The sequence below is a fragment of the Litchfieldella anticariensis FP35 = DSM 16096 genome (assembly GCF_000409775.1).
GTDB classification, from domain to species: Bacteria; Pseudomonadota; Gammaproteobacteria; order Pseudomonadales; family Halomonadaceae; genus Litchfieldella; species Litchfieldella anticariensis.
The window spans coordinates 1-57,671 of record NZ_KE332391.1 but is presented as its reverse complement, the minus strand read 5'-3'; the positions used below and the strand labels follow the sequence as shown (position 1 = coordinate 57,671).

The 57,671-nt window shown below is 61.7% G+C and carries 45 protein-coding genes and 1 riboswitch (1 of these 46 running past the window's edge); of the genes, 18 read left to right on the top strand and 27 right to left on the bottom strand.

Annotated elements, in window-relative coordinates; genetic code table 11:
- Nucleotides 1–2,360: part of an exodeoxyribonuclease V subunit beta coding region (recB, locus tag L861_RS12750; RefSeq protein WP_016417004.1), annotated on the bottom strand (this coding region is incomplete at its 3' end). The annotated region extends 1,154 nt beyond the left edge of the window; the window shows 2,360 of its 3,514 annotated nt.
- Nucleotides 2,357–6,013, bottom strand: coding sequence for an exodeoxyribonuclease V subunit gamma (gene recC, locus L861_RS12745; RefSeq protein ID WP_016417003.1), 3,657 nt, complete (start codon nucleotides 6,011–6,013; stop codon nucleotides 2,357–2,359). The genes recB and recC, both read right to left, overlap by 4 nt.
- 148 nt (nucleotides 6,014–6,161) lie before the next feature.
- Here recC and L861_RS12740 point away from each other — a divergent pair, with 148 nt between their 5' ends.
- On the top strand, nucleotides 6,162–6,650 hold the full coding sequence (locus L861_RS12740) for a metallophosphoesterase family protein (protein ID WP_016417002.1): 489 nt from the start codon (nucleotides 6,162–6,164) through the stop codon (nucleotides 6,648–6,650).
- Between the two features lie 153 nt (nucleotides 6,651–6,803).
- On the opposite strand, the gene L861_RS12735 is transcribed toward L861_RS12740, so the two are convergent.
- The gene (locus L861_RS12735; RefSeq protein WP_016417001.1) at nucleotides 6,804–7,169 is read right to left on the bottom strand and encodes a hypothetical protein; all 366 of its coding nucleotides are present in this window, start codon (nucleotides 7,167–7,169) and stop codon (nucleotides 6,804–6,806) included.
- A 218-nt stretch (nucleotides 7,170–7,387) separates the two neighbouring features.
- Here L861_RS12735 and L861_RS12730 point away from each other — a divergent pair, with 218 nt between their 5' ends.
- Nucleotides 7,388–8,566 carry a PQQ-dependent sugar dehydrogenase gene (locus L861_RS12730; protein ID WP_016417000.1) on the top strand — a complete coding sequence of 393 codons (1,179 nt, stop codon included), beginning with the start codon at nucleotides 7,388–7,390 and terminating at the stop codon, nucleotides 8,564–8,566.
- Nucleotides 8,567–8,689: 123 nt separating this feature from the next.
- Here the strand turns inward: L861_RS12730 and L861_RS12725 are convergent, their stop codons facing one another.
- From L861_RS12725 to L861_RS12705, 5 genes are all read right to left on the bottom strand, one after another.
- The gene (locus L861_RS12725; protein WP_016416999.1) at nucleotides 8,690–9,370 is read right to left on the bottom strand and encodes a hypothetical protein; all 681 of its coding nucleotides are present in this window, start codon (nucleotides 9,368–9,370) and stop codon (nucleotides 8,690–8,692) included.
- A gap of 147 nt (nucleotides 9,371–9,517) precedes the next feature.
- Nucleotides 9,518–10,765, bottom strand: coding sequence for a kynureninase (kynU, locus tag L861_RS12720; RefSeq protein WP_016416998.1), 1,248 nt, complete (start codon nucleotides 10,763–10,765; stop codon nucleotides 9,518–9,520).
- A 166-nt stretch (nucleotides 10,766–10,931) separates the two neighbouring features.
- Complete coding sequence (gene kynA / locus L861_RS12715) at nucleotides 10,932–11,786, bottom strand: tryptophan 2,3-dioxygenase (protein WP_016416997.1); 855 nt, start codon at nucleotides 11,784–11,786, stop codon at nucleotides 10,932–10,934.
- A gap of 71 nt (nucleotides 11,787–11,857) precedes the next feature.
- A complete protein-coding gene (locus L861_RS12710) occupies nucleotides 11,858–12,358 on the bottom strand; it encodes a methylated-DNA--[protein]-cysteine S-methyltransferase (protein ID WP_016416996.1) in 501 nt (166 codons plus the stop codon).
- A 1-nt stretch (nucleotide 12,359) separates the two neighbouring features.
- Nucleotides 12,360–13,808: a DNA-3-methyladenine glycosylase 2 family protein gene (locus tag L861_RS12705; protein WP_016416995.1), complete on the bottom strand. Its 1,449-nt coding sequence runs from the start codon at nucleotides 13,806–13,808 to the stop codon at nucleotides 12,360–12,362.
- A gap of 187 nt (nucleotides 13,809–13,995) precedes the next feature.
- Here L861_RS12705 and L861_RS12700 point away from each other — a divergent pair, with 187 nt between their 5' ends.
- Entirely contained in the window at nucleotides 13,996–15,474 is a 1,479-nt protein-coding gene (locus L861_RS12700; RefSeq protein ID WP_016416994.1) for a protein adenylyltransferase SelO, read from the top strand.
- 14 nt (nucleotides 15,475–15,488) lie between these two features.
- On the opposite strand, the gene L861_RS12695 is transcribed toward L861_RS12700, so the two are convergent.
- The 6 genes from L861_RS12695 to dctP form a co-directional block, all read right to left on the bottom strand.
- Nucleotides 15,489–16,091, bottom strand: a complete 603-nt coding sequence (locus L861_RS12695) for a 2-hydroxychromene-2-carboxylate isomerase (protein ID WP_016416993.1) — start codon at nucleotides 16,089–16,091, stop codon at nucleotides 15,489–15,491.
- Nucleotides 16,092–16,216: 125 nt separating this feature from the next.
- Nucleotides 16,217–17,734, bottom strand: coding sequence for a malonate--CoA ligase (locus tag L861_RS12690; protein ID WP_016416992.1), 1,518 nt, complete (start codon nucleotides 17,732–17,734; stop codon nucleotides 16,217–16,219).
- Nucleotides 17,731–19,092, bottom strand: coding sequence for a malonyl-CoA decarboxylase (locus tag L861_RS12685; RefSeq protein ID WP_016416991.1), 1,362 nt, complete (start codon nucleotides 19,090–19,092; stop codon nucleotides 17,731–17,733). The genes L861_RS12690 and L861_RS12685 overlap by 4 nt, the downstream gene beginning before the upstream one ends.
- 46 nt (nucleotides 19,093–19,138) lie before the next feature.
- Entirely contained in the window at nucleotides 19,139–20,473 is a 1,335-nt protein-coding gene (locus L861_RS12680; RefSeq protein WP_016416990.1) for a TRAP transporter large permease, read from the bottom strand.
- 2 nt (nucleotides 20,474–20,475) lie between these two features.
- The gene (locus L861_RS12675) at nucleotides 20,476–20,997 is read right to left on the bottom strand and encodes a TRAP transporter small permease subunit (RefSeq protein WP_016416989.1); all 522 of its coding nucleotides are present in this window, start codon (nucleotides 20,995–20,997) and stop codon (nucleotides 20,476–20,478) included.
- A gap of 73 nt (nucleotides 20,998–21,070) precedes the next feature.
- Nucleotides 21,071–22,069, bottom strand: a complete 999-nt coding sequence (dctP, locus tag L861_RS12670; RefSeq protein ID WP_016416988.1) for a TRAP transporter substrate-binding protein DctP — start codon at nucleotides 22,067–22,069, stop codon at nucleotides 21,071–21,073.
- Between the two features lie 283 nt (nucleotides 22,070–22,352).
- Here dctP and L861_RS12665 point away from each other — a divergent pair, with 283 nt between their 5' ends.
- Nucleotides 22,353–23,030: a GntR family transcriptional regulator gene (locus L861_RS12665; protein ID WP_027948132.1), complete on the top strand. Its 678-nt coding sequence runs from the start codon at nucleotides 22,353–22,355 to the stop codon at nucleotides 23,028–23,030.
- 144 nt (nucleotides 23,031–23,174) lie between these two features.
- Here L861_RS12665 and katG (L861_RS12660) read toward each other — a convergent pair whose 3' ends face one another.
- Nucleotides 23,175–25,361 carry a catalase/peroxidase HPI gene (katG, locus tag L861_RS12660; protein WP_035568447.1) on the bottom strand — a complete coding sequence of 729 codons (2,187 nt, stop codon included), beginning with the start codon at nucleotides 25,359–25,361 and terminating at the stop codon, nucleotides 23,175–23,177.
- A 332-nt stretch (nucleotides 25,362–25,693) separates the two neighbouring features.
- Complete coding sequence (katG, locus tag L861_RS12655) at nucleotides 25,694–27,904, bottom strand: catalase/peroxidase HPI (RefSeq protein WP_016416984.1); 2,211 nt, start codon at nucleotides 27,902–27,904, stop codon at nucleotides 25,694–25,696.
- Nucleotides 27,905–28,414: 510 nt separating this feature from the next.
- Between katG (L861_RS12655) and L861_RS12650 the strand changes: the two genes are divergently transcribed.
- On the top strand, nucleotides 28,415–29,914 hold the full coding sequence (locus L861_RS12650; RefSeq protein WP_016416983.1) for a CoA-acylating methylmalonate-semialdehyde dehydrogenase: 1,500 nt from the start codon (nucleotides 28,415–28,417) through the stop codon (nucleotides 29,912–29,914).
- A gap of 149 nt (nucleotides 29,915–30,063) precedes the next feature.
- On the top strand, nucleotides 30,064–31,920 hold the full coding sequence (locus L861_RS12645) for a sensor domain-containing diguanylate cyclase (RefSeq protein ID WP_161629078.1): 1,857 nt from the start codon (nucleotides 30,064–30,066) through the stop codon (nucleotides 31,918–31,920).
- Between the two features lie 15 nt (nucleotides 31,921–31,935).
- On the opposite strand, the gene L861_RS12640 is transcribed toward L861_RS12645, so the two are convergent.
- Nucleotides 31,936–32,610 carry a hypothetical protein gene (locus L861_RS12640; protein WP_016416981.1) on the bottom strand — a complete coding sequence of 225 codons (675 nt, stop codon included), beginning with the start codon at nucleotides 32,608–32,610 and terminating at the stop codon, nucleotides 31,936–31,938.
- Nucleotides 32,611–32,747: 137 nt separating this feature from the next.
- Nucleotides 32,748–32,863: riboswitch (TPP riboswitch) on the top strand.
- On the opposite strand from L861_RS12640, the gene L861_RS12635 reads away from it, so the two are divergent.
- Together L861_RS12635 and ilvD are read left to right on the top strand one after the other, a co-directional pair.
- On the top strand, nucleotides 32,853–34,232 hold the full coding sequence (locus L861_RS12635; protein ID WP_016416980.1) for a sodium:solute symporter family transporter: 1,380 nt from the start codon (nucleotides 32,853–32,855) through the stop codon (nucleotides 34,230–34,232). Its footprint overlaps the riboswitch before it by 11 nt.
- 95 nt (nucleotides 34,233–34,327) lie before the next feature.
- Nucleotides 34,328–36,016 (top strand): dihydroxy-acid dehydratase, encoded by a 1,689-nt coding sequence (gene ilvD / locus L861_RS12630; protein WP_016416979.1) that lies wholly within the window; start codon nucleotides 34,328–34,330, stop codon nucleotides 36,014–36,016.
- A gap of 46 nt (nucleotides 36,017–36,062) precedes the next feature.
- Here the strand turns inward: ilvD and L861_RS12625 are convergent, their stop codons facing one another.
- From L861_RS12625 to senA, 4 genes are all read right to left on the bottom strand, one after another.
- A complete protein-coding gene (locus tag L861_RS12625) occupies nucleotides 36,063–37,535 on the bottom strand; it encodes a PhnE/PtxC family ABC transporter permease (protein ID WP_016416978.1) in 1,473 nt (490 codons plus the stop codon).
- A 14-nt stretch (nucleotides 37,536–37,549) separates the two neighbouring features.
- Entirely contained in the window at nucleotides 37,550–38,203 is a 654-nt protein-coding gene (locus tag L861_RS12620; protein WP_016416977.1) for an ATP-binding cassette domain-containing protein, read from the bottom strand.
- Nucleotides 38,203–39,057 (bottom strand): putative selenate ABC transporter substrate-binding protein, encoded by an 855-nt coding sequence (locus L861_RS12615; RefSeq protein ID WP_016416976.1) that lies wholly within the window; start codon nucleotides 39,055–39,057, stop codon nucleotides 38,203–38,205. Before L861_RS12615 ends, L861_RS12620 begins: the two co-directional genes overlap by 1 nt.
- A 64-nt stretch (nucleotides 39,058–39,121) precedes the next feature.
- Nucleotides 39,122–40,453 (bottom strand): selenoneine synthase SenA, encoded by a 1,332-nt coding sequence (senA, locus tag L861_RS12610; protein ID WP_016416975.1) that lies wholly within the window; start codon nucleotides 40,451–40,453, stop codon nucleotides 39,122–39,124.
- Between the two features lie 24 nt (nucleotides 40,454–40,477).
- Here senA and senB point away from each other — a divergent pair, with 24 nt between their 5' ends.
- Complete coding sequence (gene senB, locus L861_RS12605; RefSeq protein ID WP_016416974.1) at nucleotides 40,478–41,488, top strand: selenoneine biosynthesis selenosugar synthase SenB; 1,011 nt, start codon at nucleotides 40,478–40,480, stop codon at nucleotides 41,486–41,488.
- Here senB and selD read toward each other — a convergent pair.
- On the bottom strand, nucleotides 41,460–43,775 hold the full coding sequence (gene selD / locus L861_RS12600) for a selenide, water dikinase SelD (protein ID WP_016416973.1): 2,316 nt from the start codon (nucleotides 43,773–43,775) through the stop codon (nucleotides 41,460–41,462). The genes senB and selD overlap by 29 nt on opposite strands.
- A gap of 57 nt (nucleotides 43,776–43,832) precedes the next feature.
- Here selD and egtD point away from each other — a divergent pair, with 57 nt between their 5' ends.
- A complete protein-coding gene (egtD, locus tag L861_RS12595) occupies nucleotides 43,833–44,795 on the top strand; it encodes an L-histidine N(alpha)-methyltransferase (protein ID WP_016416972.1) in 963 nt (320 codons plus the stop codon).
- Between the two features lie 6 nt (nucleotides 44,796–44,801).
- Here the strand turns inward: egtD and L861_RS12590 are convergent, their stop codons facing one another.
- The 3 genes from L861_RS12590 to L861_RS12585 are packed head-to-tail and all read right to left on the bottom strand — an operon-like array spanning nucleotide 44,802 to nucleotide 45,900.
- A complete protein-coding gene (locus L861_RS12590; protein ID WP_016416971.1) occupies nucleotides 44,802–45,032 on the bottom strand; it encodes an XRE family transcriptional regulator in 231 nt (76 codons plus the stop codon).
- A 47-nt stretch (nucleotides 45,033–45,079) separates the two neighbouring features.
- On the bottom strand, nucleotides 45,080–45,202 hold the full coding sequence (locus L861_RS25180) for a hypothetical protein (RefSeq protein ID WP_021029186.1): 123 nt from the start codon (nucleotides 45,200–45,202) through the stop codon (nucleotides 45,080–45,082).
- 8 nt (nucleotides 45,203–45,210) lie between these two features.
- Nucleotides 45,211–45,900 (bottom strand): SDR family oxidoreductase, encoded by a 690-nt coding sequence (locus L861_RS12585; protein WP_016416970.1) that lies wholly within the window; start codon nucleotides 45,898–45,900, stop codon nucleotides 45,211–45,213.
- 91 nt (nucleotides 45,901–45,991) lie between these two features.
- Between L861_RS12585 and L861_RS12580 the strand changes: the two genes are divergently transcribed.
- The 6 genes from L861_RS12580 (at nucleotide 45,992) to L861_RS12555 (ending at nucleotide 52,242) form a co-directional block, all read left to right on the top strand.
- A complete protein-coding gene (locus L861_RS12580) occupies nucleotides 45,992–46,531 on the top strand; it encodes a YaeQ family protein (RefSeq protein WP_016416969.1) in 540 nt (179 codons plus the stop codon).
- Between the two features lie 382 nt (nucleotides 46,532–46,913).
- Entirely contained in the window at nucleotides 46,914–47,876 is a 963-nt protein-coding gene (locus L861_RS12575; protein ID WP_016416968.1) for a TAXI family TRAP transporter solute-binding subunit, read from the top strand.
- A 40-nt stretch (nucleotides 47,877–47,916) separates the two neighbouring features.
- Entirely contained in the window at nucleotides 47,917–48,429 is a 513-nt protein-coding gene (locus L861_RS12570) for a DUF1850 domain-containing protein (RefSeq protein WP_236617159.1), read from the top strand.
- A gap of 7 nt (nucleotides 48,430–48,436) precedes the next feature.
- Nucleotides 48,437–50,452 carry a TRAP transporter permease gene (locus L861_RS12565; RefSeq protein ID WP_016416966.1) on the top strand — a complete coding sequence of 672 codons (2,016 nt, stop codon included), beginning with the start codon at nucleotides 48,437–48,439 and terminating at the stop codon, nucleotides 50,450–50,452.
- A gap of 158 nt (nucleotides 50,453–50,610) precedes the next feature.
- Nucleotides 50,611–51,117 carry a 5-(carboxyamino)imidazole ribonucleotide mutase gene (gene purE / locus L861_RS12560; RefSeq protein ID WP_016416965.1) on the top strand — a complete coding sequence of 169 codons (507 nt, stop codon included), beginning with the start codon at nucleotides 50,611–50,613 and terminating at the stop codon, nucleotides 51,115–51,117.
- A gap of 12 nt (nucleotides 51,118–51,129) precedes the next feature.
- The gene (locus L861_RS12555; protein WP_016416964.1) at nucleotides 51,130–52,242 is read left to right on the top strand and encodes a 5-(carboxyamino)imidazole ribonucleotide synthase; all 1,113 of its coding nucleotides are present in this window, start codon (nucleotides 51,130–51,132) and stop codon (nucleotides 52,240–52,242) included.
- Nucleotides 52,243–52,314: 72 nt separating this feature from the next.
- Here L861_RS12555 and L861_RS12550 read toward each other — a convergent pair whose 3' ends face one another.
- Complete coding sequence (locus L861_RS12550) at nucleotides 52,315–53,238, bottom strand: LysR family transcriptional regulator (protein ID WP_016416963.1); 924 nt, start codon at nucleotides 53,236–53,238, stop codon at nucleotides 52,315–52,317.
- 209 nt (nucleotides 53,239–53,447) lie between these two features.
- Between L861_RS12550 and L861_RS12545 the strand changes: the two genes are divergently transcribed.
- Nucleotides 53,448–54,305, top strand: a complete 858-nt coding sequence (locus tag L861_RS12545; RefSeq protein ID WP_016416962.1) for a hypothetical protein — start codon at nucleotides 53,448–53,450, stop codon at nucleotides 54,303–54,305.
- Between the two features lie 88 nt (nucleotides 54,306–54,393).
- On the opposite strand, the gene L861_RS12540 is transcribed toward L861_RS12545, so the two are convergent.
- Nucleotides 54,394–56,418 (bottom strand): PhoX family protein, encoded by a 2,025-nt coding sequence (locus L861_RS12540; RefSeq protein ID WP_016416961.1) that lies wholly within the window; start codon nucleotides 56,416–56,418, stop codon nucleotides 54,394–54,396.
- Nucleotides 56,419–56,856: 438 nt separating this feature from the next.
- Between L861_RS12540 and tssI the strand changes: the two genes are divergently transcribed.
- On the top strand, nucleotides 56,857–57,671 hold an 815-nt coding region (gene tssI, locus L861_RS12535), incomplete at its 3' end, for a type VI secretion system tip protein TssI/VgrG (RefSeq protein ID WP_016416960.1).

The window sequence follows — 57,671 nt, the reverse complement described above, 5'->3', positions numbered from 1 at the left end:
TCGGCATCGCTCTCCAGACGTAGCTTGTGGGTGTCGCCCTGGCCCTCGGGCTGGGCGATGGATTCGGCGAGGAAGCGGATCAGCGCGTGTTCGCCGTCGAGTTCCTGGCTGGCTTGCTGTAATAGCTCGCCGAGGTGCAACAGGTCAGTCAGTGCTCGTTCGCCGTCCGAGGCCGGCCCAGCGGCCAGTAGCCGGGTGGCAATGCCGAAATCGTTGATCAACCGGCGCACCAGCGGCAGCACGCCCTGGCCCTGCCATAGGCGGTGGTAGTCGCGGAACTGCATCACCCGAGCTTCCCAGGCCAGTTCGTCTTCGTTGAGCTTGTCCAGCGTGGCGATATCCAGCCCCAGCACCGGGGTGGCCAGCGCGGTACGCAGCAGGCGTTCGTCATCAGGCTCGGCGCAGGCGCGCAGCCAGGCATCGAGCTGCGTGGCGACCGGCGAGGCGAACACCTTGTCCTTGTCGGAGAGGTAGACGCTTTTCACCCCACGCCGCGCCAGCGCCTGGCGGATCGCCCGCGCCTCGCCCAGGCCGTTGACCAGCACTGCCATGTCGGAGGGCTTGAGCGGGGTGAACGCGTTCTCGTCGTTTCCCTCACCCTGGAAGCCGGCGCGGCCGTGCTGGCCCTGTTCCAGCAGCGTGACCATGTGCGAGGCGCAGCGCTCGGCCATCTCCTGCTGGTAGCTGCCCTTGGCCAGCGGCTCGTCACATTCGAGCTGCCACAGGGTCATGGCGGGCAGAGGCTGGCCATTGGCGGTGAGTGAGTCCTTGCGCCCCTTGGCGTTCACACCAACGAACGGCACGGGGTTGTTGCCGTCATCTTCCTTGAACAGGAAAGCCCCGGATGGGTGCGCTTCGGCGTAGTCGAAGCAGCGGTTGACTGCCGTGACCATCGGCTGGCTGGAACGGAAGTTGGTGCCCAGGGTGACGTGGCGGCCGTCGGTGTCGCGGCGGGCGCGTAGATAGGTGTAGATGTCGGCGCCGCGGAAGGCGTAGATCGCTTGCTTGGGATCGCCGATCAGGAACACACCCCGGGTTTCAGAATAGCCGCGGCGGTTCTCGCGGATGTGGTAGACACCGTCGAAGATGCGGTACTGCACCGGGTCGGTGTCCTGGAATTCGTCGACCAGGGCAACCGGGAATTGCCGGCGGATCTGCGCCCCCAGCGCCTCGCCGTTGGGGCCGGCCAAGGCGCGGTCGAGGTGGGTGAGCAGTTCGTTGGGGCCCATCTCGGCGCGGCGTTCCTGCTCGCGGTCGAGCCGCTCGCGGCACCAGTGCACGGCGTGGGTGAGCAGGTCGGCATACGGGTCGGGCAGGGCGTGAAGCTCATCCTGTAACGCTTCCAGTGCGGCCAGTGCCGGGTGGTCGGGTGGCTCGCCCTTGGTCCAGATTTCGGCCATGCCTTGCGGTGTCAGGCGCTTCCAGGCGGCATCGGTCAGGCCGGGCCATACGGCATCGCTTTGGCACCATTCGCGCAATGCGCCGAGCCAGTTGGCGCGGCTTCTGGCATTGAAGCTCTGGCCCTTGAAGGCCTTCTGCTTGGCGGCTTCCTCGAACAGCGTCTCGCACTCGTCGACCCAGGCCGGCCACGGCGCCTTGAGCTCGGCCAAGCGCTCGGTGGTCTCGTGGCTTGCCTGGGCCACGGTCTCGGCGGGGGACGGGGCGTGCTTGTCCAGCGCCTCACATTCGGGCATCAGGCCGCGCACCGCTTGGTGCAGTTTCTCGGGCGAGTCCCAGTGGCGTACCACGGTGGCCAGCGCGTCGTCGTCCAGCGGATAGTAGAAGCTGCGCCAGTAGTCGCGCACTACCTCGTGTTCGAGCTCGGTCTGGTCGGTCTCGAGGTCGAGCGAGAACAGGCTGCCGCTGTCGAAGGCATGCTCGCGCAGCATGCGGTAGCACCAACTGTGGATGGTGGAGACGGCGGCCTCGTCCATCCATTCGGCGGCGAGCTGCAGGCGCCGCGCGCAGGCGGGCCAGGTGGCCGGGTCGTATTGGTCACGCAGGGCCACCAGCAGTGGGTCACCCTGAGGATCCCCGCTTCGGCCTGCCTCCGGCGACCCATCGGGACTAGGCGCAGCTTCGGCTGTCTGTAGAAAGACTCCAGCGGCCTCGACCAGCCGTGAGCGAATGCGCTCGCGCAGTTCCTGGGTGGCGGCGTTGGTGAAGGTCACCACCAGGATTTCCGGTGGGGTGAGCGGGCGCGCGAAGGCCTCTTCGTCGCCTTCGTGTCGCGCACCGAGCACCAGGCGCACATAGAGCAGGGCGATGGTGAAGGTCTTGCCGGTGCCAGCGCTGGCCTCGATCAGGCGGCTGCCATGCAACGGGAAGTCGAGCGGATTTAATTGTGTGACGTCGCTCATGTCTTGCTCCCCGCTTTCTTCGTTTCCTTCTTGTCGCCCTCTTTCTTGTCCCCTTTCACCGCCAGGTGCACCGGGGCCAGCAGCCGTTCGGTCAGTTCGGCGAAGCCGTAGGCATCGTGGCGCTCGCTCGCCAGCGCGGCGAAACCCGGCCAGCGGTGGGCGAGGTAGGGGTTGCGGTCCACTTCGCCCGCGTTGAAGTCGTCGCCTTCATAAGTGCTGGCGGCGGCGCGCCAGGCGTCGCTGTCGCGCTCGCTCTGTGGCGTTCCCAACTTGCTTAGCCACACGAAGGCGGCGCCGATGGCGAGCGGCAATGGTTCGCGCATGCCGGCTTGCCAGGTGGTGACGATCTGGGTGAGGTGCTGACGGGCGACGTCCGGGTCGAGCGGCGGCAACGTCACGTGGCCGGCCTTGGAGAGCAGTTGCGTGGTCAAAGGTGTGCCGGCTAGATGTCCGGCCAGGTGGGCCACCCAGGGGCGCAGCAGGTGGTGCCAGTGGTACTTGTTCTTCTTGACCAGGCTGCTGCTGGTCAGCACCAGGCGGCAACGCTCGCCCGCCGCGTTCTCGCGCAGCTCGTCCAGCCAGTCCTCCAGTGGGGGCGCGCCGGGCACGCTGAGCTGTATCGGTTCGGGATCGTCGACGCTGTGCGGCCATTCGTCGAGGGCTTGTTCATAGGCCTCGAACAGCGCCTCCATGGGTTCGGCGAGCTGTTCACGCATGCGAGCGCCGAATGCCCCCATTGCCAGCACACCCTGGCCTTGCAGCCGTTCCAGCGCCTCGTGCATGGCCGGTAGACGCGGGTGGCCCTCATCGAGGGCACGGCGTTGCACCTGGATCAGGTGGTCCTGCAACTGCCAGTTGGAAAGGCCGTCGAGAGCGAAGGGTTCGTGGTCGAGGCTGACGATGTCTTCGCGCTCGAGGGAGACCTTGAGGCGAGTGGTAAAGAAGGCTTTCGCTGGGTCGCGCAGAAAATTCCCGAGCTGGGCGAGCGTCAGAGGCGCTTCATGTGTGAATTCCCCGAGTTCATCGGGTGTTTTCGCCGGAGCCGCTTCGGCGTGCACCTCACGCCACTCGTAGGCATAGGTGATCAGGCGTCGCTCCGCGACACTGCGCTCGGCGAGTGCCGCCTCGGTGGGGAAGTAGCGGCGGCTGAATGGTTGCAGCGGGTGCGCGGTGGTCAATGCGGCGAGCAGGTCGCTGTCCTCTTTATTGTCAACGTCGGCGCTGCGCCAGCCGGCCTGGAGATGGTCGCGTAGTTGGCCGACCAGAACCGAGGGCGGTTTTTCAGTGTTGTCGACGATGCTGCGGCCTACCCAACTGATGTAGAGCTGCTCGCGGGCCGAGAGCAGGGCTTCGAGGAACAGGTAGCGGTCGTCCTCGCGCCGCGAGCGGTCGCCGGGACGGTAGTCGCCATTCATCAGGTCGAAGTCCATCGGCGGGTGGCTGCGCGGGTAGTCGCCGTCGTTCATGCCCAGCAGGCATACGCGCTTGAAGGGGATGGCACGCATCGGCATCAGAGTGGCGAAGTTGACCGCGCCGGCCATGAAGCGCTGCGACAGGCTGGACTCGTCGATCTGCGACAGCCAGTGCTCGCGCACCACCGAGAGTGGCAGCTCGCGGGTCAGTCCGGCCTCTTCGGCGTTTTCCTGCCATTCCTGTAGTTTCAGTTCGAGCTGGGCCAGCATCAGGCTGTCCTCGGCCGCGTCGGCCTGGAAGCTCGTTTCCAGTAGCGCTCGCAGGCGCTGCACCCAGCCGTTCACGTCGGTGGGGTCGCGCAGGGTGCGCCACTGCCGTTCCAGGGTCTCGAGCAGGGTCGCCAGGGGGCCGGCCAGCTGCGCTTCCAGCCCGCCGATATCGTCGAACGGTTCGATGCCCTGCCATGGACCGTTGGCCGCTTCGCCCACGGTGTAGCCGAGCAGCAGCCGGCGCAGGCCGAAGGCCCAGGTGTTCTGTTCCAGGCCGTCGGGTAGGTCGAGGCTCTGGCGTTGGTGACCGTGCAGGCCCCAGCGGATACCGGCACCCTGGATCCAGCGGCGCAGGGTGGGCAGGTCGTCTTCCTGGATACCGAAACGGGCGCGTAGCGCAGGCACGTCGATCAGGTCGAGCAGATCGCTGACGGAGAGGCGCAGCTCCGGCAGGCGCAGCAGTTTTTCCAGCGCGATCAACAGTGGCAGACGGTGACGATTGCCCTGATCGGAAAGCGTGAAGGGGATGAAGCGTGGGTCGTCACGCTCGAGCCGCCCCCTCTCGTATTGACCGAATACCGCTTGGATATGCGGCGCATAGTGGTCGATATCCGGCACCATCACGATCACGTCGCGGGGCTTCAGGTCCGGGTCGGCGCTGAAGGCGGCGAGCAACTGGTCGTGCAGAATCTCGACCTCGCGCTGCGGGCTGTGCGCCACATGGAACACGATCGAGTCGTCGCGCTGGGTGTCCACCGCTGGCCACTGCTCACGGGTTTCGTGTACCGGGCGCAGCTCGCGGATGTCGTCCTGCAGTTGCTGAAGCAGGCAGCCATCGCCCTCGCTTATGAAGGGCTCGAACAGGTCGATGCGCAGCGAATCGGCAGCGAACAGGCCTTGGTACTGGTGGGCGTCATCGTGTTCGTCGAGCAGGCGCAGGTAGTCGCGGCCCTGCTTGCCCCAGGCGGCGAGCAGCGGTTGGGCGTGCAGGTGAAGGCTTTCCTCACCGTCGCCATCGCCGAGCACGTCGAGGCGGGCAGGCATGCCGTCCTTGCGCCGCTGGCGATAGCGCTCGGCTCGCAGCAGGTCTTTGTGTTCGATGATATCGGCCCAGTAGTGCTGGCAGGGATTGTGCACGCACAGTACTACCTGGCAGCAGTGGGCGATGGCCGCCAGTGCCTCGAGCGCTTGCTGCGGCAGCGACGAGATGCCGAACACCATCACTCGACGCGGCAGACCGACGGGGCGATTGCTGCCGTCGAGCTGACGCGCCGCGTCGAGAAAGCGCCGATGCACCATGGCGCGGCTGGAGGCGATGCCGTTAGCGCCCACGTCCTCGGCGACACTCTCACCTATGGCCCGCCACAGGGCCGGTTGCCAGCGTTGGGTCTCCTCCAGCGGACGGGCCTCGCCGCGGGCGGTGATCAGCACGTCCTCGCCGCGGCCCCAGGCGTCGAGCCAGTCGGCACGGTAGACCTGGTACTGATCGAACAGGTCGGCGAGGCGTTCGGCGAGCTGGTGGTGCTTGCGCAGGTCGTCGTCGCCTTCCAGGAACCGTTTGAGCGGGGCGAATTCGTCGCGTACCATCAGCGCGGGCAACAGGCGCAGCAGGCGCCATTCCAGGCGCGACTTGTCGAACGGCGAGGTGACGGGTACGGCATCGGGATTGCGTTCGACATGCGTCAGCACGGCGCGGTAGGCCTGCCACAGGAAGCGCGCCGGCAGGGTGACGTCGAGCGCGGCGGCAATGCCGCTGCCGCCGGCGTTCTCGTCGGCGGCCAGGGCAAGCTTCATCCACTGGCCGATGCCGTTGCTCTGCACCAGGATCGTCTCGTTCTCGAGCGGCGCCAGCGGGTGGCGTTTCATCCATTCCACCGCCACACCGCGCAGGTCCTCCAGGCGATTGCCATGAATGACCATGAAGCCCGGGGTCAGGGCGTCATCCTGGGCGGCTGAGGCGAACGGCGGCATGGCACATCCTTGACGGCGGGTAAGCAGACTTACATGGTGCCGCAAATCGATGAGGGGATAAACGCAGTTGAGGGCGATTGGTCGGTACCATCATCAACGATGCTAGAGTTCTGTGGGCAGGCACTGGGCGGGATTGGCTGATGACACAATGAGCGTACCGATTTTCGATATCGAGACCCCGGTTGGGGTGATTTCCGACACTCACGGCAAGCTACGTGACGAGGCGCTCACGATGCTGGAAGGCTGCGCACTGATCGTGCATCTCGGTGATGTGGGCGGCAAGGAGGAAGATCAGGCGATTCTCGAGCGCCTCGGCGAGCTGGCACCGCTGTATAGCGTGCGCGGCAACATCGATACCCCACAATGGGCCGAACGGCTGCCGATGACCCAGAATCTGATCGTCAACGGCTGGCGGCTACACCTGGTGCACAACATCGCCGATTTCACCTCGGACACGCCTTGTGACGCCGTGCTCCACGGCCATTCCCACAAGCCGCGCAACGAATGGCATGATGGGCGTTTGCTATTCAACCCCGGCAGTGCCGGCAAGCGCCGTTTCAAGCTGCCGATCACGCTCGGCAAATTATGGGCCGGGGAGCGAGGCTTGCGGGGCGCGATCCTTCACCTACCGCTTTAGGGAAACGCTGAATAAACCGACGAGCATGCTCAAGCGCAAGGCGCACGGAGCACAGGAACCGGAGCATATGGGGTATATGTGAGGATTCCGCGCACCGCGCAACGCAGCGATTGAGTAGCGCAGGCATTTATTCAGTGTTTCCTTAGGGATGACTCAATCCACGAGTTCGCCTACTTTCTTCGCATACCCCAGCTCATGGACACAATCCGCCGCGGCCAGGCGCACGCCGGTTGCCGACTCGGCCGTTGCCTCTTCCAGCGACGAGTCGATGCAGGTGGCCAGTGCGTTTGCCTCTGGCTCCATCTCGGCTGCCGGCTTAGCGAGTGAGAGGTAGTCGTCATCGTTCAAGCGCTGCAACCATAGGCCTGCCGTCGCCACCTTCTCCTCCAGTGACGACGCCTCCCAGCGTGCCTGATCTACATCGTCATCCAGTGCCGTCTTCATCCACTCGGGACGTCCATCACTGCAACCCGCTATCGACAGGGCAAGCAGCATCACCACAAATCCTTTGTTACGCATAAGGGCTCCCTTGGTTTCGAAGCCAATGTTACCGCAAAAGGAAGAGTGGGGCCTGAGTCCAGTCAGACGCCCTGATAGAGATTTGGGTGGCTCAAGCGCTTCGGTGTCTCCGTTCGCGTAAGTCACGCCAATGACCAACGATTGCCTGCGAGTGTGGGAAACTCCCGCTTGAACCAATCGTCTTAAAAGGGCGTAGCGTCGCACAAGGCCTCCGATCGATGCGAACCACTTCTTACTTCGGCTTGCTGATACTGGCATTGGTGAGCGCCGATGCCTCTCTCGCCCAGGCTGACGGCTGGCAGACGATCAATGTCGTCGGCACCGACCACCGGCTGAAGGTACCGAAAGGCGTTCAGGTCGAAAAAGTCGCCGACCTTGATGCACCACGAATGATCAGCCTCGGGCCCGATGGCGTGATGTTCGTGGGCAGTCGTGGCGACAGCATCTATCGATTGGCACCACCCTATGACCAAGCCACTCCACTCGCCGAGATCGGTGACTATCCGAACAGCGTGATACAGCGCGGCGGGCAACTCTACGTCGCCACTACCCATGCCTTGATGCGAGCCGACTACCGGGGCGCTGAGACACTCTCGAGCGACGATTTCGAGGTGGTCGCCGAACTGCCAGGTGGCGACGGACACAATTCCCGCACGCTGACGGTGGGCCCCGATGGGCGAATTTATCTGTCCCTGGGTATCCTGGACAATTGCACGGATCAGTTTATCGGCGAGGGCTACGCATTCGCCGATCGTCGCGGTGGCATCATGGTCCTCGACGAGAACGGCGACTCGCCCCAGTGGCAGCCTTATGCCACCGGCCTGCGCAATCCCGTCGGGTTGGCCTGGGATCACGAGGGCGTCCTCTTTGCCACCAACAACGGTCCGGATCATTGGGGTTACGAGCAGCCCCCGGAGGTATTGGTGCGTGCCGAGGAAGGCAGTTTCCACGGCATGCCCTGGTATCAATGGGTGGCGGGAGAGTATCGCCGCGACGACTGTGTCAACAGCGAGCCGCCTCACCCAACCGACGCCATCCCGGCTCCGGTTGCCATCCTGCCTGCGCGCAGTGCGCCCTTGGGTTTGGCGTTCCTCCCCGAAGACAGCGGCCTAGCATTGGATGCCATTGTCGCGATACATGGCAGCTCGGCAACGCAGCCGGACGGTCGTGTCACCGGCGACCCGGCAACCCGTCGCGAACCGAGAATTGTCGGCGTCACCATCGACGAGCACGGCCAAGGAAAGATCAGTGACCTGCTGAGTGGTTTCCAGAACGAACAGGGCGAGCGTTGGGCGCGTCCGGTTGGCATTGTCTTGGCACCGGATGGCGCTCTCTACTTCACCTCGGATAGGGGAGAGAGCGGACTGTATCGGGTGACCTTCGACCGCCAACACTGAGCATTTCCCTCCATGCTCGCATTGCGCTATCGGTGGGATGACAAGGGCTGGTGAATACAGCAACGGGCGATGTGTGTGACCCGGTCACACACATCGCCCGTACTTGGTCTCAGAGGAACTCCGTTATTGCGGCGCGTTGGCACCACCACCCATTTGCTGCTTCATCAGGTCTTCCATGGTCATGGCGTTTTCCGGCAACTCGAACATGGCGGCTTCGGGCGAGGCGTCGGCCATCTCGACGACTCGGAACTTGTCGCCGAACTTCAGCATGCCCAGGTCCCGCTCGAGCAGGGCGGTACCGATGGGATCGGGCTCGTCCATCACGATCTGGACATAGCTCTGGAAGGCCTGCAGCATTTCGCGTCCGAGCGGCTCGTCGCTGAGTACCATCTGGTCATCATGGGCATTGCCGCCGTGGTCGGTCCACTGGATCCGGTAGACGTCACCTTCGATTCCAGCGACAGTTTCTTTCTCGCCGGTGGCTTCCAGGCTTTCGACGGATTTCGCCTGGTTGGCATTCACGGCATTGGCCTCTTCGCCCATGGCCTCGGTCATGCCTTTCAGCATTGCCATGTCCATGACGATGGGTTGGCCGGCCTGTTCGGTGACCATGTAGCCCTTGCCGTCGCGCATCAGCATGTAACCTTGCTGCTGGGCGGGGAAATCCATGCGCATGCTGTCATCGGTCCAGTGAATGACCATCTGCATGTCGTTCTGCGTATCGCTGGTTGCGATGGTGGCCTTGCCATCGGCAAATACGGGCAAGGCAGTGGCGAGCATCAACCCGGCGACGAGATATTTCATTGAGTGACTCCTGATGGGTGTCTGGGGCAGGCGCATTCCAGCACAGGGTTGAGGAAACACACCGTTACAGTGCCTACACTAGCGAAGCCTATTGCTGCGGCCAAGATGTGAAGCGAAAAACTGCCATTGTGCCAAGGAGCTGGGGGCTCAGGTCACGGCAGTGATTGTCTTGAACTCCGGTTGATCCCATTCTCTCGTGGCCATGATGTTGGCCAAGGCCTGGACCGTATCCCAGATATCCACATAACGGGTATAGAGTGGAGTGAAGCCGAAGCGCAATATGTTTGGCGCCCGGAAGTCGCCGATGATGTGTCGGGCGATCAGGGCCTGGATGATGGCAAAGCCCTGCTCATGGGTGAGCGAGACCTGGCTGCCGCGCCTGTCGGCGTCTCTGGGGGAGGCCAGCGCAAAACCCTGGCCGGCGCAGTGCCGTTCGACCAGCGAGATGAACAGTTCGCCCAGGCGTTGGGACTTGGCGCGGATCAGCGCCATGTCGGCCGACGCCATCAGTTCCACTCCCACTTCCAGCACACCGGTGGCAAGCACACCGGTGGTACCGCACAAGCCGCGTTTGATAGTCGGCGCCGGCTGGTAGTCGTCACGCATGGCGAAGGGCTCGGCATGCCCGAACCAGCCGCTCAGGGGCTGGCGAAACGCGGCCTGGTGGCGCTTGGCCACGAACAGGTAGCCGGGAGCGCCCGGGCCGCCATTGAGGTACTTGTAGCCGCAACCCACGGCGAAGTCGGCATCGACACCGTTCAAGTCCACCGGTACCGCGCCGGCACTGTGGCTGAGATCCCACAACATCAGCGCGCCCACCTCGTGGGCCTTGGCGGTAATGGCTGCCATGTCGAACAACTCACCCGACTTGTAGTGCACGTGGGTCAGCACTACCAGCGCGGTATCCTCGTCGATCAGGGTTTCCAGCCGCTCGCGGGGCGCCGTTTCGAGTCGAATCTCGCCCGGCAGGAAGGCTTCCAGCCCCTGCAGGATATAGAGGTCGGTGGGGAAGTTACCCGGTTCGGAGACGATCTTGTGACGCCCGGGGCGCATACGCACCGCCGCTGCCGCCAGCTTGAACAGGTTGACCGAGGTGGAGTCGGCGACCACCACCTCTCCCGGTGCAGCACCAATGATAGGGGCTATCTTGTCGCCGACCCGTTCGGGCAGCGAAATCCAGTCGTGGGTGTTCCAACTGCGGATCAGCCCTTGGCCCCATTCCCGCTCCACCAACTCGGCCACCCTGGTCTTGGCTGCCTTGGGCAGGGCCCCGAGGGAGTTACCGTCGAGATAGATCAGACCCTCCTCCAATTCGAACTGGTCACGGTAATGGGCCAGAGGGTCGTCCTGATCCAGGTCGACTAAATCGTCACGGCTGAGTGGAGTGTCGCTCATAGGAGGTTCCTTTCCTTACCTCAGGAAGCGCTGAATAAATTGACGAGCATGCTCAAGCGCAAGGCGCCCGGAGCGCAGCAACCGGAGCATATGGGGTATATGTGAGGCTTGCGAGCACCGCGTAACGCAGCGATTGAGTAGCGCAGACATTTATTCAGTGTTTCCTTTACATGGCCGTTCTCACTGACCACAGTTCGGGGAAAAACTGCAGATCCAACGCCTTGGCGAGATAGGAGACGCCAGCAGTGCCGCCGGTACCCCGTTTGTAGCCGATGATGCGCTCCACGGTCTTCATATGGCTGAAGCGCCATTTCTGGAAGTTGTATTCCGTGTCGACCAGCTTTTCCGCCAGCTCATACAGATCCCAGTGCTCGTCCGTGTGTCGATAGATCTCGCCCCACGCCTGCTCCACCTCGGCGCACGGCTGGTAGGGCTGGGACCAGTCGCGTTTCACGTAGGAATCGGGAATGTCGAACCCGCGCCGTTTGAGCAGTTGCAGGCTGATGTCGTAGATGCTGGGTTCGTGCAGCACTTGAGTCAGCCGCTCGTAGTGTTGGCGGTGGCTGCGGTGCACCTCGACCATCCTGGGGTTCTTGTTGCCGAGCAGGAATTCCAGCTCCCGGTACTGATAGGACTGGAATCCTGAGCTTTGGCCCAGGCTGTCACGGAAGCAGGTATAGTCTGCCGGGGTCATGGTGACCAACACTTCCCAGACATGGATCATCTGCTCCTGGATGCGGGCAATGCGTGACAGCATCTTGAAGGCGGGCTTGAGCTTGTTCTCGCGGATATGCTCGGCGGCGGCATGAGCCTCGTGCAGGCACTGCTTGAGCCACAACTCGGACACCTGGTGGATCACGATGAACAGCATTTCATCATGTTGGCCGGAGTTTGGCTGCTGACACGCCAGCAAGCGTTCCAGATCCAGATACTGGCCGTAGCTCATCTCCTGATCCCAGTGCACGGTGTCTTCCAGTTCCACCGCGTACTGGGTCATCTTGTCCGAATCGCGATTGGCCATTCCTTCCACCTCATTGATCGAGTCGTCTCATAGGCAGAGTATGGCCGTTATCGTCGGAGTGACCCAGCCTGTCACGAATCCAGTGAATAAGGGAGATGGGTCTGCTCATGCAGCAACAGCCAGCGCTTCCTTTCCAGCCCGCCGGCATAGCCGGTGAGTTGGCCGTTGCGGCCGATCACCCGATGGCAGGGCACCACGATGGCCAGCGGGTTGCGGCCATTGGCGGCGCCCACGGCCCGCATGGCCTTGAGTTGGCCGATGCGCTCGGCGATCTCGGCATAGCTGCAGGTCTTGCCGAACGGGATCTTGCTTAGTTGTGCCCATACGTTTTGCTGGAACGGTGTGCCTTGCGGTGCCAGGGAAAGATCGAAGTCGTGGCGCCGACCCTCGAAGTATTCCGCCAACTGCTCGCGGCAGTGCTGGGTGTGCTGGTTTGGTTGTGGCACTTCGTCTTGCGCTTCGACGAAAGCGACTTCGGTCAGGCCCGCATCGCTGGCACGAATGCGCAACACACCGAGGGGAGTGTCACCTGGTGGCTGGTAGTAATCGAGATAGCGTTGTTGATCCATCATGTCAGCGGCTCCTGGTGGGTCGAGAGCTTGCTTGTCGAGAACTGGTTGGTCGAGAACTGGTTTGTAGAGAAAGAGATGACTGAGACCATAGCTGCAACGTTAGATAGCTGCGCCAAGGGGCGGCACCAGCAGGATCATGGCTGTTCAATGATGGCAGCGCCTTCTTGACGCCGAGATCGCCGGCCAGCCAGATATCGGGATCGCCAGCGCCGCGCATGGTGGCATAATCCGCCGTCCACTGGCCGATCCCCTTCAGTGCCGTCCAGGTGGATGGCTCATCGGCACTGTCGGCTTGTTGCCTGTAGAAGGAAGCGAATCGTCGCAGGGTCTCGCGACGCGATTCAGGCATCTTCAAGAAGGTCAGGTCGCTGCCAGCGATCTGCGATGGTGTGGGGAAATGATACCGGACCTGCCCCTCCGATTCGCATGCGGGCTCGCCGAGCGTGGCCACCAGCGTCGTCACTAGCCGGCGAGCGGCGGCGACCGTGACTTGCTGACCGAGAATGGCGCGAATCCCGGCTTCGAACAGGCTCCACACACCTGGAAGTCGCAGACCTTCGATCAGCGGCAGGCCCGGCAGCGCCTGGGTCAAGTGCGTTTCGATCACCGAGGTATCGGCATCCAGATCGAGCAGGCGACGGATTCGGCGCACCACCGGCGACAGCATACGTAGGTCATCGAGTTCCAGTCTTACCAGGAAGTCATGCCGGTCAGGTCGGTGCTCGGCGGTGAAGTGCCCCCGCGCTTCACCCCAGGCGATACAACGGCCGTAATGTCGCTCGTCGACCCATTCCAAGCCTTCGATATGGCGGCTGATGAAGAAGTCGCGCAGGCTCTCCCAGGCATAGGGCGGGCGATAGGCGAGTCGAAGGATCAACTCAGGAGAACGCTCGGTTGACTCGCGACGCACTTCGCGTGGAGTGAGCCCGATCTGTGCCTTGAAGGCATCATTGAAGCGGCGCAGGCTGCGAAAGCCACTGGCGTAGGCGATGTCGGTGACAGGCAGCGTTGTCTGATGCAGCAATTGCTTGGCAAACAGGCACTGGCGATAGAGGGCATAGGCCTTCGGTGCGACGCCGAAGCGTTGCTGGAAGAGCCGGCGCAGGTAGCGTTCGCCGATTCCCAAGCGCTCGCAGAGGCAGCTCAGGCTACCTTCCTGCAACGCGCCTTCGTCGATCAGGCGCAGGGCACGCTCGAGCGTGGTCTGCGTGCCGCGCCAAGCCGGGGAGTCCGGTGCGCTGTCCGGGCGGCAGCGCAGGCAGGGGCGAAAGCCTGCCTGCGCTGCGGCCACCGCGCTGTCGAAATAGACGACGTTGCTCTCTTTCGGTGGTGTGGCCGGACAGATCGGCCGGCAGTAGATGCCCGTGGTTTTCACCGCGATGAAGAAACGGCCATCGAAGCGGGCATCCCGCGACAGGCGGGCCTGGCGGCAGAGGGCGGGATCCAGCATAGCGGCGTCCTTTGGTTCGAGTCTGGCTCCATGCTTCACAGTGTATGCTCGTCAATGGGGAAAACTAGCCAGAATCGGAACTAAAGAAGGGAAGTACGACGCCATGCGGGAATGCTGGCCAGTTCGAACTGTCATGAGTAGGGTAGGCATGATTTGCTGCCTTCGGCCCGATGTCACTGGAGTCATGATGTTTCCCACCTTTTCCTTGCGCTATGCCCGTCTGCCCGATCGCTTCTACGAGCGTTTCGAGCCAGTACCGGTCTCCACACCGCGACTGCTGGCCTTCAATCGTCCGCTGGCGGAGGCGCTGGGCTTTGATGTGGCCGCCGTCGACGAGCAACAGGCTACCGAATGGTTCTCCGGCAATACCATACCGCCGGGCGCCGAGCCGCTGGCGATGGCCTATGCCGGGCACCAGTTCGGCGCCTTCGTGCCACGGCTGGGCGACGGCCGTGCGGTCCTGCTTGGCGAAGTGATCGACCGGCAGGGGCAACTGCGCGATATCCAGTTGAAGGGGGCGGGGCGCACGCCCTTCTCCCGGGGTGGCGACGGGCGGGCACCGTTGGGGCCGGTGCTGCGCGAGTACCTGGTCAGCGAGGCGATGCATGCGATGGGCATTCCCACTACCCGGTCACTGGCCGCGGTGACCACCGGCGAACGGGTGTTTCGCGGGGTTCCGCAGCCTGGCGCCATTCTGACTCGGGTAGCCGCCAGTCATATCCGTGCCGGCACCTTCCAGTATTTCGCCGCCCGCGGCGATGTCGATGCGCTGCGCGAGCTGGCCGGGCATGTGATCGAACGCCACTATCCAGTGCTTGGTGACCTGCCCGAAGGCGAGCGCTATCTGGCGCTGGTCGAGGCGGTACAGGAGCGTCAGGCGGCGCTGGTGGCGAAGTGGATGGGCGTGGGCTTCATCCACGGCGTGATGAATACCGATAATATGGCCATCTCCGGCGAGACTATCGACTACGGCCCTTGCGCCTTCATGGAAGCCTATGACCCGCGCACGGTGTTCAGCTCCATCGACGAGGGTGGCCGCTACGCTTATACCAACCAGCCATGGATAGCCCAGTGGAATGTGGCACGCTTCGCCGAGACCCTGCTGCCGCTGATCGATGACGAGAAGGAGCGGGCCATCGAGCGGGCTACGGCGGTGATCAATGCCTACCCAGCGCGGTACGAAGCCGAGTGGCTGGCCGTGATGCGTGCCAAGCTGGGGTTCGAGCGCGAAGAGGAAGGGGACCGCGCGCTGGTCGAGGAACTACTCGAGGCTATGCGCATTGGCCGTGCCGACTTCACCCTGACGTTCTGCCGTCTGGGTGACGTCGCCGAATCCGCAGAGGCCGATTCGTCGCTGGTCGAACTGTTCGAGCAAGCGAATACCATCGAGGCTTGGCTGGCCCGCTGGCGCGAACGGTTGACACGGGAGACGGCTGACCCTGGCGTCATCGCCGCGCGCATGCGCGCCGTGAACCCGCTATATATCCCTCGCAATCACCGGGTCGAGCAGGCACTCGCCGCTGCCATCGACGAAGATGATTTCGCACCCTTCGAGGAGTTGCGCGCAGTGCTTGCCCGCCCCTTCGAAGAACAGCCCGGCCGTGAGGCCTATACACAACCGGCTTCTCAACAGGAACGAGTGTTTCGCACCTTCTGCGGTACCTGAGCTGACCCGTTGGCTCAGAGCTTGCCGGTCAGGGCCTTCTCGACCAGCTCAAGGCGGTCCTGGCCCCAGAAGGGCTCTCCGTCGACGATATACCAGGGTGCGCCGAAACAGCCTGCCGCCACGGCCTTCTCGCAAGCCTCGTCGAGGCGTTGCTGTCCCTGGTCGCTTTCCGACTCGCTCAGCAGCCGCTGGCCATCCAGCCCGCAGGCGTCGGCGACCGTGAGCAGGGTGTCCGGCTCGGAGATGTCGCGCTCCTCGACCCAGCAGGCCCGCATCAAGGCCAGCGACAGGCTGGCGATGTCATGCCCTTGCGCCTTCGCCGTCAGCGCCAGGCGAGCTGCCGGGCGGTCATCCGTCGGGAAGTGCTTCGGTTCCCTGTTGAGAGGGATGCCGAGCAACTGCGGCCAGCGCTTCAGTTCAGCCATGCGATAGGCCTGCCGCTCCGGAGCGCGCTTGGGCAGGGGCAGCCCGCCGGTCTTGGGGAAGATCGCGCTGAGCGTGATCGGCACGTAGTCGATGGTGGCACCGTGGCGCGCGGCAAGCTCGCCGAGTCGCGAGTGACCTAGATAGCTCCAGGGCGAGACGTGGGTGTAGTAGTAGGTGATGACCTTCGCCATGACGATGTCTCCTGCCGGGTGGTTCAATGACGCTGCGTATAGTGGCTCGACACCACTGGGGCGCTGGGCATTCGCCGCAGCGTCCCGTCGTGTCGGGGCCGGATTTCTGTGCTGTCGGCGACGGTTTAGCGATAGGTGTCCTCGTACTGCTGCCGCAACTGGTTCTTCTGTACCTTGCCCATGGTGTTGCGCGGCAGGTTGTCGACGAAGAACACACGCTTGGGCTGTTTGTACTTGGCCAATCGGCCGGTCAAGGCATCGAGCACGCTGGCTTCATCGAGCTGCGCCTCGGGACGGGATACGACCACGGCGGTGACGCCCTCGCCGAAATCTGGATGCGGCACACCGATCACGGCGGACTCGACCACGCCGTCGAGTTCGTCGATGATCTGTTCGACCTCCTTGGGATAGACGTTGTAGCCCCCTGAGATCACCAGATCCTTGTCACGACCGACGATGTGCACGTAGCCACGCTCGTCGACACTGGCCAGGTCGCCAGTGACGAAGAAGCTGTCCTCGAGCAGCTCTTCGCGTGTCTTCTCGGGCATGCGCCAATAGCCGATGAAGACGTTGGGGCCACGCACTTCGAGCATACCGATCTCGCCCTGCGGAAGCGGGCGATGGGTCTCGCGGTCGGTGACGCGGATCTCGACCCCCGGCAGCGGCATGCCCACGGTGCCGGCGATACGCTCGCCATCATAGGGGTTGGAGGTGTTCATGTTGGTCTCGGTCATGCCGTAGCGTTCGAGAATGGCGTGACCGGTACGCCGCTCGAAGGCTTGATGCGTTTCGGCGGTCAATGGTGCCGAGCCCGAGGTGAACAGGCGCATGTTGGCAGTGAGCTCGGGGGTGAGGCGTTTGTCCTGCAAGAGGCGAGTGTAGAAGGTTGGCACGCCCATCATGGTGGTACCACGCGGTAGCTCCTCGATGATCGTGTCGACGTCGAATCTTGGCAGGAACAGCATGCTGGCACCGGCCATCATCACCACGTTGCAGGCCACGAACAGCCCGTGCGTGTGGAAGATCGGCAGGGCGTGGATCAGTCGGTCGCTCTCGCTGAAGCGCCAGGCTTCCACCAACGCCGCGGCATTGGAGCCGAGATTGCGATGGGTCAACATCGCGCCCTTGGAGCGTCCGGTGGTGCCCGAGGTATACAGGATGGCCGCCAGGTCGTTGGCATCGCGTGCTTCAATGCTCTCGAAAGGCATGGCGCTTGCCGCCTCTTCCATCAGGGTGCCGTCGGCCCGGGTACCTAGCGACGCGACCTTGGGGCAGCCGCTGTCGTTGGCGACTCGGCGGGCATCGTCGATATTTTCGGGGCGGCAGACGAACAGCGCCGGCTCGGCATCGCCAAGAAAGTAGCGGATTTCTTCGTTCGTATAGCCGGTATTGAGAGGCAGATACACACCTCCCATGCGTAGACAGGCGAGATATAGCAGGATCGCTTCGGGGCTCTTGTCGACCTGCACCGCGACCCGGTCGCCTGGTGCGACACCCAATGCCACCAAGGCCCCAGCCAGTTGTGCGCTGACTTCCAGTGCTTGGGCGTAGGTGTAGTCATGGCCTTCGCGAGTGGTCATGAAGTCGGCGTTGCCGCGAGCCTGCATGCGTTTGGCAAGGGCGGCGAAGAGGTTGTGATTCATTTGACGGTTTCCCCTTTGGTCATCTTCCTGGCTCGCCGCCCGAGGTCGCGAACCTCGCTGGAGCAGGCAACGGTGGCATTGGCGATATAGTTTTCGTGATTGCGTTCGATATCGTCGAGCGCATAGAGGTAGTTGACCATCAGTCCGGCGGACTGCTTCAGGCCCTTGCGGGAGATGTCGCCCAGCCAGTTGACGCGGTGCAGTGAGGCGCCGTTGCCAAGGTGGAATCTCGCCACCGCATTGAGCGGTAACCCATGGCGGTTTTTCTCCTCGAGCAGGTAGTGTGCGGCCAATGGCTTGACCACGGCCTTGAGTTTTTCCGCCTGTTCCGGCTGCTCGTGCCAGTCCGGCGCGTCGAGCAGCGCCAGGGTTTGCTGAGCGTCATCCGACAGCCTGCCGGACTCTTCGACATAATGCTGCTCGAGCCAATGGCGAAATCCGGGAACCGGCGACAGGGTGACGAAGTGGCGCAGTTGAGGTAGTTCCAATTTGAGCTCCTGCACCACTTGCTTGATCAGGAAGTTGCCGAAGGAAATGCCACGCAGCCCGGTCTGGCAATTGCTGATCCCGAAAAACGCCGCCGTATCGGCCGTCATGGGGTCGTCGAGATCATGCTGTGAGTCTTCGAGGATCGGCTGGATCTGCTTCGGCAATCCTTTGTGCAGGGCGACTTCGACGAATATCAGAGGTTCGTCGCCGATCGCCGGATGGAAGAAGGCGAAGCAGCGGCGGTCGCGGCTGTCCAGGCGGCGGCGCAGGTCGTTCCAATCGTGGATCTCGTGGACTGCCTCGTAGCGGATGATCTTCTCCAGGATCGAGGCTGGGGTATTCCAGTCGATACGCTTGAGGACTAGGAAACCGCGGTTGAACCAGGAGCCGAACAGGTGGATGAAGTCGGCGTTGATGGCGCCAAGGTCGGAGGAGTGGTCCATCATGCGCAGCAGATCCTCGCGCATCCTTACCAACTCGTAGGTGCCGCCGCTGGCCAAGTTGAGCCGTCGCAGGAGTTCCTGACGACGCGGCTCGCAGACATTGAACAACGTTTGCAAGTGATGGTTGTCGCGTGCTTCACGATAAGCCTCATAGGCGGCATCGATCCGCTCTGGATCGGCAGCGAATTCTTCTGCCATACGCTCGAAGAAACGTTGCTTCTGTTCGTCATCGAGCCGTCGGTAGAGCGCCAGGGCGCGGCTGGCGAGGGTGATGCTGGAGGCCTCGCCATCGCTTTCCAGCAGCACATGACAGGCCTCGATCATGTGGGCATGGTCTGGGGTGATGTGCTCATTGTTGCGGCGGCGCAGTAGCGCATCGCGCTGGGTGATGCTGTTGAACAGTTCCTGTAGGAAGCTCATGTTCATGATGGCTTGCCCCTCGTCCTGTGGTGGGGTGTGAGCGTGGCGCCCTTCAGCCCATGATCAATGTTGGCAGCCAGGTCGCCAGCCCCGGGAAGAAGCACAACAAAACGATGCCCAGGATCATGCATAGTGCATACGGCAGGCTGCCCATGAGCACGTCGCGCAATGAAATATCCGGGGCGATGCTATTGATGATGAACAGATTCAGGCCCACCGGCGGTGTGATCAGCCCGATCTCCAGATTGATGGTCAGCACTACCGCGAACCAGTAGGGGTCGAAGTCGGCGGCCAGGATGATCGGCAGCAGAATCGGTGCGGTCATCACGATCACCGCCACTGGCGGCAGAAAGAAGCCGGCCACCAACAGGAACAGATTGATCACACCCATCAGCACCCAGCGATTGACCTCGAGATCGGCGATGGCCCCCGCGACGGTCTGCGTGATGAACAGCGACGATAGTGCATAGGCAAACACTTCCGCCGACGCAATGATCAGCATGATCATCACGCTCTCGCGCAGGGAGTCGCGCATGATCAGTTTGATCGGCCCCACCTGCCACATGCGGTAGATCACGATGGCCAGCGCCAGACATAGGAAAGCCCCCACACCGGCTGCCTCGGAAGGCGTGGCGACCCCGCCGTAGAGGGCAAAGAGGATGCCGAGTACCACGGCAAGGAAGGGCAGCACCCTCACCAGCGCTTTGAGATTGGCGTCGACATTCTCGCGGATGGTGCGCTTGACACTCTCCGCTGTTGCGGCCAGTGGATTGCCGTAGCCGCCCGCCAGCTTGCAGGCGATCAGTGTCCAGATCATGAACAGCCCGGCCAGCATGAAGCCGGGGATGACGCCGGCGATGAACAGGCGGCCGATCGAGGTCTCGGTGGAAATGCCGTAGATGATCATGGTCACCGAGGGTGGGATCAGGATTCCCAGAGTGCCTCCTGCGGCGATGCAGCCTGCTGCGACGCCATCGGGATAGCCGCGGGCGCGCATCTCGGGGATGCCCATCTTGCCGATGGCCGCACAGGTGGCCGGCGACGAGCCGGACAGGGCAGCGAAGATCGAGCAGGCACCGATATTGGAGATTGCCAGGCCTCCGGGAAGCTTGCCGAGCCACAGGTCCAGCGATCGGTAGAGGTCGCGACCGGTGGGTGAAGAGGCCACGGCAGCCCCCATCAAAATGAACATGGGGATGGCAACGAAGCCGAATTCGGCAATGCGATCGAAGAAGGTCTCGCCGAAGTAGGTCAGCTCGATGATGCCGCGGTCGGCGACCAGCGCGATCAGTGAGATGCCCCCCAGGGCGAAGGCGATGGGGGTGCCAATGGCCATCAGCACGATCAGGCCGATGGCGACGAGAATGCCGGCGGTGACGGGATCCATGTTCAACACTCCCCACGCAGGATTTCAGCGATGTACTGCAGCGTCAGTAGGGTGGCCCCTAGGGCCATGGGAAGCAGCGCCGGCCACAACGGCGGGTTCCACACCGAGCCGGTGGTCCATCCGCCGTGCCAGGCTTCGAACACATAGAGCCAGGAGGCATAGGTCAGTGCCGCACAGAATGCCAGGCCGGCTAGCGAGGCTGTCAGGCGCATGAGGCGTCTTGGCAACCCGGAAAGACTGTCGGGTAGCACGGTGACGGCGACATGGCCACCGGTCAGTAGTACGTAGGGGGCGCCGAGTAGCATGGCAGCGGTCACCGAGAACACTGTGAACTCGGTCTGCCAACTGGTGCTCATCCCCAGCGCATAGCGCACGACGACCATATGACAGATCGCCGCTACACCAGCGACGAACAACATCGCCGCCAAGTAGGCGGTGGCACTCGAGAGCCTGTCCATCAGGCGGATATAGCCGCCGACGATCCCTTTGGGCGCTGCAGCTACGTGGATGTGCGAGTGTTCCATGGGGCCCTCCGTGAATGCATGATGGCCGCCCCGGGAGGGGCGGCTTTTCGCGACCGAAGCTATCGGCACGGTATCATTCCACTGCTAGGGCGGCGTCGATCAAGGCCTGACCATTGGGGACGTTCTCGGCAAATGTCTTGTAGGAACTCTGCTTGGCGATCTCGAGCCAGGCGTCATAGTCCTCTGGAGACATGGTAACCACTTCAACGCCGTTCTCCTTGAATACCTCGACCATTTTCGTGTCGAGATTCGCGGCCTCGGCGGTGAAGTATTCCTCGGCGGCCTTGCCGGCCTCGATTAGTGCCTGCTGCTGCTCCTCATTGAGTTTGCTCCAGCTTTGTTCGGAAATCAGGATCGGCTCGTACATGAACCACAGCGCGTTCTCGCCGGGCGCGGTCAGGCAGGTCACCTGCTCGTAGATCCGATAGGAAACGAAAGAGCCGGAAGAGGTGTTGGCACCGTCCAGTACCCCGGTCTGCATGGCGGTGTAGATCTCCGAGGAGGGCATGGAGGCGATCGAGGCGCCTGCGGTCTCGAGCATCTCGTCGAAGGCTGGGCCGGCAGCGCGCATGGTCTGACCTTCGACGGTGTCCGGAGAGGTGATGCAGTTCTGGCTGGAGGCGAAACCGCCGGCCAGCCAGGCATCGGCCAGCACCCGGGCGCCGCCCTCCTGGATTACGTCCTTGATCATGTTCATGAACTCGGAGTCGTTGAGGCGCTGGGCGCGTTCATGGCTGCGCACCAGGCCTGGCATCAGGGTGGCCGAGAACTCCGGATGGCGGCCGCTGGCGTAATCGAGTGGCAGGGCGGTCATGTCCAGACGACCACGTACCAGGGCCCCCCACTGTTCTTGTGCGCCAAATAGTGATTCGCCGGGGTGGACTTGAATCTCCAGGTCGACATCGGCGTCGGCCACTTGCTTGGCCATTAGTTGGACCATTTCGTCACGTACATCCCCCTTGCCACCGGGAAACTGGTGCGAGGCGCGCAGTACGGTTTGTGCCGAAACGGCGCCGCTGAAGGCAATGGCCAGCGCTAGGGTGGCGATTGCCGGTGCGATTGAGCGTTTCATGGCGTCTCCAGAATATGTTGTTGTTGGAGTTTGCGGTTTGATCTATACATCAGGCATGCTGATGTATACTTCAATAGTTTCTCGGTATACATCTGTCAATGCTGCAATGCGAGATAAAGATGGCTAAAGCCGGCCTGACGGCCGGGATCGCGCAGAACATCTGCGCTCCCACGAGGGATGGTGCTGGCGCGAACGAGGTGGGAGCGAAGCTCTGCTTCGCGATGAAGGTGGCTGCAGCCCGAGCTCAGGCACGAACGCCCTGTAGGAGATGACCGTGAACAGAGTGAAGCGATCGAATGCCCAGCGACTCAGGGACTCGTTGGAAGATGACATCATCAACGGACGTCGAGCACCCGGAGAACGGCTAGATCCAGAGACACTGGGCAAGGAGTTCCAGGTGTCACGCACCCCGATACGGGAAGCCATCCAGCAATTGGTGGCCAGTGGCCTGGTGACCGTCTCGCCGAAAAAAGGCACGTTCGTGGCCAAGGTGGGTGTCGATCAGTTGATCGAGATGTTCGAGGTCATGGCCGAGTTGGAAGGCATGTGCGGGCGCCTGGCGGCCAGGCGAATCACCGCCGAGGAACTGGCGGCGCTGCATGAGGCCCTGGAACGCTGCGAGAAGGCGGCCAAGGCCGGTGATACCGATGAATATTATTACGAAAACGAAGGCTTCCATCACTGCATCTATGCGGCCAGTCACAATGGTTTCCTGGCCAACGAAGCCCGCCAGTTGAAGCAGCGCCTGAAACCCTACCGACGTCTGCAACTGCAGGTGCGTCATCGGATGGACACCTCACTGGCCGAACACCGCGAGATCGTCAAGGCGATCGAGGCCGGAGAAGCACAAGCTGCCGAAGACGCTCTGCGACAGCACGTGATAATTCAGGGCGAGCGCTTTAGTGATTTTGTTGCCAGTGTGAGGACGCTTAGCAGCGCGACACTGACCAGCACCGCCTGAGACCCTGGGATTGTGATAGCACAGTTGGTGCTGTCCCGATGCGCCAACGCGTGGCGCAGGCAAGAAATAAAGTCGCTCGGACGCCACCGTATTCGGTAGCGCCCGAGCGTCCCAGTGTTGCCCGAAACGTCAGGGGTAGCGTTGCTATCGGGCGAGGTCGAAGCGATCCGCGTTCATCATCTTGTTCCATGCCGCCACGAAGTCTGTCACGAACTTCTCTTTGGCGTCGTCCTGGGCATAGACCTCTGCCAGGGCACGGAGCTGGGAGTTTGAACCGAAGACCAGATCCACACGGGTCCCGGTCCACTTCACCTCGCCGGTTTTGCGATCACGGCCCTCGAACACGTCGGCGTCCTTTGATGCCGGCTTCCACTCAGTGTTCATGTCGGTCAGGTTGACAAAGAAGTCGTTGGTCAACGTGCCCGGGCGGTTCGTGAAGACACCGTGCTTGGAGCCTTTGTAATTGGCGTCCAGCACGCGCAGGCCGCCGACCAGTGCGGTCATTTCCGGGGCGCTCAGGCCCAGCAACTGCGCCTTGTCGACCAGCATTTCCTCGTCCGAGACGGTGAACGGGGCGCGGCGGTAGTTGCGGAAACCGTCCGCTTCGGGCTTGAGCGGCTCGAAGGAGTCGACATCGGTCATCTCCTGGGTGGTGTCGGTGCGGCCCGGAGCGAACGGTACTCCGACATCGTGGCCGGCGGCCTTGGCGGCCTGCTCAATGGCGACATTACCGCCCAGGACGATCAGGTCGGCCAGCGACACCTTCTTGTTGCCGCTCTGGGCACCGTTGAAGGTTTCCTGGATGCTCCCCAGGGTCTGCAACACCTTGGCGAGTTGCTCCGGCTGGTTAACTTCCCAGTCTTTCTGGGGAGCCAGGCGGATGCGTGCGCCGTTGGCGCCACCGCGCTTGTCGGAACCACGGAAGGTCGAGGCGGATGACCAGGCGGTGTACACCAGTTCGGAGTTGGTCAGGTCGGAAGCCAGAATCCGGCTCTTCAGATCCGCGATGTCCTGAGCGTTAACCAGTTCATGGTCGACGGGCGGTATCGGATCCTGCCAGATCAGGTCTTCCGCCGGAACTTCCGGACCGAGATAGAGGGCCTTGGGACCCATATCGCGGTGGGTCAGCTTGAACCAGGCTCGGGCGAAGGCGTCGGCGAATTCCTCTGGGTTGTTGTGGAAGTGCTCGGAGATCTTGCGGTACTCCGGGTCTTCGCGCATGGCCATGTCGGCGGTGGACATCATGATGCCGACGCGCTTGTTCGGGTCTTCGGCGTCGGGGGCCTTGTCCTTGTCGGCCAGGCCTTTGGGTACCCATTGGTTGGCACCGGCCGGGCTCTTGGTCAGTTCCCACTCGTAGCCGAACAGGACATCGAAATAGCTCATGTCCCAGGTGGTCGGGGTCGGCGTCCAGGCGCCTTCCAGGCCACTGGTGATGGTATCGCGGCCCTTGCCGCTACCGTAGCTGTTCCTCCAGCCGAAGCCCATTTCCTCGATGGCTGCGGCTTCCGGCTCGCGGCCGACGTGGGACGGGGCGCCTGCGCCGTGGGTCTTGCCGAAGGTGTGGCCGCCGGCGGTCAGGGCGACGGTTTCATAGTCGTTCATCGCCATGCGGGCGAAGGTTTCGCGGATGTCACGAGCTGACGCCAGCGGGTCCGGGTTGCCGTCCGGGCCTTCCGGGTTGACGTAGATCAGACCCATCTGCACCGCGGCCAGCGGGTTTTCCAGTTCGCGCTCGCCAGAGTAGCGGCTATTACGCTTGTCGCTGGTGGCCAGCCATTCTTCCTCGGCACCCCAGTAGATGTCTTCTTCCGGTTGGTAGACGTCTTCACGGCCGCCGGCGAAACCAAAGGTCTTGAAGCCCATGGATTCGAGCGCAACGTTACCGGCCAGAATGAACAGGTCCGCCCAGGATAGCTTGTTGCCGTATTTTTGCTTGATCGGCCACAGCAGCCGACGTGCCTTGTCCAGGTTGCCGTTGTCCGGCCAACTGTTGAGCGGTGCGAAACGCTGAGTGCCGGTGCTGGCGCCGCCGCGACCATCGCCGGTGCGGTAGGTGCCGGCGCTATGCCAGGCCATGCGAATGAACAAAGGCCCATAGTGGCCATAGTCGGCTGGCCACCAGTCCTGGGAATCGGTCATCAGGTCGGTCAGGTCTTTCTTTACCGCTGCCAGATCGAGCGTCTTGAACACCTCGGCGTAGTTGAACTCCTCGCCCAGAGGGTTGGATTTCGGCGAATGCTGATGAAGGATGCTGAGGTTCAACTGGTTCGGCCACCAGTCCCGATTGGTCGCCCCCCGTCCCCCGTGATTGGTGATTGACCCATGCATGACAGGGCACCCGCCTGCAGTGTTGTTAGCCTTCTGGTCCATATCGCTCTCCATTACTGGCTGATCGTTGCTCATCACGCGAAGCGGTCGTGGCGCGCCTTACCCATCACCGCCTAAATGAGGTATATCAACTCCGGGTCATAGAAGAGACTTGATTCTCTCCACCGGTTCAATAGTTTATTTTTATTAACGCTCTTTCACCCGCTTCCATCTGCAATCCATTGGGGAATGGGACGAGCCGAATGAGGTGGGTCAGTGTTAGAGGGATCGCTCTCAAATGAATCGCCCCCGGCCGAAACCGAGGGCGATTTAGGAGGGTGACACGACCTCGATCACGCGAGGTCGAAGCGATCTGCGTTCATCACCTTGTTCCATGCCGCCACGAAGTCCTTCACGAACTTCTCCTTGGTGTCGTCCTGGGCATAGACCTCCGAGATCGCGCGGAGCTGGGAGTTGGCCCCGAAGACCAGGTCCACCCGGGTTCCGGTCCACTTCACCTCACCGGTCTTGCGATCACGGCCCTCGAACACGTCCTCGTCGTCGTCGGTGGGCTTCCACTCCGTGCCCATATCGACCAGGTTGACGAAGAAGTCGTTGGTGAGGGTGCCGGGCCGATCGGTGAAAATACCGTGCCTGGAATCGTTGACGTTGGCCTCCAGGGCACGCATGCCGCCGATGAGCACCGTCATCTCGGGCGCGGTCAGCTTGAGCAGCTGTGCCCGGTCCAGCAGCAACTCCTCGGCCGGGACGGTGTAGCGCTGCTTGAGGTAGTTGCGGAAGCCATCGGCGATCGGTTCGAGGTGCTCGAAGGATTCCGCATCCGTCTGCTCTTCCGTGGCGTCGGTGCGGCCCGGATGGAAGGGTACCTCGACGTCGTATCCTGCCTTCCTCGCGGCCTGTTCGACGGCGGCATTGCCACCAAGAACGATCAGGTCAGCCAGCGACACCTTCCTGTTGCCGGACTGCGCGCCGTTGAACTCCCGCTGGATGCCGTCGAGCGTCTGGAGCACCTTCTTCAGTTGGGCCGGCTCGTTCGCTTCCCAGTCCTTCTGCGGCGCCAGGCGGATGCGCCCACCATTGGCGCCGCCGCGGTTATCGGAGCCGCGGAAGGTGGCGGCTGAGCCCCAGGCGGTCTTGACCAGTTCTGAGGTGGACAGCCCGGAATCCAGGATCTGCTTCTTGAGTTCGGCGATGTCCTTGTCGTCAATCAGCTCATGATCGACAGGTGGAACCGGATCTTGCCAGATCAGGTCTTCCTCCGGCACCTCGGGGCCAAGGTAGCGGGCCTTGGGCCCCATGTCGCGATGGAGCAGCTTGAACCAGGCGCGGGCAAAGGCGTCCGCGAACTCCTCCGGGTTGTTGTGGAAGTGCTCGGAGATCTTGCGATAGTCCGGATCCAGCTTCAGGGAGAGGTCCGTGGTGAGCATCATCGGCTCGACCTTCTTCGATGGGTCGTGCGCCATGGGCACCTTGTCTTCTTCCCTGACGTTCTTGGGCCGCCACTGGTTCTTGCCGCCTGGGCCCTTGGTGAGTTCCCAGTCATAGCGGAACAGGAGGTCGAAATAGCCCATGTCCCACCGGGTGGGGTTGGAGGTCCAGGCGCCTTCCAGGCCACTGGTGCAGGAGTCGTCACCCATGCCGGTACCGTGGGTGCCTTTCCAACCCAGGCCCATCTGTTCAAGGGGCGTGGCCTCGGGTTCCGCGCCGAGGGTATTGTCGGGGGCGGCACCGTGGGTCTTGCCGAAAGTGTGGCCGCCAGCGATCAGTGCCACCGTCTCGTAGTCGTTCATCGCCATACGCGAAAAGGTCGCGCGAATGTCCTTGACGGCTTTTATCGGGTCGGGCTCGCCATCCGGGCCTTCCGGGTTCACGTAGATGAGGCCCATCTGGACGTTGGCGAAGGGCTGGTCGAGCTCTCGTTCTCCGTGATAGCGCTCGCTCGCCAGCCATTCCTTCTCGGCACCCCAGTTGATGTCCTCTTCCGGGGCGAAGATGTCCTCGCGGCCGCCACCGTAGCCGAAGGTCTTGAAGCCCATGGACTCCATGGCGACGTTGCCGGCCAGGATGATCAGGTCGGCCCAGGAGATCCGGTTACCGTACTTCTGCTTGATGGGCCACAGCAGGCGGCGGGCCCTATCCAGGTTGGCGTTGTCCGGCCAACTGTTGATCGGGGCGAAGCGCTGGTTGCCGGTGCCGCCACCGCCTCGGCCGTCGGCGGCCCGGTAGGTGCCGGCGGCGTGCCAGGTCATGCGGATGAAGAGCCCGCCGTAGTGGCCGTAATCCGCCGGCCACCACTCCTGGGAGTTGGTCATCAGGTCGTGGAGATCCTTCTTCAGGGCTTCATAGTCGAGCTTCTTGAACGCTTCGCGGTAGTTGAAATCCCGGCCCAGCGGATTGGATTCAGGGCGGTGCTGGTGGAGAATCCTCAGGTTGAGCTGGTTTGGCCACCAGTGCTCGTTCGTTGCGCCGTTACCACGCACGGAGGTCTGAGCCCCGTGAATGAAGGGGCACCCACCTGCACTGTTGCTAGCTTGCTGGTCCATATTGTTCTCCTTGTGCCTGATCGTTGTTGTGTGGTTGCGGAGTGGCTGGAACTCGCCTGTCAAGCTTTCACAACCTGTACGTGTCAGCATGACTGACGCGAAACGGCAGTGGCGCGCCTTGCCCGTCACTGACTTAGTTTAGGTATAGCAACTCCGGGCCATGCAATGGGCTTGATTTTATGAACCAGCTCAATAGCTTGTTTTTATGGCTGTGATAGCTTCTGGCATCTATGGTTCTCACTGCTTGGCCAACCCGGCTCATCGGGTTGGCCAAGCAGTGTCGGGTCGTGCTCAAGACGCTACAAGAGTCGCGTTACTTCGGGATAGCGTGTGCTATTCCCAGGTCCACTGCCTACACTCGAGTTACCTTTTTCTGTACGGTGCATCGGCCTTGTCGATGGCCACATGGATAACAATCACAACGCCCGGGTCTATATGGGAAGTTGGAATACCGCTTCACCAAGGACCCATCGAAGGAGGCGTTGATTAGATTCCCGAGGAGTCGTCACCATGTCAGTCAGAGAAATCCCGCTTTATATCGATGGTCAGGCCGTGCCCTCCCAGAGTGGTGAATGGCGCGACGTGGTCAATCCCGCTACCCAGGAAGTCGTGGCGCGAGTGCCGTTTGCGAGTGTCGAGGAGGTCGATCGTGCCGTGGCCAGTGCCAAGGAAGCCTTCAAGACCTGGCGCAAGACGCCGCTGGCCAAGCGGCAGCGCATCATGCTCAAGTTCCAGGCGCTGATTCGCGAACACACCAGCGAGTTGGCCGCCTTGATCACCGAGGAGCACGGCAAGACCCTGCCCGATGCCGAGGGCGAGGTGGGGCGTGGCCTGGAAGTGGTCGAGCATGCTTGTTCGATTCCCACGCTGCAGCTTGGCGACATTGCCGAGAACGCCGCCAGCGATGTCAACGTCTACTCGCTGCAACAGCCGCTTGGCGTAGGGGCTGGGATCACCGCTTTCAACTTCCCGGTGATGCTGCCGTGCTTCATGTTTCCGCTGGCCATTGCCACCGGCAACACCTTCGTGCTGAAGCCTTCCGAGCAGGATCCGTCTTCCACCATCCGCCTGGTCGAATTGGCCTATGAGGCAGGGCTCCCCGCTGGGGTGCTCAATGTGGTGCATGGCGGACCGGACGTCGCCAATCGACTTTGCGATCATCCGGACATCAAGGCGGTCTCCTTCATCGGATCGACCCCCGTCGGCACCCATATCTACGAGCGTGCCGGCAAGGCCGGCAAGCGTGTGCAATCGATGATGGGGGCCAAGAACCACTGCGTGATCATGCCTGATGCCAACCGCAGCCAGGCCATCAACAACGTACTGGGTTCAGCCTTCGGTGCTGCCGGCCAGCGCTGCATGGCCAACTCGGTGCTGGTGCTGGTGGGCGAGGCCCGGCAGTGGCTGGACGATCTCGTCGAGGGCGCGCGGGCGATGAAGGTTGGCCCTGGTACCCAGCGCGATGCCGATCTTGGTCCGCTGGTATCCAAGGCCGCTCGCGAGCGCGTGTTGCGCCTGATCGAAGCCGGTGTGCAGGAAGGCGCAACACTGTCGCTCGATGGCCGCGACATCAAGGTCGAAGGCTATCCGGACGGCAATTTCATCGGCCCGACCCTGTTCAGCGACGTCAAGGCCGAGATGAGTATCTACCGCGAGGAGATTTTCGGTCCGGTGCTGTGTGTGGTGAGTGTCGAGACCCTGGATGAGGCCATCGACTTCATCAACGCCAACCCCAATGGCAATGGTACGGCGATCTTCACCAACTCCGGTTGGGTGGCGCGGCGTTTCGAGGCCGATATCGATGTCGGTCAAGTCGGTATCAATGTGCCTATTCCGGTGCCGGTCGCCTACTTCAGCTTCACCGGCTCACGGGCATCCAAGCTCGGTGACCTGGGCCCCAACGGAAAACAAGCGATCCAGTTCTGGACCCAGACCAAGACCGTGACCGAGCGTTGGTTCGAACCGGAGAACATCTCCAGCGGTATCAACAGCACCATTTCGTTGCATTGAACCAGACAAGCCATAGTAGTAGGTGTTGAGCAAATTGGCCCCGTCTCCGAGAGGCGGGGCCGATTACGTTGAAAACGGCGATAGAGCTGCATTCAGGAAAGCCGACAGGATGCCGATAAACAAGGTATCCCTTGCCCGGTGAGGTAAATGTGACCCGTCGATATTTCCTGCCGCAACTGCTAATCGCTACCGTATGCGGGTGGCTGCTGCTCTGTCTTTGGGGGCAGCCCGCCGTGGCAGCTATCGACGTCACCGAGGCACCGGGCGAGTTGAACCTGAGCCCGGAAGTGGTCTTGCTCGAGGATTCCGACCGGACCTACGACATCGCCTCGCTGCCGGCCGAGAACGAGCGGTTGCCATGGCAGGCTTCCGGTCAGGAGACCCTCAACTTCAGTTTTTCCTCCTCGGCTTGGTGGGTGCAAGTCGACTTGACCAATGGTTCGGAGGCGGTGGTGCGTCGGTTGCTGGAGCTGGCCATGCCACTGCATGACTATCTCGATGCCTGGCTGGTCGACGAGTCAGGCGAGGTGATCCGTGTCTGGCAAACCGGCAATCGCCGTGTCTTCGATTCGCGCCCGGTGGCGCACCGTACCTTCGTGTTGCCCATCGACTTGCCGCCCGGTGAGACGCATCGTGTAGTGCTGCGTCTGGATACCCACGATGGGCTCTTCGATGCGACGCCGCTGTACCTGATGGACGGTGCCAGCTTCCTTGCCAAGAGCCAGCGCGAACTGATGGCCTTCAGCCTCTATTTCGGGGCGCTGCTGGCGTTACTGACCTACAATCTGCTGCTCTACGTTGCCACCCGTGAGCGGGCCCTGCTGCACTATGTGGCTTACCTCGGTTCCTTCTTCGTGTTGATGTTTATCGCACGGGGCTTTGCCTTCCAGTACTGGTGGCCCAACTGGCCCACCTTCAACAACCAGATCGTGCCGCTGAACATCGGGGTGTTCATCCTTACGCTCGCCATGTTCACCTGCAGTTATCTAAGCCTGCACCGACACTCGGTATGGCTGCCTCGGGTGCTGTATGGGGCGGCGGGACTGTGCCTGCTGAGTGCCATGCCGGCACTGTGGGGGCACTATGGCCCGTTATTTCGCACCATGATTCCGAGCGCCATCCTGCTTTCCACGCTGTTATTGGTCGTGGCCGTGTGGCGGTGTTGGCGTGGTGATGTCCTGGCGAGGATCTATCTGGTGGCCTGGTGCGTGCTGCTGGTGGGTATCACACTGTACTTCCTACGGGTGGCAGGGGTGCTTCCCTACAACCTGATCACGGAATATGCCGTGCAGGCGGGCTCCGGGCTCGAGTTCCTGCTGCTGGCCCTGGGGCTGGCCTGGAAGATCAATCAGCTCAAGAACGAGAAACTCGAGGCTGAGCGCAAGACTCACGAACTGCAGCGTCAGGTCAACCAGCGCCTGGAGGCAGAGGTGCGCTCGCGAACGCGCGACCTTGAATCAGCCAACCGCCAACTCGCCGCCATGGCGCGGACCGACCCGCTTACTGGGTTGTATAACCGACGCCAGTTTCTGACGCTGGTCGATGAGGAACTGGGGTGTCGCCGCCGTCTCGGTCAGGCGGTGTTGTTCGTGGTAATGGATATCGATGTCTTCAAGGCCTACAACGACACCTACGGCCACCAGGCGGGCGATGAGGTATTGGTGAAGGTGGCCGCGTTACTCAAGCAGCATTTCCGCCGCGAGGGGGATCACTTGTTCCGGCTCGGCGGCGAGGAGTTCGGTCTACTGCTCGAAGCCGATACGCTGAAGGCAGGGTATCGCGCTCTGGAGCGATTCCGGGGCTCTCTCGAGGCGCTCAGAATTCCGCACCAGGGCTCTGTGTATGGCGTGGTGACGGCTTCCTTCGGCCTGGTGGCGTGCGAGGATTTCGAGCAGGTGCCGGATGCCCAGGCGCTGTATTCTCAAGCGGATCAGGCCATGTATGAGGCCAAGCAACAGGCACGCAATCGTATCGTGGTGCGTAACCTGCTGCCCGAGAACACTTGATATCGGAAGTGTGGGCTAGCCCAAGTGCAACTCGAGGCACTCCACCAGCGGGTCGAGTTCGCCTTCGTGGACGATTAGTAGAGTGGTGCCTGTGTCGTCGAACGCCGGTGGAGTAGAGATCGCGAATTCGCATTCGTCGAGATGGAATTCGTGAATCTCGCGAGGGCCCTTGGGAGTTTGGCACTGGATCGAACGGTAGCTTTCGTCTTCACCGTAGGTCAGGCGGTGATAGATCTTGAAGAAAGTATAGAGATAGAGCCCGTTCTCGAAGGTGGGCCAACGAGCCGGGTTGCGACGGGTTTCGTCGTCGATCTCCAGGCCTTGTTCATGGGCCTTGGCGATCGCCTCGTCACGGGGATGGGCCAACAGGGAACGGCCATCATGGGGGAGCGGAAGCTCCTGCTCGATGGTAGCCCGGTACTCTTCCTTGACTCGTGCCACGTCGTCAAGGGAGCCGATGGGATGCTCGCTGTGCTTCAGTGCTTCCGGGGTGTCATCGCCGTTCTCCCAACCATGAATGACCCTCAGCACCAGCCTGCTGCTTTGTATCGGTTGGTCGAGTAGTGCTCGCAGGGCGATGTCCAGGTGCAGTTTACGTTCGAGCACGGCACTCTCGAAAGCTTCGTAAGGCGCGGAGAATATTTCGTGCAACCGCCCTGGGGCGTGTTCCTTGGCTTCGCTATATGTCATGTCGTGTTCCCTGCAGCTTTCTACATTAGAATCATTTCGTCATTATTATGGCAGCTAGGGGGAGAGATGATAGTGTCGCCCTACATGCTGTTATACACGTACGATTGAACAAGGGAAGTCTTTCCCTACTACCCATTGATTGTCGCCAGGGGAGTCCCGGTTCGGACTGAGAGTGCACTCCTGACTCACCGTGTGCAGACCCTGGAACCTGATCCGGTTGATACCGGCGGAGGAAGCGCGACATGCCTTACCTGACACCCGCCGCGCTGGGCGCGGCACTTCTGCTGTTCGCCGTTCTGGGCCTGCGCGCGCGACGCGTGGGTGGCCAACTCGATGACTATATCACGGCACGTAATTCCCAGACCGCCTCGACCCTCGGCTTGTCGTTCCTGGCTTCGGGCATGGGCGCCTGGATCCTGTTCGCGCCGCCGGAAGTCGGTGCTTTCGTTGGCCCAATCGCGCTGGCCGGTTATGCCATCGGGGCGGCATTGCCGTTTATCGTCTTCGCTGCCTGTGGGCCGTCGATTCGTCGTTACCTGCCCGAAGGGCGCAGCATCGGTGAGTTCGCCCAGCACCGTTATGGCATGGGTGTACGCCGTTACGTATCGCTGCTTTCGGTACTGTATATGGCAGTGTTCCTGGCCGCCGAGCTCACTGCCATCAATGGCATCACCACGTTGCTTTCCGATATGTCGGGAAGCGTGGTGGTGATCGGTGTGGCCTTGTCTACCCTGGTCTATACCGCACTGGGCGGGCTCAGGGCGAGCCTGGCCACCGACCGCTGGCAGGCCTGGCTATTGATCGCCTTGCTGGGGGTGGTCGGTTGGGTAGGGTGGCAGCGCTTGCCGGCATTGCCAAGCGATGCCAACTTGCCCTCGGTGCCTGCCGGAAGCGCTTTGAGCGTCGCGTTGACACTGGTGATCGCCGTCACCGCGGCGAACTTGTTCCATCAAGGCTACTGGCAGCGGGTGTGGGCCGCCAGGAACGGCCACGCGCTGGGGCGCGGCGCCATCCTGGGTGGGCTGATTACCGTGGCCGTAGTGGCCGTTGTCGGTGGCTTGGGAATTCTTGCTGCGATGTCGGGTACGCCGCTTGGCGAGCCACCGATGCCCTTCTTTGCGCTGCTGACCGAGGCGCCGCAGTGGTTGATGCTACTGGCCTTGGTGTTGGCGGTAACGCTGGTGGCCTCCAGCGTGGATACGCTGCAGAACGGCATCGCCTCGCTGGCGGTCAGCGAGGGGGAGGGCGGCAGTCGGCGAGTATCGCTAGCCACAGCGCGTTGGATCACCGTGGCGTTGATGGTGCCAGTGGTGATCGTGGCGTTGCAGAATCTCTCGGTGCTGAGACTATTCCTGATTGCCGACCTGTTGTGCGCTACCGCCGTGGTGCCAGTGCTGCTGGGGCTATGGCCGCGAATGACCACGCTCGCGGCAGTATGTGGTGGCTTGGCCGGTCTGCTCGGGGCGGTATTGCCGGGTTGGGTTGCCCAAGGCAGCCCGAGTGCCGGGCTGCTGGCTGCGAGCTTCCCCGGTGGTGTGCCGACCTTGGGTCCCTTCCTGGGAGCCCTGATCGCCTCGACTCTCATTAGCCTATTGGTAGCCTGCTTGTCCCCAAGGCATTGAGCGCGGTTTGCAAGGAAGTGCTTCGGTGCCCACTCTATAAGGCGTGATAAAGCATGCTTACGACTAAAGGCGAGCCGCTTGATAGGGGACGAACCATGAGTGATAAACAACAGAACCCGCGTCGCCGTTATTCCAGCCCAGTGGTGGATGGTGTCGGCAAGTCGGCCAGCCGTGCCATGCTGCGTGCGGTGGGCTTCACCGATGCGGATTTCACCAAGCCCCAGGTCGGTATCGCCTCGACCTGGAGCCAGGTCACGCCCTGCAATAGTCATATCGATGGACTGGCCGAGGAGGCCAGTGCCGGTGCCGATGGTGCCGGTGGCAAAGGGGTGATCTTCAATACCATCACCATTTCCGATGGCATCGCCAACGGCACCGAAGGCATGAAGTATTCGCTGGTTTCGCGCGAGGTGATTGCCGATTCCATCGAGACCGTGGCGGGGTGTGAAGGGTTCGATGGTCTGGTGGCGATCGGCGGCTGCGACAAGAATATGCCAGGATGCATGATGGGTCTGGCGCGGCTAAATCGGCCCAGTGTATTCGTCTATGGCGGTACCATCCTGCCTGGCGAGAACCATACCGACATCGTCTCGGTATTCGAGGCCGTGGGCGCTCATAGCCGTGGCGACCTCGATCTGATCGAGCTCAAGCAGATCGAGGAGACGGCGATTCCCGGGCCGGGTTCGTGTGGTGGCATGTACACTGCCAACACCATGGCCTCGGCGATCGAGGCGTTGGGCATGAGCCTGCCCGGTAGTTCGGCTCAAAACGCCGTGTCGCAGGCCAAACGCGACGACTGCCGGGCTGCCGGCGGCGCGGTGCTTGAATTGCTCGAGCGCGATATCAAGCCCTCGGACATCATGACCCGCGAGGCCTTCGAGAACGCCATCACCGTCGTCATCGCCCTGGGGGGCTCCACCAATGCGGTACTGCACCTTGTCGCCATGGCCAACACCATTGGTGTGCCTCTATCGATCGAGGACTTCACCGAGATTGGCCGCCGCGTGCCGGTGGTCGCCGATCTGCGCCCCAGCGGTCACTACATGATGAGCGAACTGGTCGAGATCGGCGGTATCCAGCCGCTGATGAAGACACTGCTCGATGCCGGTCTGCTGCATGGCGACTGCCTGACGGTGACCGGCAAGACGCTGGCCGAGAACTTGGCTGGCGTGGCGCCCTATCCAGAAGGGCAGAAAATCATCGCGCCGTTGGATGCCCCATTCAAAGCCGAAAGCCACCTGCGCATCCTCTACGGTAATTTGGCGCCGGAGGGGGCGGTGGCCAAGATCACTGGTAAGGAAGGCACGCGATTTACCGGTAGTGCACGGGTATTCGGTTCCGAGGAAGAAGCCCAGGCGCGTATCAACGACGGCACCGTGGTAGCCGGTGATGTCATCGTGATTCGTTATGAAGGGCCAAGGGGTGGTCCCGGCATGCGCGAGATGTTGACTCCCACCTCGGCGATCATGGGCCGCGGCCTGGGTAGCGAGGTGGCACTGATCACTGACGGGCGTTTTTCCGGCGGCAGCCATGGCTTCGTGGTCGGGCATATTTCGCCTGAAGCCTTCGACGGTGGCCCCATTGCGCTGGTCCAGGATGGCGACGAGATCACCATCGACGCCGAGGCCGATACCATCGACGTGCATGTCAGCAACGAGGAACTGATGCGCCGTCGCGCCGCCTGGCAGCAGCCCAAGCCGCGTTATGCCCGTGGCGTGCTGGCCAAGTACGCGAAAATGGTCAGCTCGGCATCCAATGGCGCGGTAACCGATTTGCCGGAGTAGTCAAAAGACACCCGCTAGTACTCGAACTGGCCCACGAAAGACTGCATTACGGCTCGCTGGTCGCGGTATGCCGTAGTCGCAAGCGAGAGCGCAGGCGCCGGGCGAGGATATCGACGCCGATGTTGAGTAATGCGGTAATTAGGATCAGTACCAGGGCGCGGTCGAAGCGGATCTCCTGGATGGCGCTGTCGACGTAGAAGCCGAGGGTAGCGATGCCGAGGATACCGAGAATGGCAGTCTCGCGCATGATGATCTCCCAGCGGTAGAACAGCAGTGCCAGGAAGGGGCCATAGACGCGTGGTGCGACCTCGTAGGCATAGCGGTCGAGCCCTCGTGGGGCATCTTGGCGTAGCGTCAGTTGATTGCTGCGCTGGCCGACGAGGTGGGCGATGATGCCGCCATTGTGTAGTGCCAGCGCCACCACCGCTGGCAACATAGACGGGCCCCAGAGTTGTAGCAGGATGAAAGCGAGCAGGTATTCGGGGGTCGAACGCATTACCACCAGCGCCACGTGGCCGAGGGTGCCACTGATACGTCCGGTGAAGTGGCGCGAGATCAGTGGGAACAGCATCATGGCCAGTGTTCCGGTAATCACCAGGGCGATCTGGGTCAGCAGCAGGGTGTTCCAGATCCCCGGCAGTGCCTGGGTGGTCATCAGGTCCAGCAGCCAGGTCATCAGGCCGCTGATTCCCTCGCCGTTGCGTAGTGGAGTGGGCACGATGTCCTGAGTGAAGAAACGCGACACGTTGCTCCACACGATCGGCAGACCACTGCCGAGCAGGAACGGCGCAGCTAGCAGGTAGAAGGGTAGCAGGCGTGGCCGTACCCACAGCTTGAGCGTGGCGATCAGTACATAGAACAGGATCAGCAAGGCACCCACAGAGCCGTAAAGCCCCTGGGCAAAGGCGGATTCCAGGTAGTAGCCAAGTGTTGGCATGCCGACGAAGCCTAGTACAGCGCTGGAGCGCAAACCGCACTCCAGGCGATAGGAGGTGTAGTTGACCAGGTGAGGCCAGGCTTGACTGAGCCGTGTGAAGGCCAATCCCGAAACTCGTCCACTGCCTTGAGGTAGCACCCTGGCGGGCTGAGGGTCGGTTTCGTCCAGAATCTCGGCATAGACCTTGGCGAAGATACCCGCATAGGGAATGGCGATGGCCAACACGCCGGTTAGCGGATGCAAGCCGAAGAACTGCAAGAAGATCAGTGCCCAGAACAGTTCATGAATGGCGCGAACGAATGCGCAACCGGTACGTACCCAGGCGCTGTGAAATACCAGCGCCAGTAGCAGACCGGTAAAGGCCCCCAGCCCTACACCGACGAAGGCGAAGGCCAGCGTACGCAGCAGAGCTTCGCCCAGGAAGTCCACCGCCAGGAAGTCGGGCATCACCAGGCCCAGCATCAGTCGCCCCAGTTCCTGCCAGGGGGCCTGGGTACTGATCTGGAAGTCGGCGAAGAAGGCACAAGCGATGGCTAGGGCGATGAAGCCCAGGCTGGTGCGGACCGTTGCGGATTGCCACATGAAGACAGTCCCGTTCAATACAGTGGCAGCAGATCTTGGGCACTGAGCCGGAGGCTGGGCTCATCCAGGGCAATGCAGCCATCGGCGATACCGACCACTCGGTCGGTGAAGCGCAGTGCCAGTTCGACATCGTGCATGGCCAGCACGGCCGTGGGGTAGGCCGTGGTCAGCGCCGCCATGAGCTGTTCGGCAAGGGGGCCATCGAGCGCCGACACCGGCTCGTCGGCTAACAGCAGATTGCCGCCCTGATGGATGGCCCGGGCCGCAGCCACCCGTTGACGTTCCCCGCCGGAAAGCTCGCCAACGGGTGTCCAGCACTTGTCGGCGATGTCCAGGTGCTCCAGCAATGGCATGATGGCGTGGACATCGCGCCTGAAGGGGCGAGCTAGTGTCACCAGGTTGTACCAACCATGGTGGCGGGATAGCCCGCCCATGTAGACGTTATGGAAAACTGAAAGGGTAGGCACCAGGCCCAGGTCCTGTGGCATCAGCGCGGGGCCCCGATCGCGCCAGCGGTCGAACATCACCGATAGCAGAGTCGACTTGCCGGCACCGCTCTTGCCCACCAACGCGACATGCTCGCCGACGGCCAGCGTCAGGCTAAGTGGACCGAGAACACGGATAGTGCCGTATTCAGCGACGGCGTCGCGCAGGGCCAAGGCGCTCATCAGTCGAGTAGCCCCAGTTCCTGGCCGACTTCGCGGATCACCGCATAGTCGTCATTGCTGGCCGGGATGAAGCCGGAGCGCGGGAAACTGTCCAAAAGCTCGGGGTCGTCCATATCGAGCAGGGCCTGTTGGACACGATCGGCGAAGCCGTCACCGAAACGCTCGTCGACGTCGCCGCGGATGGTCCACTGATAGTCCGGATACTGAGGCGTCTCCCAGACCACGTTCACCCGATCGGTGTCGATGTTGCCAGCGGCGACTTCGTTTTCCCACACGGTGTAGTTGAGGGCTCCCAACTGGTAAGCCCCGGAGGCAACCAGCGAGGCGGTACGGCTGTGATTGCCGCTGAAGCCGACGCGCGAGAAGGTTTCCTCGGGCGCTTCGCCGAAGTGCTCTCGAAGGTAGTATTCAGGCATCAGGCGTCCTGAGGTCGAGCCCTTGGAGCCAAAGGTGAAGGTCATGTCGCGCATGGCGTCGCTGAGACCTTCCCCCTCTTGCAGGCCGGTGCTTTCGTGGGCGATGAAGTAGGTCACGAATTCAGCATCTTCGACGCCTTGAGCCAGGGCTCGGGAGCCTGGCACGTGTTCGCGGGCCTGTACGCCGGACAGACCACCGAACCAAGCCAGTTGCACCTGGTTGTTGCGGAATGCCGTCACGGCGGCAGCGTAGGACTTCACCGGCACGAAGCGTACGTCCACCTCCAGTTCTTCGGCGAGATAGTCGGCAACTTTCTGGAAGCGTTGCTGCAGGCGGGTTTCATCTTCGTCGGGGATGGCGGTGAACACGAAGGTCTCGGCGCTGGCCAGGGAGGGGGCCAGTAACACTGCAAAAGCGAGCATCAAACCTTTGATCATGGGGAGTCCTTGTCCAATCGAATCGTCGTCATAGGGTACTGAAATTTCCGTACTCTTTCTTGCTTTACGGTGCGCAGGTACGAAAACCTGCAAGAATATCCTGGCGTTCGGGAGTGAAGAAGTTGCGATAGGCATTGTGGATCAACCGACCCCTGGTGGCCCAGGCACCGCCGCGCAGCACGTAGCGCCCCTCCTTGAACCAGGGAGCCGAGTAGTCGCGGTAGAGGTCGGGCTTGAAGCCAGGGAAGGGGGCGAAAGTCGATGCTGTCCATTCCCAGACGTTGCCTAGCATCTGCCGGCAGCCAAAGGCGCTGTCACCGATGGGAAAGGCGGCGACGTCGACCCGGTCCAGGCGCGAACCGTCCAGGTTGGCCTGACGCGTATCAGGTGGCGTCACGCCCCACGGAAAGCGTCGCTTGCCTGGTGCCAGGGAGCGGCCATCGGGGCTTGGCGTCCGACTCGCCGCGACCTCCCATTCGGCTTCGCTGGGTAGACGGCGACCTGCCCAGCGGCACCAGGCATCGGCTTCGTACCAATTGACATGCGCCACCGGCTGGTGGGGCGACAGTGCCCGCCAGCAGTCGAAATAGCGTTCCTCCCAACCTTGTCCATCGGCTCCCCTGCGCCAGTAGACAGGGGCTTGCCGATCCTGCTCTTCCCGCCACCGCCAGCCAGCGTCGCTCCATAGTTCGCGCCGCTCATAGCCACGGTCATCGACGAAGGCGGCGAACTCAGCATTGGTCACCGGCGCACGAGCGATGGAGAAGGGGGGCACCTCGACCTCCATAGGGGGCTTTTCGTTATCGAAACGGAACGCCACCTCGTTCTCGCCCGAACCCAGCCGGTGCCATCCTCCCGGCACGGCGACATCGCCAGGCAAGGGCCCCGTCGGTTCGGCTGGGGAGGACGGTGGGCCGAGCGCCGGCGGCGGATCGCCCAGCGTCTGACGGGTGTAGACAAAGGCTTCGCCGTGCATGTCCTCGTGCAGGCTGGTGAGTTGATAGACATAGCTCTGGGCGGAACTTGCCTTGCCATTGGGCAGGCGCTCGAGCATCGCCTGTTGTACGCGTGCCAGATAGTCCAGAGTCTCATCCAGAGATGGGAGGGGTAGCGTCCAACGCGCATCATGGGCGATGCTGCTGGAATCGTACAATCGTTCGGCACCATCCAACTGATAATCGGGCAGGCCATAAAGGCCACGCAAGGCGAAATGGTCGTGGAAAAAACCCACGTGGCCCAATTCCCACAACGGTGGGTTGACGATCGCCAGGCGGGGGCCCAACTGGCGCGACTCCAAGATGTCCTGCATCAAGGCAAGACTGCGTGCGCGGGCGTCGACTAGCATCGCTGCCAGGTCGTCGGCGGATTGCAGTGGTGTTGCTGGTATCTCGATCATGCCGACCTCATCGAGGAATGGACTGTGCTGAAGGTAGCGTTGATCACCCCTGCCGGTCGAGGCTCAAGAGCCGGCAATCGGGCCACGGCAACACGTTGGGCAGGGTTGCTGAGGGAGTTGGGTTGTCGTGTGCAGCTTGTGGCACCGGACGAAGACTTCCGGCAACCACACCAGGCGAATTCGCCTCCGGACCTGGTGATCGCTCTGCATGCGTGGCGCAGCCACGCAGCCATTCTAGCCAGTCGGCAAGTCCTTCCCCAGTGTCCGTTGATCGTGGTCCTGACCGGCACCGACGTTTATCGCTTTCAGCATAGTCACCCTGCGGTATTCCTCGACAGTCTGGAGCAGGCTTCTGCCTTGATTGGCTTGCATACCGCTATCGCCGACGACATTCCATCACGCTTTCATACACAACTGCATACGGTGCTGCAGTCAGCGTTGCCATTGCCACCAGGTGCCCCAAGACCTGGCAGACGGCATTTCAATATTCTGGTCGCCGGCCATCTGCGCGAGGAGAAGGACTCGCTACGAACGGCATTGGCCGTGCGCGACCTGCCTTCCGACTCGCGGTTGCGCGTGGTGCAATTGGGCCGGGCCTACAGCGTCGAGTGGGCGAATGCGGCGCATGAGGAGATGGCATGCAACCCCCGCTACCAGTGGAATGGCGACCAACCTCACTGGCGGGTGCGTCAATGGATGGCGCGGGCGCGGCTGATGGTGATCAGTTCGCGGATGGAAGGCGGTGCCAATGTGGTCAGCGAAGCCTGCGTGGCCGGCTTGCCTGTCATTGCCTCGGATATCTCTGGAAACCGGGGGTTATTGGGCGACGACTACCCAGGCTACTTCCCGGTGGCCGATACCGAGGCACTGCGCCGCCGTCTGTTGCGTGCCGAGCGTGACCCAGCCTTCGTTGCCGCTCTGCGCGAACGGGTAGTAGCACGCGCTACCGCATTTCGACCCGAGGCCGAGCGTGATGCCCTGGCGCGTGTCATCGCTGCCTGTGGGCTCAACTGTCGAGAACGGCTTGCCCAATGACGGATGATGTAAGCGCGATGGGTTCCAGCGCCTTGCTTGCCTCATACACCCGGCCAATGATTGTTGCCCTGGTATAACCCAATGCCCGCAGGGCGTTCAGGCAGTCAGTGGCGTGACCTGCTGGCACACTGGCCAGCAGGCCGCCTGCGGTCTGGGGGTCGAACAGCAGCGGGTAGCGCGGATGATCGACCCAGCGGGCCTGATCGCGCAGGGCCCGGCGCAACCGCACATTGGCCGGTTGCAGTGAGCTCAGGATTCCTGCAGCGACAGTTTCCTCGGCGCCCTCGAGTAGCGGCAGTGCGGCAAGGTCGAGTTCAGCGTCGACGTTCGAAGGGCGGGTCATCTCGATCAGATGTCCTAGCAACCCGAAACCCGTAAGGTCGGTACAAGCCGTGGCGCCGTGCTCGCGCAGGCACTGTGCAGCAAGGCGATTGGACTGGCACATCGATGTGAGTGCTGCGTCGATCCAGCGACCCCGAGCGGCCAAACGGGCGTGGGCAGCGAACAGGGTGCCGGTACCGATGGGCTTGGTGAGGATGAGTACATCTCCGGGGCGCATGCCTCCCTTGCGCAGTGCGGTATCGCCATCGGCCTCGATCAAGCCGTTGACGGCGAAGCCCAGTGCCAGCTCCCGGCCTTCGCCGGTGTGTCCCCCGACCAGGCTACAATCGGCCTCGTTGAGCACTTCCAGCGCGCCGCTCATCATCTGGAACACGGTATCCTCGACCTTGGCTTCCAGCCCCTGGGGCACTGTGGCCACGGCGGTGGCGGTCTGTGCCTCGGCACCCATGGCGAAGATATCGCCCAGGGCGTGGTTGGCGGCAACCTTGCCGAACACATAAGGGTCGTCGATGAAGGCGCGGAAGAAATCCACGCTATGTACCAGAGCCTTGCCCGGTGGAACGCGTACTACCGCTGCATCGTCCGGGGCATGCAGGCCGACCAGAACTTCATCGCGCGGGGTGGGAGTCAGTGTTGACAGAGCTCGTGACAGTACCGAGGCGCCGACCTTGGCACCACAGCCGCCGCAGCGCATGGCCAGCGCCGAGATTGCCTGCGCGCTCTCCTCGTCGTTCAGCGTTACCCGGCTTGCGGAGTCTGGTTTTCCGTTCGTGCTTTCCTTCATCCCGGGCAATTCATTGAACTTGGCCATGAAGCGTCGGTCGATCCAGTCCTTCCAACGCCATACCCAATCGCCGGCCAGGAACAAGGCGCCGCGTGAGGCGACGGCATGGCGATCGCCAGTGCTGATCAGCGCCAGCCAACGCGTTTGCGGGCGATAGGGCTTGAGAGGTCGACCGATGACGGCAGCGCGTAGGTTGTCGGCGAGCGGGCGTCCCTGGCGGACGGCGAAGACCCCAGCCTTCTCGCGGGGATAATCGACCTGGTTGGCGATGTCGCCAGCCGCGAAGATATTGGGATCGCTTACCGAGCGAAGATTGGCATCGACCAGGATGAAGCCTTCCTCATCAAGGGCCAGGTGGGTGTCACGCAACCAGGCGGCGCCACCAGCGTCGGTCACCCAGACGATCTCGTCGGCTGCGTGCCACTGCCCTCGGTCACAGCACAAACGACCCACATCAACGCTGGTCACTTCGGTCGAGGTGTGTATCGCGATGCCACGGCGATTCAAGACTCGCTCAAAATAGGCTCGTACGCGGGCATTATGGGTCGGCAGAATTCGCGTGCTGCGCGTAAGTAGCTGGAAGACCAGCTCTTCCGGGTTACGCCCTTGGGCCGCAAGTTCTTTGCGTAATCGGTATTGCATCGCCAGCAGTAGCTCGACACCTCCCGCGCCACCGCCGACCACCGCAATGCGCGTGGTGCCGGGATGGAGCTTGACGCGCTCGAGTAGCGTTCGCCAGCGGTTATTGAAGCGGTGGATCGGTTTGACTGGTACCGCATGCTCACCCGCGCCCTCGACCTGGCCAACCCGGGGAGTCGAACCGATATTGATCGACAGCCGATCATAGGGCACTGGGGGACGTGAGCGGCACAATACTTTTTGCCCTGCATGATCGATTCCCACCGCTTCGTCGCCAAGGAAGCGCGCGCCGGCGAATTCCGCCAGCCGGCGTAGGTCGATGTGCACGTCGTCGAAGGTGTAATGACCGGCGATATAGCCTGGCAACATGCCGGAGTAAGGCGTGTGGGTATCGCGACAAATCAGGGTCAGCCTGACGCCGGGCTCAGGGCGCATGGCAAAGCGCTTGAGCACTCCGACATGACTATGGCCGCCACCGACCAGCACAATGTCTCGCAATACCGGCGAATCCGGTTGCTGCATGAGGGAACTCTCTCTAGGTTGTAGGAAAGCGCATTGCGTCACTCATGAGGATATGCCATGAACCAGGCAGTACGCTTTCACGATCAGCATGTGGTCGAGGCGCAGACCTCGTTTCGTGACGCCGTGATCGCTGGTCTGAGTGCCACACCCAAGTCGCTGTCGCCGAAATTCTTCTACGACCGGCGCGGGTCTCTGCTGTTCGAGAGCATCTGCCAACAGCCGGAGTACTACCTGACACGCACCGAGGAATGTATTCTGGTCGATGCCAGCGATGAGATCGCTGCCTTGGTGGGCCCTGATTCGCTGCTGGTCGAACTTGGTAGCGGTGCCAGCCGCAAGATCAGGCTGCTGCTCGAGGCGATGCGTCCCAGCCGCTATCTGGGTATCGATATCTCGCGTGATTTCCTGCTCGAGAGTACGCGCCGGTTGGCTGCCGACTATCCTTGGCTCGAGGTACATGCTGCGTGGGCCGACTTCTCGCGCCGTTTGGCTCTGCCTGACGGTATCGCCGGACAGCGCACCGTGGCTTTTTTTCCTGGGTCGAGCATCGGCAATTTCGAGCCACCCGCGGCACAGGCTTTTCTCGCCCGTTTGCGTCAGGTGCTGCCGGATGGAAGCGGGGTGCTGATCGGTGTCGACCTGGTGAAAGACCGGGCTGTGCTCGAAGCTGCCTACAATGATGCCGCCGGGGTTACGGCCGCCTTCAACCTGAATCTGCTGGAGCGCCTGCATCGGGAGTTGGGAGTCGAGGTCGAGCCGGAGAACTTCGATCATCTGGCCTACTACAACGAGGCCGAGTCACGCATCGAAATGCATCTGGTCAGTCGCTGCCGGCAGACCCTGCGGCTAGAAGAAGGACATTTCGCTTTGGAGGAGGGGGAAAGGTTGCATACGGAGAATTCCTGCAAGTACAGCATTGCAGGATTTCAGGCACTAGCCAAGCGGGCCGGCTATGAGCCCACGGCAGTGTGGACCGACCCGCGGCATCTATTCAGCGTGCATTACTTATCGATCCTCTGATAGGCATCAGGGTGGCGTGGAAGAGTCCTCTTCTACGCAATCTCGTAATGCCTGCAATTCATCGACCGAGAACTGCTCGATCTTACCGGCCAGCAAGTCGCTGAGCCGCTGTGGGGGGATGCCGGCGCGTTGGGCTATTTCACGATTGCCCAGTTCCGAAAGGGCGATTCGCCGGGTAACGACGCGCATCAGGCGGCTGCGCTTTTCCAATTCCCTGACGTCCAGGTCGGGTGCCATTCGGGGAGGTTCTTGGGCATCCCAACCGGTCGTTAATCGTGCCGTGCTCATGAGGCTCCGTTGGCTTGGCTTGCGATACCGACAGCATGCAAGGTTTTTGCACGTTCCGCCAGTATCCAATCGGGGAAATTTTTGTGACGTTTTTTCTCTGTGGGTTCGAAGTCGTTCATGCCGGCATTCAATCCTCCTGTAGTGGCGTGGGACGCACCAGAATCTCGTTGACGTCCACGTGCGCTGGTTGGCTGATGGCATAGATCACCGCATTGGCGATGTCCTTATCCCGAAGGGCGTGTTCCGGCGGCTCGTCGAAGAAGGGGGTGTCGACCATGCCTGGCTCGATCAGGGTCACGCGGATACCGCTACCGCGCAATTCTTCGCGCAGGTTGTAGCCGATCCCGCTCACCGCCCATTTGGTCGCGCTGTACATGGAGCCGGGAATGGTAGTGCGGCCGGCGGCAGAGCCGGTGAGCAACACATGGCCGCGACTGGCGCGCAGGGCCGGTAGCGTGGCCTGCAGGGTCAAGCCTACGCCATAGATATTGGTCAGGATCATGTCACGCCAAGCGTCGATATCGGCACCGCTGAAACCGCCGGGCGAACCGCCGCGGCCAGCATTGGCGAAGACCACATCCAAGCGTCCGAAGCATTCGAGGGCCTGTTCGACCATGGCGCGTTGGTTGTCCATCGAGGTCACGTCGCAGCTCACGGTCAGTACGTTTTCCGGCCCCAGTTCGCGTGCTAGCTTCTCCAGTTTGTCCATCGAGCGCGCCGCCAATACCAGTTTGTAACCTTCTCTGGCGGCCGCTCGGGCCGTAGCGGCCCCGATACCGCTGGATGCACCGGTGATCAGCATGATGCGATCGTTCATTATTGCCGTCTCCTCATGGATGAACCCCATATCGTCCCGCTACCCTGATCAGGGTAGACTGCGATTTCTCACTCTGGACTAGGATGTCACCATGGCTCTCAGTGCAACGCCCTACAAGGTCGAACTCAATCTCACCGACCTGGATCGGGGTATCTATGAGTCTCTGCGCTTCACCATGGCGCGCCACCCGTCGGAAACCGAAGAGCGGTTAGCAGCGCGTTTGTTGGCACTTGCCTTGTGGTATGACGAAGCGTTGGTCTTCGGGCGCGGTCTTTCCACCGTCGATGAAGCCGCCTTATGGCAAAAGAGCCTCGATGATCGGGTGTTGCACTGGATCGAGGTCGGTCAGCCGGACGGAGACCGCTTGGTCTGGTGTTCGCGGCGTGCCGAGCGAGTATCGCTTCTGGTGTATGGGGATAGGCGGATGTGGGAAAGCAAGGTATTTCCATCATTGAATACGTTAGACAATCTGAACGTCGTGGCGTTGCCGCCACAGGAATTGTCCGAATTGTCTCAAGAGTTGCCGCGCAGCATCAATTGGGCGGTGATGATCAGCGAGGACTCCCTGTTCGTTACCGATGAAGAGGGACAGCATGAGCTGAAATTGACGTGGCTGAAAAGAGATCACTGACGTGCTGGCCTTTCCGAACGCCGCGTAAGTTTCTAAGGAAACACTGAATAAATGCCTGCGCAGCTCAATCACTGCGTTACGCGGTGCTGGTGCGCCAGCCCGGTCGAAGCCTCACATATAGCCCATATGCTCCGGTTGCTGCGCTCCGGGCGCCTTGTGCTTGAAGCCGCTCGTCGATTTATTCAGTGTTTCCCTAAGACGAAAGTCTTCGTTGAAGATAATTTGCTGAAATGTAGAAATAATCCCCGATTACCCGAGTCGCGATAAGCATGCTAGCTTTCAACGGAGGGCATGTTGCAGGGTGTAATGCATGGCATCGCAGCCCTGCTATGGTGCCGATAACTCAATAACAAACGTCACACTGCTGACCGGAGGAACGTAGATGCGAATGCTCAAGTACGCCATGGCGGCATCCCTGATTGCCGCGGCTCCCTTCACCATGGCACAGCAACAGCTCTCCATCGCCACGGGCGGGACCGGCGGTACCTATTATCCATACGGTGGCGGCTTGGCTGAGCTGATCAACAATCACATCGACGGTCATAGTGCCGTAGCCGAGGTGACCGGTGCCTCGGTCGAGAATATGGGGCTGATCTACCGTGGCGATTCCGATATCGCCTTGGCCCTGGCCGATACGGTCTACCAGGCTTATTCCGGTACCGGAGACTTTGAAGGACGCGAGCTGCCCGACACTCGTGCTCTGGCTTCTATCTACCCCAATGCGGTGCAGATCGTCACCTTGGCCGATTCGGGCATCGAATCCCTCCAGGATCTCAAGGGCAAGCGTGTCTCGGTGGGGGCTCCGGGCAGCGGCACCGAGCTCAATGCTCGCGCAGTGCTGGAATCCAACGGCATCACCTACGATGACATCACCCCCCAGCGCCTCAATTTCAACGAGACAGCGGACGCTATTCGTGATGGCGATATCGACGCCGGCTTCTGGAGCGTGGGTCCGCCTACCAGTTCGATCCTCAACCTGGCTACCACACGTGACGTGCGCCTGATCGGCTTGACCGACGAAGAAATCGCCAATGCGCGGGAAGAGGAACCGGTATTCGCTGCCTACAAATTGCGTGCCGGTCTCTACGAGGGCATGGAAGAGCCGGTACAGACCATCAGTATCCCCAATGTGTTGACGGTCGATGCCAGCATGGATGAGGAACTGGCCTATCAGGTCACCAAGGTCCTGTTCGAGAAGACCGACGAACTGATCGCTATCCACCCGGCAGCCAACGACACTACGGTGGAATTCAGTGTCGAGTCGACGCCGATCCCGTTCCACCCGGGTGCGTTGCGCTATTATGAGGAAGTCGGCGCCGAAGTGTCCGATAACCAGCGCCCGTAAATGTCGCATGAATTGGATGATATGGAAGAGAGGGCGGGCCTTGCTGCCCGCTCTTTCGTTGTGTTTGTCTCTCGGCGATTTTGGCAGCCACGCCTTTGCCGAAGGAACTGGCGGGACCTCGCCCTCGGTGGCCGGGAATCACGCCTGGCTGGAAGTTCACGACGATGACCAACGGCGAATCGTGTCCCTACCGATGTCTGCCGGCCAGAGCTGGTGTCTGGTCTGGAACCACTCCGTGGAGGGATTCCCCGTCCACGATTGCTATCGCAACCGGGCTGGCCACATGGTGCTGGAACGTAGCCACCAGCCAGATTATGCCGCTGGCCTGGGGCCGGTCCTGGGACGCGGCGAAGCGCGTTCCGATGGCGCAGGAGGCTATTGGATCGAAAACATCGATGAACCGGTGGCTGACAATCGTTACCTGCTTCGGGTCGGCTCGCCCAAGGTCAACCACCGCTTGGTGAAAGGCGACATCCTGATCAGCCTGAGTGAGCTAGCCGCGGGAGAGCGGGTGCAGATCAGTTTGCGTGTCGAACGAGAAAGTTCTCAATGAGGCCTGTATGAGTGAGCCAGGAACGTCCCCCATCATCCCCGGGAGTCAAGCCAAGCACTCCCGTCCCATTCTCTGGCTGATCACCCTGGTAGGGGTAGGGCTGTCGCTGTTCCAACTTTATTCCGCCGGCATTCAACCGCTGGGGCTGTTCTATCAGCGCAGTATCCACTTGGCGCTGATCATGATGCTGGCCTTCCTGATGTTTCCGGTATTCGGTCCCCACCGCAAGCGTGGTGTGATCGGCGGGATCATCGATGTCGCCTTCTTTGCGGGGGCGGTCATCACCGGGGGATACCTGGTCCTGAACCTCGACGAGATCTTTTCCCGTGCTGGGTTCTGGAGCCAGACCGATATCTTCATCGGCTGTATCGCCACGGTCACCGTGCTGGAAGCCAGCCGACGTGCAGTGGGATTGGGCATGACCATCATCGGTGCCCTGGCGATCCTCTATGCCTTTGCCGGGCCACGCGGCGAGCTTCCCTGGCTGAGCGACTTCCTACCCGGCATCATGGGGCACCGCGGTTACAATCTCGATCGCCTGGTGGGTCAGTTGTACCTGGGCCAGGAAGGCATCTTCGGCCTGCCGTTGGGCGTGGCTGCCACCTATATCTTCGTCTTCGTGCTGTTCGGGGCCTTCCTGGAAAGCACCGGTGCCGGCAAGTTCTTCATTGACCTCGCCTATGCGGCCACTGGTCGCCAGCGTGGCGGCCCCGCCAAGGCGGCGGTCATCGCGTCGGCGGGCATGGGGTCGATTTCCGGCAGCGCCATCGCCAATGTGGTGACCACCGGTGCCTTCACCATTCCGCTGATGAAGCGTTTGGGCTACAAGCCGAAGCAGGCCGGCGGCATCGAAGCGGCAGCCTCCACCGGCGGGCAGATCATGCCACCGTTGATGGGGGCCGGGGCCTTCCTGATCGCCGAGTACACCAACACGCCGTACCTGGACGTGGTCAAGGTCAGCGTACTGCCGGCGATCATGTACTTCTCCACGGTGTATCTGTTCGTGCACATCATCGCCCTGAAACAAGGCATGCAGGGCATGCCGCGCTCGGAGCTGCCCCAGATGCGCGACGTGATGCGCGAGGGCTGGCATTTCCTGCTACCACTGGCGGTACTGGTATGGCTGCTGGTGATGAACATGTCGCCGATGCGGGTCGGCTTCTGGGCGGTGGTCACCATGGTCGCCGTGGCGGTGCTGCGCTATACGGTCTGGTTCTTGTTCATCGCGCCCCGGCAAGGCCAGAAGGTGACCTTCGCCAGCATCCGGGAAGTGGTGTGGGCCGGCTTCCTCAAGCTGATCGAAGGCCTCGAACTCGGTGCGCGCAATGCCGTGGCGGTATCCATGGCCTGTGCCGTGGCCGGCATCATCGTCGGGGTGGTGGGGTTGACCGGCCTGGGGCTCAAGTTCTCGGCGATGATGTTGGCCTTCTCCGGCGGCAATCTGGTGCTGGCGCTGCTGATGGTGCTGCTGGCCAGCCTGGTGCTGGGGATGGGGTTGCCGGTCACGGCGAGTTATATCGTATTGATCGTACTGGTCGGCCCTGCGCTGACCAATGAGTTCGGCGTGCCGCTGTTGATCGCCCACCTGGTGGTGTTCTGGTATTCCCAGGACTCCAACGTGACACCGCCCATTGCCCTGGCCGGCTTCGCCGGGGCGGCGATCGCCGGTAGCAAGCCCATGGAAACCGGCTTCCAGGCATGGAAGTTCGCCAAGGGGCTGTACCTGATCCCGCTGTTCATGGTCTTCAATCCGGAGATCATCGTCGGTGGGCCGGTACTGCTCGTGATCTGGAATGCCATCATCGCTCTCTTGGCATTGGCGGCATTCGCGGTGGTCCTGGAAGGCTATCTGTTCACACGCATGTCGTGGCTGCCCCGATTGATCACCGTGCCAGCTATCGTGGCGGTGTTCTATCCTGAGCTGATGATAGAGGCTGCGGGCGTCGCGGTCATGGTGTTGACCATCGGCGGCAACTGGCTGGCTCATCACCGTGAGTCGAGGGCTACTGCCACTAGTGGCTGATACCAGCAGGCTGATCGGCTTCTCTGTTGTCGCCTATCGATGGAGGTGTCAACTCTTTCCCCTGACCGCGTATAGCGGTATGCTGCGCGGTTTTCAAACGATACCGCCCGGGCCTCGGGTCTTGAAGTATCGTCATCATTACATGGGGGAACACAGGCATGCCGTCGTCGAAGCAGGCACCGCGAGTGGGCGTGATCATGGGGTCCAAGTCGGACTGGCCGGTCATGGAGCATGCAGTCGAGATGCTCGATCGTCTCGGCGTAACCTATGAGACCCGCGTCGTATCGGCTCACCGCACGCCGGACCTGTTGTTCGAATATGCCAAGGGGGCTGCTGAGCGGGGGCTGCAGGTGATCATCGCGGGAGCTGGCGGTGCGGCACACTTGCCGGGCATGGTGGCGTCTCAAACGCCCTTACCCGTGCTGGGGGTGCCGGTGGAATCAAAGGCGCTCAAGGGGCTGGATTCGTTACTCTCCATTGCCCAGATGCCGGGTGGCATTGCCGTGGGTACCTTGGCCATTGGCAAGGCTGGGGCGACCAATGCCGGGCTGCTGGCCGCGCAGATCGTTGCGTTGCAGGACGATAAGGTGCGTGCTGCTGTCGAGGCTTTTCGCACCGAGCAGACCCAGAAAGTGCTCGATAACCCCGATCCGCGAGCCGAGTGAGGAGATATGGCCATGAATATCGGCGTACTGGGTGCCGGACAGTTGGGGCGCATGCTGGCCTTGGCGGGTTACCCCTTGGCTAACCGCTTCACGTTCCTCGATACTACCGGCCACCCCAGCGCTGGCATCGGTGAGGTGATGATCGATACCGACCAGCGTCATCTGGAGGAATTCCTGTCAAAGGTCGATCTGGTGACCTACGAATTCGAGCACTTGCCGGTGGCCCTGGTGCAGGATATCGAAGAGCACAAGCCGGTCTACCCTTCCAGTGAAGCGATCCGCATCTGCCAGAACCGTGCTGAGGAAAAGGCACTGTTCGATCGCTTGGGCATTCCCACTCCCACTTATCGAGTGGTGGAACACGCTGACGAACTCGAAGCGGCGGCGCGTGAACTGGGCTGTCCAGTGGTCGCCAAGTCGGTTACCGAAGGCTACGACGGCAAGGGCCAGGCCGTGTTGCGCGACCCGTCCGAGGCTCACGACGCCTGGCGCCAGATTGGCCATCCGCGCCTGGTCGTCGAAGCCTTCGTGGACTTCGTGCGCGAGGTATCGATCATCGCTGTGCGTGGCCGCGACGGCCACGTGGTGTTTTATCCCATGGCCGAGAACGTGCATGTCGACGGTATCCTGCGTTATTCGCTGGCGCCGATGCCGGATCTCGACGACAGCGTGCAATTGCTCGCCGATGAGTATATCCGCACGTTGCTCGATGAACTCGATTACGTTGGTGTACTGACACTCGAATTATTCCAGACCCGAGACGGCAAGCTGCTGGCCAATGAGATGGCGCCACGGGTGCACAACTCCGGTCATTGGAGTATGGATGGTGCGGTGACCAGCCAGTTCGAGAATCACCTGCGTGCCATTCAGGGGCTGCCGCTGGGCGACACTCATGCGCGGATGCCGACCTGCATGATCAATGTGATCGGCCGTGAAGGCGACCCTGCCGAGATTCTCACCCTCGAGGACGCCCACCTGCACCGCTATGACAAAAGCGAGCGAGTCGGCCGTAAACTGGGACACATCAACCTGGTGGCACCAACCCACGCTGAACTGCTGGAAAAAGTGCGCGCCTGTGCGCGTCTGCTGCCCGAGGCGCCCGAGCCACGCTTTAGTTTCGAATAGCGCGTTTTCGAATGACTTCGCCTTTTCTACGCCGCAGCCGTCCGATGACGGCTGCGGCGTTCTTGGTTTCGCCTACTGCACCTGATGGCCGAATTCGCCGAGCAGGCGGTGCAACCAACGATGAGACGGTGAGTGATGGGTACGATCATGCCATAGCTGGTAGAAGCGCATCGGCGGAAAGTCGATGGGCGAGGGCAGGATGGTCAGGGACAGCAGGTTAGCGTAAAAGCGCGCGAAATGACGGCTGGTGGTGAAGACGAGGTCGCTGTCCTGTAACAGGTAAGGTGCCAAGTTGAAGGACTGTACCTCGACGGTTTCACGCCGCTCGACACGCAGGCTGGCCAGCCTGCTGTCGATCACGCCGCGCTGGCTGCGCGAATAGGGCATGGGCACCACATGACGCGCCGCCAGGTAATCATCATACGTCAGCCCCTTGCGTGCCAGGGGATGGCGCGAGGAAACCAAACACACGATATCGTCTTCCAGCAGCATCGACAGGTGCATGCGTTCTGGAGGCTCTGGCCAGTTGCCGATCACCACGTCCAGCTCGCCCTCGGCCAGGGCGGTCTCGAAATCGTAGTCAGGCCCCAGGGAGTGAATCGTCAGCCGTGCCAGGGGCGCTTCCTGGCGGAAACGCTCGACCACCCGTGCCAAGAAGACAGGAGCCAAGTAGTCAGGTGCACCGAGTCGGAACACCTGCTGGCTGGCGAAGGGATCGAACTCCACCGGTTCATTGACGAGCTTGTCGATTTCCGCCAAGGCCCGCCGTGCGTGCGGTAGCAGTTGCAAGGCTCGTTCGGTGGGGACCATACCACTCTTTTCCCGTACCAACAGCGCATCACCGAAGATCTCGCGCAACTTCTTCAATGCTGCGCTGATGGCTGGCTGCGATTGGTGCAGGCGTACGGCGGTGCGCGACACACTGCGCTCGTCGAGCAATAGGCACAGTACCCGTAGCAGGTAGGTATCGAGGGGATCCTTGCGGCGCTGAATCATGGGGTTCATCCATATCGTTGGCAAGGGGCTCACGTCGAAGCAAGCACAGCGCGTCGTGTCATCTCATTTAGCTTTATACGATTTTCATTATAAAGGCTATAGAAGTATATCGGTTTTCATTTATTCCGGCATCTCTAGACTGACGTAACACATCCATTTGTATACATGGAATGTGCCCACAATGACAATGATGCTGGAGACAATTTATCATGATGCAGTCTTCTTGCAACGGGGTGGTCATTGGCACCGTCCTGACGCTTGCCACTTCCTTGGCTCACGCCGCCACCTGGAGTGACACCGCTATCGGTTACCGTTTCGGTACCCAGTTCACCGAGCCAAGCAATCCCGAGGAAATCGACAAGCATACCCTTAGCCTGACGCATGCCAGTGGTTATGCCTACGGGCAGAACTTTTTCAATCTGGACATCCTGCAATCCAATGACAGTGATCCGGCCCACGGGAGCGACAGCGGCGCTACGGAAGCCTACCTGACCTACCGTCACCAACTGCATTACGGCAAGCTCAGCGACGAGCCGCTCGCCTTCGGCCCAATTAGTGATATCGCTTTGACCGGTGGGTTCGATCTCAACACCAAGAACACCGCCTTCGCGCCGCGCAAGCGTCAAGTCGTGCTGGGGCCAACGCTGAAATTCGATCTGTCGCGCGGTTTCCTCGATGTCAGCCTGCTCTATAGTCGCGAATGGAACCATTGTGGCCTGGATGCCTGCGGAGCCCCCGGCAATCGCAACAGTATCTCCTTCGATCCCTACTATCAGCTCAGTGTGGCCTGGGGTGTGCCCTTCGATGTCGGCGCGTTGCCGCTGAAATTCCAGGGGTTCTACAACTACAACAGTGAGAAGGGCAAGGACTACTTCAATGTCGAAACCAAGCCCGAGCAACTGATGCGGACCTCGCTGATGTTGGATGTGGGCAAGCTGGCCTGGGGCGAAGGCGATAACCTTTGGGCCGGTGTCGGTTATGAGTATTGGCGCAACAAGTTTGGGAATCACGACAAGCCGGGGGTCGATACCGATGCCTTGACCTTCAATCTGGAATGGCATTTTTGATGCGCCGGACATCCCCCGCAGGGGACAACGCAAACGCCGCTGCCATGGGCAACGGCGTTTGTCGTCTCGGAGAAGGAAGATGTAGATATCAGGTGCCTATCACACCACCATCTTCACGCGTGATGACCACGGTAGCCGAACGTGGGAAGGTATCGCCGCCTTCCGGCCAGTGGCTGAGGTAGCGGCCTTGGGCGAAGTCCTCGGCACTGGTGTTGGCACCGGGATGCTGGACGTTGATGAACATGGTGCGTTGATCCGGCGTGATGGCCATGCCGGTGATCTCCTGGCCAATGGGACCGGTCAGGAAGCGCTTGATCTCACCGGTCTCGGGGTTGGCGGCGAGCATCTGGTTGTTGCCGAACGGCGTGTAGATGCCATCGTTCACCGATGAGTCGCTGATGTCGGTCTGGATCCAGACTCGACGATCGGCATCGATACACAGACCATCGGGGCAAGCGAGTAGCGCCTCCTCACCAAGCGGATTGCCTGCCAGGTCGCGGCTGTCTTCGCCGTCGCCCGCCAGAACGAACAACTCCCATTGGAAACGTTCGGCCTCTTGGCTTCCGTCTTCCTGCCAGCGCACGATCTGGCCGAAGCCATTCGCAGCGCGTGGGTTAGCGGCATCGAGCTGATCCTCTTCGCGCTTGCTGTTGTTGGTCAACGTGAAGTAGACGTAGCCGTTTTCTGGGTCCACCGCCCCCCACTCGGGACGATCCATCTTCGTTGCCCCCACATGATCGGCTGCGCTACGGGTGTTGACCAGGATGTCGGCGAGATCGGCGAAGCCGTTTTCCGGGGTCAGACCGTTCTTGCCCGGGGCCAGTGCCAGCCACTCGCCGCTGCCGTCGTCATTGAATCGCGCCACATACAGCGTGCCTTCGTCGAGCAGCGAGCCGTCAGCGCTAGCGGCATGGTACGGCTGGGCGGAGACGAACTTGTAGATGTATTCGAAACGTGAGTCGTCGCCGGAATAACAGACCACCGGCTTGCCTTCGACAGCCGGGGCAAAGATCACCCCTTCGTGGGCGAAACGTCCCAGGTGGGTGCGCTTGACTGGGGTGGAATCGGGATCGAAGGGATCGATCTCGACCATGTAGCCGAAGGTGTTGGGTTCGTTGCGATAGTCGTCCTCGGCGCTGGCGCCACGCGACGTGGCATCGAAGCGGATGAACTCGTCATCGCCACCCGCGGCGCGGTGCCAGTTCCAACGCCCGGTGTCGCGGGTCTCGATACCGTAGCGCGACTGGCGACGGTCGATCTCGGTGTCCTCATTGGCGAAGTAGCCGGACCAGTTCTCCTCGGCAGCCATGTAGGTGTTCCAAGGCGTGACGCCGCTGGAGCAGTTGTTCTGGGTACCGCGAGTCATGGTGCCGTCGGGACTGTATTTGGTCCGCACGTGTTCGGTGCCAGCCACCGGGCCGGATAGCATCATCGGCGTGCGCGCCGTGATGCGACGATTGAAATCATCGCGCACCACACCCCATTGACCGCTCTCGGACTGGCGAATACGTATGACGCTCACGCCATGCCCGTTCATTTCCCTGAGTACCTGGTCGGGGTCGCGGCTGCCGTCCTCGTTCTGCGGAAAGCCTTCGCTATCGAGTGTCAGGCCGGAGGCGGCAGCATGCATGAAGCGAGGCTCGACGTACTCGTGATTGAGCACCAGCAAGCCATCCTGCGAGCTGCCGTCGATGGCAAAGAAATGCATGCCATCATGGTGGCTGCCGGTCTGTTGGGCCTGCGCCTCACCATCGTTGTCCGGTGCAAACTCGGGATAATCGCCGGTAATCGGGGTTCCCCAAGGGATCAGTATTTGGCTGCGATAGCCCTGAGGCACCACGACGGTGTCGGCAGTGCTGGTAGGAATCGGTGTGAAGCCTAGGGTGGGCCCCGTGCCGCGTTGTGTCTGTCCGGCAAAAGCCGAGGCAAGCGGCAGGCTAGTGGCCATGGCGGCAGTCACGGCCGTGGCCAGGCTGCCGCGCAGGAATCCCCGCCGACTCAACCGGGCTTGCAGGACATCGCCGAAATAACGGTTGTCGGAATGGTTGCTCAAGGGCTCGTCGCCCGCCGCGAGAATGGGATCGGTGGTGCCGGGCTGCTGGGGTTGTGTCATCGTCCTGCCTCACATGAAGTCACGGGAGCCTCATGGTCGGAAGCTTTTATTGCATTAGCATGAATGGATGATGGCAGTCCGATGTCAAGTCTCTGCCTGGGCCGGGAACCATCAAGCGTCAACCGAGCCCATCTACCATCTCACATAGCAGGAAGAACCCACTGTCATGCAAGACCTCCTCATGTGGCACCAACACACTGGGATAAGGAGGCCGTATCCTGCCCTTCAGTGGATCAGAACCCTGTGCAATCGCTCATCTAGCAGGCGATGAGGGAAGCGATGTAAGCGAAAACCACCAATCGCTTGTCATCAATCGCTTACAAGTCTGTGGTCGATTTCCTACACAGGGCTCCTTGTCCTGAAGCGGGGCATCCGATAAGTTTAGCGCTTACCAATATAGCCCATAATTTTCCTATATTTCCTGCAGGGACGCAGCGCATGGCCAACCAGACCGGTCTCCAGTTCACGCTCACCCTCGCCGGTCAGCCGGCGCTCGACCTGGCGGTGGTCGACTTCACCTTCGAGGAGGCGCTCTCCGCGCCCTTCCATCTGCGCGGGGCCTTCGCCAGCCGCGATGGCGGGTTGAGCCCCACGGACTGGCTGGAACGCGAGCTGACCCTGACCCTGTGGCAGGACGGCGAGGCGCTGCGCCACGTGCACGGCATCGCCGCCGAGTTCCAGCGTGGCGATCGCGGTCATCGCCGCACCCGTTACGAGGTGGTGATCCGCCCGGCGCTGTGGCGCTTGTCGTTGCGTCACAACTCGCGCATCTTCCAGCATGTCTCGCCGCTGACCATCCTCAATACCCTGTGCACTGAACACGGCCTCCATGAGGTCGCCTTCGCGGTGACCCGCGAGCTCGCCGAGCGCGAGTTCTGCGTGCAGTACCGCGAGACCGACCTGGCCTTCCTCGAGCGCCTGGCCGCCGAGGAGGGGCTGTACTACTTCCACGAATTCGAGGCCGATCGCCACCGCTTGGTGGTCAGCGACGATCCGACCCTGCTCACCAATCTCGGCGCGCGGCCCTATCACGCCCGGGCCGGTGGCACCGCGCCGCGACGCCATGTGCGTCGGCTACAGCAGGCGTCGCGGGTCAAGCCGGCCTCGGTGACGCTCAAGGACTACTCGTTCAAGACCCCGGCCTACGCCCAGTTGCATGCCCATCAGGCCGACGGCCTCGACGAACACGCCCAGCGAACCGCTTACGAACACTACGACGCCCCCGGACGCTACAAGGCCGACGCCTCCGGCCG

What these genes read in the sequence shown, in the direction of transcription:
- recC (WP_016417003.1), bottom strand. Translation starts at nt 6,013, where the DNA reads ATGCCGCCGTTCGCCTCAGCCGCCCAGGATGACGCCCTGACCCCGGGC.
- L861_RS12740 (WP_016417002.1), top strand. Translation starts at nt 6,162, where the DNA reads ATGAGCGTACCGATTTTCGATATCGAGACCCCGGTTGGGGTGATTTCC.
- L861_RS12735 (WP_016417001.1), bottom strand. Translation starts at nt 7,169, where the DNA reads ATGCGTAACAAAGGATTTGTGGTGATGCTGCTTGCCCTGTCGATAGCG.
- L861_RS12730 (WP_016417000.1), top strand. Translation starts at nt 7,388, where the DNA reads ATGCGAACCACTTCTTACTTCGGCTTGCTGATACTGGCATTGGTGAGC.
- L861_RS12725 (WP_016416999.1), bottom strand. Translation starts at nt 9,370, where the DNA reads ATGAAATATCTCGTCGCCGGGTTGATGCTCGCCACTGCCTTGCCCGTA.
- kynU (WP_016416998.1), bottom strand. Translation starts at nt 10,765, where the DNA reads ATGAGCGACACTCCACTCAGCCGTGACGATTTAGTCGACCTGGATCAG.
- kynA (WP_016416997.1), bottom strand. Translation starts at nt 11,786, where the DNA reads ATGGCCAATCGCGATTCGGACAAGATGACCCAGTACGCGGTGGAACTG.
- L861_RS12710 (WP_016416996.1), bottom strand. Translation starts at nt 12,358, where the DNA reads ATGATGGATCAACAACGCTATCTCGATTACTACCAGCCACCAGGTGAC.
- L861_RS12705 (WP_016416995.1), bottom strand. Translation starts at nt 13,808, where the DNA reads ATGCTGGATCCCGCCCTCTGCCGCCAGGCCCGCCTGTCGCGGGATGCC.
- L861_RS12700 (WP_016416994.1), top strand. Translation starts at nt 13,996, where the DNA reads ATGTTTCCCACCTTTTCCTTGCGCTATGCCCGTCTGCCCGATCGCTTC.
- L861_RS12695 (WP_016416993.1), bottom strand. Translation starts at nt 16,091, where the DNA reads ATGGCGAAGGTCATCACCTACTACTACACCCACGTCTCGCCCTGGAGC.
- L861_RS12690 (WP_016416992.1), bottom strand. Translation starts at nt 17,734, where the DNA reads ATGAATCACAACCTCTTCGCCGCCCTTGCCAAACGCATGCAGGCTCGC.
- L861_RS12685 (WP_016416991.1), bottom strand. Translation starts at nt 19,092, where the DNA reads ATGAACATGAGCTTCCTACAGGAACTGTTCAACAGCATCACCCAGCGC.
- L861_RS12680 (WP_016416990.1), bottom strand. Translation starts at nt 20,473, where the DNA reads ATGGATCCCGTCACCGCCGGCATTCTCGTCGCCATCGGCCTGATCGTG.
- L861_RS12675 (WP_016416989.1), bottom strand. Translation starts at nt 20,997, where the DNA reads ATGGAACACTCGCACATCCACGTAGCTGCAGCGCCCAAAGGGATCGTC.
- dctP (WP_016416988.1), bottom strand. Translation starts at nt 22,069, where the DNA reads ATGAAACGCTCAATCGCACCGGCAATCGCCACCCTAGCGCTGGCCATT.
- katG (WP_035568447.1), bottom strand. Translation starts at nt 25,361, where the DNA reads ATGCATGGGTCAATCACCAATCACGGGGGACGGGGGGCGACCAATCGG.
- katG (WP_016416984.1), bottom strand. Translation starts at nt 27,904, where the DNA reads ATGGACCAGCAAGCTAGCAACAGTGCAGGTGGGTGCCCCTTCATTCAC.
- L861_RS12650 (WP_016416983.1), top strand. Translation starts at nt 28,415, where the DNA reads ATGTCAGTCAGAGAAATCCCGCTTTATATCGATGGTCAGGCCGTGCCC.
- L861_RS12640 (WP_016416981.1), bottom strand. Translation starts at nt 32,610, where the DNA reads ATGACATATAGCGAAGCCAAGGAACACGCCCCAGGGCGGTTGCACGAA.
- L861_RS12635 (WP_016416980.1), top strand. Translation starts at nt 32,853, where the DNA reads ATGCCTTACCTGACACCCGCCGCGCTGGGCGCGGCACTTCTGCTGTTC.
- ilvD (WP_016416979.1), top strand. Translation starts at nt 34,328, where the DNA reads ATGAGTGATAAACAACAGAACCCGCGTCGCCGTTATTCCAGCCCAGTG.
- L861_RS12625 (WP_016416978.1), bottom strand. Translation starts at nt 37,535, where the DNA reads ATGTGGCAATCCGCAACGGTCCGCACCAGCCTGGGCTTCATCGCCCTA.
- L861_RS12620 (WP_016416977.1), bottom strand. Translation starts at nt 38,203, where the DNA reads ATGAGCGCCTTGGCCCTGCGCGACGCCGTCGCTGAATACGGCACTATC.
- L861_RS12615 (WP_016416976.1), bottom strand. Translation starts at nt 39,057, where the DNA reads ATGATCAAAGGTTTGATGCTCGCTTTTGCAGTGTTACTGGCCCCCTCC.
- senA (WP_016416975.1), bottom strand. Translation starts at nt 40,453, where the DNA reads ATGATCGAGATACCAGCAACACCACTGCAATCCGCCGACGACCTGGCA.
- selD (WP_016416973.1), bottom strand. Translation starts at nt 43,775, where the DNA reads ATGCAGCAACCGGATTCGCCGGTATTGCGAGACATTGTGCTGGTCGGT.
- egtD (WP_016416972.1), top strand. Translation starts at nt 43,833, where the DNA reads ATGAACCAGGCAGTACGCTTTCACGATCAGCATGTGGTCGAGGCGCAG.
- L861_RS12590 (WP_016416971.1), bottom strand. Translation starts at nt 45,032, where the DNA reads ATGGCACCCGACCTGGACGTCAGGGAATTGGAAAAGCGCAGCCGCCTG.
- L861_RS25180 (WP_021029186.1), bottom strand. Translation starts at nt 45,202, where the DNA reads ATGAACGACTTCGAACCCACAGAGAAAAAACGTCACAAAAATTTCCCC.
- L861_RS12585 (WP_016416970.1), bottom strand. Translation starts at nt 45,900, where the DNA reads ATGAACGATCGCATCATGCTGATCACCGGTGCATCCAGCGGTATCGGG.
- L861_RS12580 (WP_016416969.1), top strand. Translation starts at nt 45,992, where the DNA reads ATGGCTCTCAGTGCAACGCCCTACAAGGTCGAACTCAATCTCACCGAC.
- L861_RS12575 (WP_016416968.1), top strand. Translation starts at nt 46,914, where the DNA reads ATGCGAATGCTCAAGTACGCCATGGCGGCATCCCTGATTGCCGCGGCT.
- L861_RS12565 (WP_016416966.1), top strand. Translation starts at nt 48,437, where the DNA reads ATGAGTGAGCCAGGAACGTCCCCCATCATCCCCGGGAGTCAAGCCAAG.
- purE (WP_016416965.1), top strand. Translation starts at nt 50,611, where the DNA reads ATGCCGTCGTCGAAGCAGGCACCGCGAGTGGGCGTGATCATGGGGTCC.
- L861_RS12555 (WP_016416964.1), top strand. Translation starts at nt 51,130, where the DNA reads ATGAATATCGGCGTACTGGGTGCCGGACAGTTGGGGCGCATGCTGGCC.
- L861_RS12550 (WP_016416963.1), bottom strand. Translation starts at nt 53,238, where the DNA reads ATGATTCAGCGCCGCAAGGATCCCCTCGATACCTACCTGCTACGGGTA.
- L861_RS12545 (WP_016416962.1), top strand. Translation starts at nt 53,448, where the DNA reads ATGATGCAGTCTTCTTGCAACGGGGTGGTCATTGGCACCGTCCTGACG.
- L861_RS12540 (WP_016416961.1), bottom strand. Translation starts at nt 56,418, where the DNA reads ATGACACAACCCCAGCAGCCCGGCACCACCGATCCCATTCTCGCGGCG.